This is a genomic window from Acetomicrobium hydrogeniformans ATCC BAA-1850 (assembly GCF_000160455.2).
In the GTDB taxonomy this organism is placed as follows: domain Bacteria; phylum Synergistota; class Synergistia; order Synergistales; family Acetomicrobiaceae; genus Acetomicrobium; species Acetomicrobium thermoterrenum.
Window position 1 is genome coordinate 284,947 of record NZ_ACJX03000001.1, and the last position, 57,671, is coordinate 342,617.

General features: G+C 44.5%; 54 protein-coding genes (2 of these 54 only partly in view). 11 read left to right on the forward strand and 43 right to left on the reverse strand.

Annotated elements, in window-relative coordinates; translation table 11 throughout:
- A protein-coding gene (locus HMPREF1705_RS01485) for a hypothetical protein (RefSeq protein ID WP_009200484.1) crosses the window boundary here: on the reverse strand, positions 1-381 show its 5' end (the start). 996 nt of this gene lie to the left of the window's left edge; only the first 381 of its 1,377 coding nucleotides appear in the window; it begins with the start codon at positions 379-381; its stop codon lies beyond the left edge, outside the window.
- Positions 382-406: 25 nt separating this feature from the next.
- Complete coding sequence (locus HMPREF1705_RS01490; RefSeq protein WP_009200483.1) at positions 407-652, reverse strand: glutaredoxin family protein; 246 nt, start codon at positions 650-652, stop codon at positions 407-409.
- Between the two features lie 190 nt (positions 653-842).
- On the opposite strand from HMPREF1705_RS01490, the gene nuoE reads away from it, so the two are divergent.
- The 3 genes from nuoE to HMPREF1705_RS01505 are packed head-to-tail and all read left to right on the forward strand — an operon-like array spanning position 843 to position 6,356.
- Positions 843-1,343 (forward strand): NADH-quinone oxidoreductase subunit NuoE, encoded by a 501-nt coding sequence (gene nuoE, locus HMPREF1705_RS01495; protein ID WP_009200482.1) that lies wholly within the window; start codon positions 843-845, stop codon positions 1,341-1,343.
- On the forward strand, positions 1,336-3,108 hold the full coding sequence (gene nuoF, locus HMPREF1705_RS01500) for an NADH-quinone oxidoreductase subunit NuoF (protein ID WP_009200481.1): 1,773 nt from the start codon (positions 1,336-1,338) through the stop codon (positions 3,106-3,108). The genes nuoE and nuoF overlap by 8 nt, the downstream gene beginning before the upstream one ends.
- A 14-nt stretch (positions 3,109-3,122) precedes the next feature.
- Positions 3,123-6,356, forward strand: a complete 3,234-nt coding sequence (locus HMPREF1705_RS01505; RefSeq protein ID WP_009200480.1) for an FAD-dependent oxidoreductase — start codon at positions 3,123-3,125, stop codon at positions 6,354-6,356.
- A 79-nt stretch (positions 6,357-6,435) separates the two neighbouring features.
- On the opposite strand, the gene fusA is transcribed toward HMPREF1705_RS01505, so the two are convergent.
- The 12 genes from fusA to HMPREF1705_RS01565 form a co-directional block, all read right to left on the reverse strand.
- The gene (gene fusA, locus HMPREF1705_RS01510) at positions 6,436-8,520 is read right to left on the reverse strand and encodes an elongation factor G (protein ID WP_009200479.1); all 2,085 of its coding nucleotides are present in this window, start codon (positions 8,518-8,520) and stop codon (positions 6,436-6,438) included.
- A gap of 17 nt (positions 8,521-8,537) precedes the next feature.
- Positions 8,538-9,995: an Asp-tRNA(Asn)/Glu-tRNA(Gln) amidotransferase subunit GatB gene (gene gatB, locus HMPREF1705_RS01515; protein WP_040347801.1), complete on the reverse strand. Its 1,458-nt coding sequence runs from the start codon at positions 9,993-9,995 to the stop codon at positions 8,538-8,540.
- Positions 9,992-11,473 (reverse strand): Asp-tRNA(Asn)/Glu-tRNA(Gln) amidotransferase subunit GatA, encoded by a 1,482-nt coding sequence (gatA, locus tag HMPREF1705_RS01520; protein WP_009200477.1) that lies wholly within the window; start codon positions 11,471-11,473, stop codon positions 9,992-9,994. The genes gatB and gatA overlap by 4 nt, the downstream gene beginning before the upstream one ends.
- Complete coding sequence (gene gatC / locus HMPREF1705_RS01525) at positions 11,463-11,780, reverse strand: Asp-tRNA(Asn)/Glu-tRNA(Gln) amidotransferase subunit GatC (protein ID WP_009200476.1); 318 nt, start codon at positions 11,778-11,780, stop codon at positions 11,463-11,465. The genes gatA and gatC overlap by 11 nt, the downstream gene beginning before the upstream one ends.
- A 13-nt stretch (positions 11,781-11,793) precedes the next feature.
- Positions 11,794-13,818, reverse strand: a complete 2,025-nt coding sequence (ligA, locus tag HMPREF1705_RS01530) for an NAD-dependent DNA ligase LigA (protein ID WP_009200475.1) — start codon at positions 13,816-13,818, stop codon at positions 11,794-11,796.
- On the reverse strand, positions 13,818-15,329 hold the full coding sequence (gene lysS, locus HMPREF1705_RS01535) for a lysine--tRNA ligase (RefSeq protein ID WP_009200474.1): 1,512 nt from the start codon (positions 15,327-15,329) through the stop codon (positions 13,818-13,820). Before lysS ends, ligA begins: the two co-directional genes overlap by 1 nt.
- Positions 15,310-16,299, reverse strand: coding sequence for a tRNA dihydrouridine synthase (locus HMPREF1705_RS01540; protein ID WP_009200473.1), 990 nt, complete (start codon positions 16,297-16,299; stop codon positions 15,310-15,312). Before HMPREF1705_RS01540 ends, lysS begins: the two co-directional genes overlap by 20 nt.
- Positions 16,280-17,044, reverse strand: a complete 765-nt coding sequence (locus HMPREF1705_RS01545) for a type III pantothenate kinase (RefSeq protein WP_009200472.1) — start codon at positions 17,042-17,044, stop codon at positions 16,280-16,282. The genes HMPREF1705_RS01540 and HMPREF1705_RS01545 overlap by 20 nt, the downstream gene beginning before the upstream one ends.
- A 20-nt stretch (positions 17,045-17,064) precedes the next feature.
- On the reverse strand, positions 17,065-18,354 hold the full coding sequence (locus tag HMPREF1705_RS01550) for a ComEC/Rec2 family competence protein (RefSeq protein WP_242603492.1): 1,290 nt from the start codon (positions 18,352-18,354) through the stop codon (positions 17,065-17,067).
- A gap of 116 nt (positions 18,355-18,470) precedes the next feature.
- On the reverse strand, positions 18,471-19,238 hold the full coding sequence (locus HMPREF1705_RS01555) for a helix-hairpin-helix domain-containing protein (protein WP_009200469.1): 768 nt from the start codon (positions 19,236-19,238) through the stop codon (positions 18,471-18,473).
- The gene (miaB, locus tag HMPREF1705_RS01560) at positions 19,216-20,577 is read right to left on the reverse strand and encodes a tRNA (N6-isopentenyl adenosine(37)-C2)-methylthiotransferase MiaB (protein ID WP_009200468.1); all 1,362 of its coding nucleotides are present in this window, start codon (positions 20,575-20,577) and stop codon (positions 19,216-19,218) included. Before miaB ends, HMPREF1705_RS01555 begins: the two co-directional genes overlap by 23 nt.
- Before the next feature lie 57 nt (positions 20,578-20,634).
- Positions 20,635-21,378: a sulfite exporter TauE/SafE family protein gene (locus HMPREF1705_RS01565; protein ID WP_040347798.1), complete on the reverse strand. Its 744-nt coding sequence runs from the start codon at positions 21,376-21,378 to the stop codon at positions 20,635-20,637.
- A gap of 770 nt (positions 21,379-22,148) precedes the next feature.
- Between HMPREF1705_RS01565 and greA the strand changes: the two genes are divergently transcribed.
- Entirely contained in the window at positions 22,149-22,643 is a 495-nt protein-coding gene (gene greA, locus HMPREF1705_RS01575) for a transcription elongation factor GreA (protein WP_009200465.1), read from the forward strand.
- A 62-nt stretch (positions 22,644-22,705) separates the two neighbouring features.
- Here the strand turns inward: greA and HMPREF1705_RS01580 are convergent, their stop codons facing one another.
- The 17 genes from HMPREF1705_RS01580 to HMPREF1705_RS01660 all read right to left on the reverse strand — a co-directional run bounded on the left by HMPREF1705_RS01580 (position 22,706) and on the right by HMPREF1705_RS01660 (position 39,484).
- Positions 22,706-23,656 (reverse strand): D-alanine--D-alanine ligase family protein, encoded by a 951-nt coding sequence (locus tag HMPREF1705_RS01580; protein ID WP_009200464.1) that lies wholly within the window; start codon positions 23,654-23,656, stop codon positions 22,706-22,708.
- A complete protein-coding gene (locus HMPREF1705_RS01585) occupies positions 23,653-25,359 on the reverse strand; it encodes an OstA-like protein (RefSeq protein ID WP_242603493.1) in 1,707 nt (568 codons plus the stop codon). Before HMPREF1705_RS01585 ends, HMPREF1705_RS01580 begins: the two co-directional genes overlap by 4 nt.
- A 36-nt stretch (positions 25,360-25,395) precedes the next feature.
- On the reverse strand, positions 25,396-25,950 hold the full coding sequence (locus HMPREF1705_RS01590) for a hypothetical protein (RefSeq protein ID WP_111089525.1): 555 nt from the start codon (positions 25,948-25,950) through the stop codon (positions 25,396-25,398).
- Positions 25,940-27,115 (reverse strand): hypothetical protein, encoded by a 1,176-nt coding sequence (locus HMPREF1705_RS01595; RefSeq protein ID WP_111089526.1) that lies wholly within the window; start codon positions 27,113-27,115, stop codon positions 25,940-25,942. Before HMPREF1705_RS01595 ends, HMPREF1705_RS01590 begins: the two co-directional genes overlap by 11 nt.
- A 30-nt stretch (positions 27,116-27,145) precedes the next feature.
- Positions 27,146-27,571 (reverse strand): hypothetical protein, encoded by a 426-nt coding sequence (locus tag HMPREF1705_RS01600; RefSeq protein ID WP_009200460.1) that lies wholly within the window; start codon positions 27,569-27,571, stop codon positions 27,146-27,148.
- Positions 27,572-27,639: 68 nt separating this feature from the next.
- Positions 27,640-28,683, reverse strand: a complete 1,044-nt coding sequence (locus HMPREF1705_RS01605; RefSeq protein ID WP_009200459.1) for a hypothetical protein — start codon at positions 28,681-28,683, stop codon at positions 27,640-27,642.
- Between the two features lie 14 nt (positions 28,684-28,697).
- Positions 28,698-30,302 carry a CTP synthase gene (locus HMPREF1705_RS01610; protein WP_009200458.1) on the reverse strand — a complete coding sequence of 535 codons (1,605 nt, stop codon included), beginning with the start codon at positions 30,300-30,302 and terminating at the stop codon, positions 28,698-28,700.
- Positions 30,303-30,433: 131 nt separating this feature from the next.
- Positions 30,434-31,816 (reverse strand): phosphohexomutase domain-containing protein, encoded by a 1,383-nt coding sequence (locus HMPREF1705_RS01615; protein ID WP_111089527.1) that lies wholly within the window; start codon positions 31,814-31,816, stop codon positions 30,434-30,436.
- Between the two features lie 5 nt (positions 31,817-31,821).
- Positions 31,822-33,246, reverse strand: coding sequence for a LysM peptidoglycan-binding domain-containing protein (locus HMPREF1705_RS01620; protein ID WP_009200456.1), 1,425 nt, complete (start codon positions 33,244-33,246; stop codon positions 31,822-31,824).
- 95 nt (positions 33,247-33,341) lie between these two features.
- Positions 33,342-34,685 (reverse strand): transcription termination factor Rho, encoded by a 1,344-nt coding sequence (gene rho / locus HMPREF1705_RS01625; protein WP_009200455.1) that lies wholly within the window; start codon positions 34,683-34,685, stop codon positions 33,342-33,344.
- Positions 34,675-35,334 carry a fructose-6-phosphate aldolase gene (gene fsa / locus HMPREF1705_RS01630; protein ID WP_009200454.1) on the reverse strand — a complete coding sequence of 220 codons (660 nt, stop codon included), beginning with the start codon at positions 35,332-35,334 and terminating at the stop codon, positions 34,675-34,677. The genes rho and fsa overlap by 11 nt, the downstream gene beginning before the upstream one ends.
- Positions 35,318-35,776 (reverse strand): hypothetical protein, encoded by a 459-nt coding sequence (locus tag HMPREF1705_RS01635; RefSeq protein ID WP_009200453.1) that lies wholly within the window; start codon positions 35,774-35,776, stop codon positions 35,318-35,320. Before HMPREF1705_RS01635 ends, fsa begins: the two co-directional genes overlap by 17 nt.
- A 311-nt stretch (positions 35,777-36,087) precedes the next feature.
- Positions 36,088-36,765 (reverse strand): energy-coupling factor ABC transporter ATP-binding protein, encoded by a 678-nt coding sequence (locus HMPREF1705_RS01640; RefSeq protein WP_009200452.1) that lies wholly within the window; start codon positions 36,763-36,765, stop codon positions 36,088-36,090.
- Entirely contained in the window at positions 36,762-37,478 is a 717-nt protein-coding gene (gene cbiQ, locus HMPREF1705_RS01645) for a cobalt ECF transporter T component CbiQ (protein WP_009200451.1), read from the reverse strand. The genes HMPREF1705_RS01640 and cbiQ overlap by 4 nt, the downstream gene beginning before the upstream one ends.
- On the reverse strand, positions 37,465-38,097 hold the full coding sequence (locus HMPREF1705_RS01650) for a hypothetical protein (protein WP_009200450.1): 633 nt from the start codon (positions 38,095-38,097) through the stop codon (positions 37,465-37,467). The genes cbiQ and HMPREF1705_RS01650 overlap by 14 nt, the downstream gene beginning before the upstream one ends.
- Positions 38,094-38,696 carry a cobalt transporter CbiM gene (gene cbiM / locus HMPREF1705_RS01655; RefSeq protein WP_009200449.1) on the reverse strand — a complete coding sequence of 201 codons (603 nt, stop codon included), beginning with the start codon at positions 38,694-38,696 and terminating at the stop codon, positions 38,094-38,096. Before cbiM ends, HMPREF1705_RS01650 begins: the two co-directional genes overlap by 4 nt.
- Entirely contained in the window at positions 38,696-39,484 is a 789-nt protein-coding gene (locus HMPREF1705_RS01660) for a DUF4198 domain-containing protein (protein WP_009200448.1), read from the reverse strand. The genes cbiM and HMPREF1705_RS01660 overlap by 1 nt, the downstream gene beginning before the upstream one ends.
- Positions 39,485-39,640: 156 nt before the next feature.
- On the opposite strand from HMPREF1705_RS01660, the gene HMPREF1705_RS01665 reads away from it, so the two are divergent.
- The gene (locus HMPREF1705_RS01665) at positions 39,641-40,201 is read left to right on the forward strand and encodes a flavodoxin family protein (RefSeq protein WP_009200447.1); all 561 of its coding nucleotides are present in this window, start codon (positions 39,641-39,643) and stop codon (positions 40,199-40,201) included.
- 96 nt (positions 40,202-40,297) lie between these two features.
- On the opposite strand, the gene HMPREF1705_RS01670 is transcribed toward HMPREF1705_RS01665, so the two are convergent.
- Positions 40,298-40,789 (reverse strand): ECF transporter S component, encoded by a 492-nt coding sequence (locus tag HMPREF1705_RS01670; RefSeq protein WP_009200446.1) that lies wholly within the window; start codon positions 40,787-40,789, stop codon positions 40,298-40,300.
- A 189-nt stretch (positions 40,790-40,978) separates the two neighbouring features.
- Between HMPREF1705_RS01670 and HMPREF1705_RS01675 the strand changes: the two genes are divergently transcribed.
- The 4 genes from HMPREF1705_RS01675 to HMPREF1705_RS01690 all read left to right on the forward strand — a co-directional run bounded on the left by HMPREF1705_RS01675 (position 40,979) and on the right by HMPREF1705_RS01690 (position 45,752).
- Positions 40,979-41,320 carry an ArsR/SmtB family transcription factor gene (locus tag HMPREF1705_RS01675; protein ID WP_009200445.1) on the forward strand — a complete coding sequence of 114 codons (342 nt, stop codon included), beginning with the start codon at positions 40,979-40,981 and terminating at the stop codon, positions 41,318-41,320.
- A 38-nt stretch (positions 41,321-41,358) separates the two neighbouring features.
- Positions 41,359-42,519 carry a permease gene (locus HMPREF1705_RS01680; RefSeq protein ID WP_009200444.1) on the forward strand — a complete coding sequence of 387 codons (1,161 nt, stop codon included), beginning with the start codon at positions 41,359-41,361 and terminating at the stop codon, positions 42,517-42,519.
- A gap of 46 nt (positions 42,520-42,565) precedes the next feature.
- Positions 42,566-44,128, forward strand: a complete 1,563-nt coding sequence (locus HMPREF1705_RS01685; RefSeq protein WP_009200443.1) for an amidohydrolase — start codon at positions 42,566-42,568, stop codon at positions 44,126-44,128.
- Between the two features lie 379 nt (positions 44,129-44,507).
- Positions 44,508-45,752 (forward strand): Glu/Leu/Phe/Val family dehydrogenase, encoded by a 1,245-nt coding sequence (locus HMPREF1705_RS01690; protein WP_009200442.1) that lies wholly within the window; start codon positions 44,508-44,510, stop codon positions 45,750-45,752.
- A 101-nt stretch (positions 45,753-45,853) separates the two neighbouring features.
- Here HMPREF1705_RS01690 and HMPREF1705_RS01695 read toward each other — a convergent pair whose 3' ends face one another.
- Positions 45,854-46,099 (reverse strand): thioredoxin family protein, encoded by a 246-nt coding sequence (locus tag HMPREF1705_RS01695; protein ID WP_040347795.1) that lies wholly within the window; start codon positions 46,097-46,099, stop codon positions 45,854-45,856.
- Positions 46,100-46,247: 148 nt separating this feature from the next.
- On the opposite strand from HMPREF1705_RS01695, the gene HMPREF1705_RS01700 reads away from it, so the two are divergent.
- Positions 46,248-47,549 carry an L-cysteine desulfidase family protein gene (locus tag HMPREF1705_RS01700; RefSeq protein ID WP_009200440.1) on the forward strand — a complete coding sequence of 434 codons (1,302 nt, stop codon included), beginning with the start codon at positions 46,248-46,250 and terminating at the stop codon, positions 47,547-47,549.
- A gap of 99 nt (positions 47,550-47,648) precedes the next feature.
- Here the strand turns inward: HMPREF1705_RS01700 and HMPREF1705_RS01705 are convergent, their stop codons facing one another.
- Both HMPREF1705_RS01705 and HMPREF1705_RS01710 read right to left on the reverse strand, forming a co-directional pair.
- Entirely contained in the window at positions 47,649-48,092 is a 444-nt protein-coding gene (locus HMPREF1705_RS01705) for a hypothetical protein (RefSeq protein ID WP_111089529.1), read from the reverse strand.
- Positions 48,093-48,399: 307 nt separating this feature from the next.
- Positions 48,400-48,777 carry a RidA family protein gene (locus HMPREF1705_RS01710; protein WP_009200438.1) on the reverse strand — a complete coding sequence of 126 codons (378 nt, stop codon included), beginning with the start codon at positions 48,775-48,777 and terminating at the stop codon, positions 48,400-48,402.
- A 211-nt stretch (positions 48,778-48,988) separates the two neighbouring features.
- Here HMPREF1705_RS01710 and HMPREF1705_RS01715 point away from each other — a divergent pair, with 211 nt between their 5' ends.
- Positions 48,989-49,291, forward strand: a complete 303-nt coding sequence (locus HMPREF1705_RS01715) for an MTH1187 family thiamine-binding protein (RefSeq protein WP_040347793.1) — start codon at positions 48,989-48,991, stop codon at positions 49,289-49,291.
- Positions 49,292-49,351: 60 nt separating this feature from the next.
- On the opposite strand, the gene HMPREF1705_RS01720 is transcribed toward HMPREF1705_RS01715, so the two are convergent.
- The 8 genes from HMPREF1705_RS01720 to HMPREF1705_RS01755 form a co-directional block, all read right to left on the reverse strand.
- Positions 49,352-49,795, reverse strand: a complete 444-nt coding sequence (locus HMPREF1705_RS01720; protein ID WP_040347788.1) for a hypothetical protein — start codon at positions 49,793-49,795, stop codon at positions 49,352-49,354.
- Between the two features lie 26 nt (positions 49,796-49,821).
- Entirely contained in the window at positions 49,822-51,333 is a 1,512-nt protein-coding gene (nhaC, locus tag HMPREF1705_RS01725; protein ID WP_009200435.1) for a Na+/H+ antiporter NhaC, read from the reverse strand.
- 262 nt (positions 51,334-51,595) lie between these two features.
- Positions 51,596-52,432 (reverse strand): SDH family Clp fold serine proteinase, encoded by an 837-nt coding sequence (locus tag HMPREF1705_RS01730; RefSeq protein WP_009200434.1) that lies wholly within the window; start codon positions 52,430-52,432, stop codon positions 51,596-51,598.
- A gap of 140 nt (positions 52,433-52,572) precedes the next feature.
- On the reverse strand, positions 52,573-55,071 hold the full coding sequence (locus tag HMPREF1705_RS01735; protein WP_009200433.1) for an ATP-dependent Clp protease ATP-binding subunit: 2,499 nt from the start codon (positions 55,069-55,071) through the stop codon (positions 52,573-52,575).
- Between the two features lie 21 nt (positions 55,072-55,092).
- A complete protein-coding gene (locus HMPREF1705_RS01740; RefSeq protein ID WP_009200432.1) occupies positions 55,093-56,151 on the reverse strand; it encodes a protein arginine kinase in 1,059 nt (352 codons plus the stop codon).
- A complete protein-coding gene (locus tag HMPREF1705_RS01745; protein ID WP_009200431.1) occupies positions 56,138-56,680 on the reverse strand; it encodes a UvrB/UvrC motif-containing protein in 543 nt (180 codons plus the stop codon). The genes HMPREF1705_RS01740 and HMPREF1705_RS01745 overlap by 14 nt, the downstream gene beginning before the upstream one ends.
- 12 nt (positions 56,681-56,692) lie before the next feature.
- Complete coding sequence (locus HMPREF1705_RS01750) at positions 56,693-57,172, reverse strand: CtsR family transcriptional regulator (protein WP_040347785.1); 480 nt, start codon at positions 57,170-57,172, stop codon at positions 56,693-56,695.
- Positions 57,173-57,307: 135 nt separating this feature from the next.
- Positions 57,308-57,671, reverse strand: partial view of a manganese efflux pump MntP gene (locus HMPREF1705_RS01755; RefSeq protein WP_040347782.1) — the 3' portion only. 182 nt of this gene lie beyond the right edge of the window; the window shows 364 of its 546 coding nt (coding positions 183-546); its start codon lies beyond the right edge, outside the window — the gene reads right to left on this strand; the stop codon is at positions 57,308-57,310.

Genomic DNA, 57,671 nt, shown 5'->3' on the forward strand with positions numbered 1-57,671 from the left:
TAAAGATACTGCCGTCTTGGGATCCGGATTTTCCAGCAGATAAAACTTGGGGGCCTTTCTGACGGAAGCATCAAGTTCGTTGTAAAAAGGGGGAAGGAGTGCCTTTGCAAGCATTCTGTTTCCCAAAGCAGATCCGCCAATGCCTATTTGCACGATGGCTTCAAAGCCGGAAAGCCAACGCCCGATTTTAATCGTTTCGGACAAATCCTGATAGGGCAGGTTAATCCAACCAAAGCCCTCAACGTCGTCCCTCCCTTTTTCCCGCAACAGGACATCGGCTTCTTCCACCATTTTTGAAAGATCATCGATATTTTCTCTCAAGACGGGACGATCTCCACCTACAAAAGCAGCTCCGACGCTTACGCTCAACAGCTCGTCCAAAAGGTATTCCCCCTTTAAAATTAAGCTAATCTAATATGCTGTTATCCTTTAAAAGCTCCTTAATTGCCTCAGGATCATAACCAACAATAAACTTATCGCCTATGAAGGTTACGGGCACACCCATTTGGCCAGTTTGCCTCACCATGTCCATAGCAGCAGCCCTGTCTTTGCTGACGTCTACCTCCTCATACTCGACACCCAAGTCTTTTAAATATTCTTTTACCTTTGTACACCACGGACATGTGGGAGTACTATAAACTTTCACAGTCATATTCTACACCTTCCTCTGATTTGAAAAATTAGGGTTACCAAACATACGTAAAGAATATAGCATAATACCCGCAAAGGCGCAACAACTCGCGATAAAAAAAAGCCCGAGGATCTTCTAAGTACGAATCAATAGTGTTATATTATCCCTAAATTCATTTTTTTGACCAGCTTTTCAAATAGGAGGGAAGCCCATGCTTTCAACAAAACAAGATGACGAGCAGGCTTTACAGAACATTATCGAGACCTTTAGGGGTAAAAAGGGCATCACAATTTCGCTTTTATCGAAAATACAAGAAAGTTACGGCTATTTGCCACAAGAAGTATTGAGCAGGGTAGCCAAAGAGCTCGATATTCCCGAAGCAAGTCTCTATGGTGTAGCGACATTTTATGCCATGTTTAGATTTAAACCTTTAGGCAAATATACCATAAAACTCTGCAGAGGAACGGCTTGTCATGTACAGGGATCCTTGCTGATAGCCCAAGAAGTGATGAGACATCTGGGAATTTCGGAAGGAGAGACGACAGACGACGGACTTTTTACGTTGGAGCTTGTCGCCTGTCTCGGATGCTGCAGCCTGGCTCCTGTTATGATGGTCGGAGAAGACGTTTATGGTCGCCTGACACCAGATAGGGCCGTAAAGGTTCTGGATAGCTACAGAACGAACAAAAGAGGTGAAGGCAATAATGGCTAATACAATAGTGCGCGTTGGAATGGCAAGCTGTGGTTTGGCATCGGGGGCAGACTCCGTCTATGAGGAACTCTCCAAAGTGCTTGTCGGAGACGAAAATACTATTTTAAAAAAGGTCGGATGTATTGGCCTGTGCTCATATGAACCTTTAGTTGAAGTAGAAATCGAGGGCAAGAGAACCATTTATGGATACATGACACCCGAATTGGCCAAGGAATTGGTCGGCTCCTCCTTTCGCCCCACTTCAGCCCTAAAAGAAAAGATTATATACAGCGATGAGGAAACTCAGGCGCCGGAAAATAATAGGATGGCAAAACAGGTCAGGATAGTTCTCAGAAACTGCGGGATAATTGACCCGGAAAAAATAGACGAGGCCATTTCCAGAGGGGCTTATGAGGCGTTTTCAAAGGCCGTGAAGGAAATGTCTCCCGATGAAGTCATAGATGAAGTGTACAGATCAGGCCTTAGGGGTCGTGGTGGTGCAGGATTCCCAACGGGGCTTAAGTGGAAATTTACGCGACAAGCCAAGGGAGAACCCAAATATGTGATTTGCAATGCCGACGAAGGAGATCCGGGCGCCTTTATGGACAGGTCCGTATTGGAGGGTGACCCCCACACCGTCATAGAGGGAATGGCTATATGCGCCTACGCCGTCGGTGCTTCTCACGGTTATATTTATTGTCGAGCAGAATACCCTTTGGCCATAAAAAGGCTAAACATAGCTCTTGACCAGGCACGCGAAAGAGGCTTTTTGGGAGACAACGTTTTTGGCAGCGGCTTTAATTTCGATATAGAGATAAAAGAAGGGGCCGGGGCATTTGTTTGCGGCGAAGAGACAGCCCTGATAGCCTCAATAGAAGGAAAACGGGGAATGCCGCGACCCCGACCTCCCTTTCCAGCCGAAAGCGGCGTTTGGGGAAAGCCGACCAACATTAACAACGTGGAAACCTATGCAAACGTGCCGTGGATAATACGACATGGAGCATCGGAATTCTCAGCTTTTGGTACGGAAAAAAGCAAGGGAACGAAGGTATTTGCCCTCGCCGGCAAGGTAGCCAAAGGAGGCCTCATCGAAATTCCAATGGGAATGCCCATCAGAGAAGTAATATATGATATTGGCGGCGGAATCGCCGACGGAAAAGAGATCAAAGCAGTGCAAATGGGCGGGCCGTCGGGAGGATGCATACCTTCCTGGCTCCTCGATACACCTGTAGATTACGAATCCATAACAGCCACGGGAGCAATCATGGGTTCCGGAGGTATGATCGTTTTGGACGAAACAAGCTGCGTCGTCGATGTGGCAAAGTTTTTTCTGAACTTCACACAACGCGAATCCTGCGGAAAATGTCCCTTTTGTAGAATAGGTACAAAAAGAATGCTAGAGATATTAGAACGCATCAGCAACGGAGAGGGAAAGATGGAGGATCTTGATCTGCTTTATGAACTGGCATTACAGGTAAAGGAAGGTTCCCTATGCGGTCTTGGACAGACGGCCCCAAACCCTGTGTTGACTACGCTAAAATACTTCAGAGAGGAATACGAAACTCATGTTAAGGACAAGAAATGTCCCGCAAAGGTGTGCCCTTCTCTCATTCGCTACACAATAAATACCGATCTATGCATAGGTTGTACTAGATGTGCCAGGATATGCCCCGTTGGCGCAATTAGCGGCAAAGTTAAGGAACCCCACGAAATAGACGACGCCAAATGCGTGAGATGCGGGCAATGCAAACAGACCTGTCCTGTCTCTGCTATATTTGTTGATTGAGGAGGCTTTTGGGTATGGAGCGAAACATTAGAGTATTGCTAAACGGTCGTGAAGGCTACGGTTACCCGGGACAGACGATATTAGATCTGTGCAAGGATTGTGGCGTGGACATACCTTTTCTGTGTTACGATCCGCATCTTTCGACACACGGAGGATGTTCTGTTTGCCTGGTGGAAGTGAAGGGGGCCAAGGCTTTGGTACGAGCCTGCTCCAATAAGATATCCCAAGGCATGGAGATATACGCCAATACGGAAAGAACTATCGCGGCAAGGAGGACAGCTCTGGAGCTTTTGCTATCGGATCACGTTGGAGATTGCAGACCGCCCTGTACTCTTGCCTGCCCTGCCAGAGGTGATGTTCAAGGTTACGTAAACTTAGCTGCCTCCGGCTTTTATAAAGAAGCCTTGGACTTGCTCCACGAAAACGTTACCCTTCCTGCTTCCATAGGACGAATTTGTCCTGCACCCTGCCAGGAAAAGTGCAGACGCAATTTCGTCGACGAAGAACCTGTTTCCATAAGGGAGATCAAGCGTTTCGTAGGAGACTGGGCCATAGAAAACGGCATGCTGGGCCACATAGACGAAATACAGGAAAACGGCCACAGCGTAGCTATTGTAGGGGGAGGCCCCGCTGGATTATCGGCTGCCTTTTTCTTGAGAAAAAAAGGTTATGCCGTAACTATTTTCGAGAAAGAATCGCATCTGGGAGGCATGATGCGATACGGGATCCCAGAGTACAGGCTGCCCAGAGATATCCTGCAGAAAGAAATAGACTGGTTGCTGTCGTGGGGCATAAAGGTCCAGACGGACACTGCCCTTGGACGAGATATAACTTTAGAGCAATTGCGCAGGGAATTTGATGCCATATTGCTCGCCTTTGGCTGTTGGCAAAGCACACCTTTACGCGTCCCGGGAGAGAACCTAAAGGGAGTATTTGGCGGAATAAATTTCCTGTATCAGGTGAATAACCATCTTCCCGTAGAGATAGGCAAGAAAGTCGCTGTCATCGGGGGAGGAAATACCGCAATGGACGCCTGTCGATGCGCCAAAAGGCTTGGGGCTGAAGAAGTTACAGTAGTTTACAGACGCACAAGACAGGAAATGCCGGCCGAGGACGCTGAAATCGAAGAGGCAATGGAAGAAGGGGTAAACTTTATTTTCCTTGCAGCACCCAAGGAAATCTCAGGTGACGAGTCGGTCCGTGAACTTGTGTGCGAAAAAATGGTCCTTGGCGAGCCCGACGAATCGGGAAGAAGAAGACCCATTCCTACGGGAGAAACATTTACCTTGACTGTAGATACCGTAATAGCTGCAATAGGACAAAGGGCCGTACTCGACTTTCTGCCGCCTGAAATCCACGACGGCCGAAAGATTTTAGACGATGACAACTACGCCACCCCTCTCGAAAAGGTATTTCTATGCGGAGATTTGAGGACCGGACCCGATATAGCAATTGCGGCTATAGGGGAAGGCCATTTTGCTGCTGAATCTATACATCATTTTATTACTCGCGGATATCCCAAGCGCCCCTTTGAATGCGACGTCACAAGAGAAGACCTAGGGCCCGAAGATTTTAGGGACAAGAAAAAACAACCCAGGGAAATCCCTAAAATCTTCCCGGCAGAGGAAAGACTTGAAAAACCCTTCGAAGAATTCAACATGGGGCTCACGGAAGAGCAGGTAAAAATAGATGCCAGCCGATGCATGGAGTGCGGATGTCCCGACGTCTTCGAATGCAAATTGCGCTCTTATTCGATCGAATATGAGGCTTCGCCTACACGGCTTAGCGGAGAAAGGATAAAGCGCCTTGAGGAAAAATTGAAATACTTCGACAGAAACATGGATAAATGTATACTTTGTGGAAGATGCGTCAGGACCTGCGATGAGATCGTCGGACTACATGCCATTGATTTTGTAAGCAGGGGATTTGTCTCGACAATACACGATGCATACATGAAGCCCTTGGACGAATCGGAATGCACGGGGTGCGGCCTTTGCGTGCAGCTATGCCCCGTCGGCGCTCTTACCGAGAAACGAATAGAGCGTTGGCCTCACAGTGAAATCCCGACGGCCACAAAGACCACCTGCGGTGAATGCTCTCTCGGGTGCGAGATATATGTAAATGCCGACAAGGGGAAACGTAACGTAGTGCGGGTTACCACAGAGTTGGGTTCCCCAACTTCGCCCACTCGCGGGCTGTGTTGTTTCAAGGCGCGAACTTTCCATTTAAAAAGACAAAGGCCGGAAATAAATAAAGATATCAAGGAAACTTTGCCTGAACTTGTCGACTTCCTTCATTCCGAAGGAGTTGTCTCGCTATTTTTAGGGAACTCGCTGAGCAACGAAGAATATGAGTCCATAAAAGAGTTTTTAAACCGTAAAGGGCAAAATATCGCAGTCTCAATTTTGGAAGCCGATGACTTTAAAGCTTTCACATCCCTTGCCGAGGAGGCAAACTTGAAGAGATGTAGGCTGGGACAAATCTATGAATCCGATGTCGTCTTCGTTATTGACGAAAACATGGATCAGGAAGTACCTTTGATCACCACGATGTTACGCAAAAATGTCAGAGAAGATGGCTTAAAGGTAATTTACTTGGGAAGCGATCCTGGATTGCTCGACAGGGGTACCACAATTTTACTGAAGACCGATGTAGCGGAAATATATCCTATACTCGAATCTTTCACGGATGAAAGGCTGATCAAAAAGACATCGGAGCTGTCGGGGATAAAGGAGACAACGCTTGTCAGGGCAATAAATACACTAAAATCAGCCAAATATCCCATTTTCTTGGCGGGACCAAAAGTCACCTCAAATGCCTCTTCAGCCAAGGCGTTCGTAAAATTATGTTCGACCCTGGATAAATGCTCCTACATACCTCTCTATCGGGGTGCTAATACAGAGGGAGCTTTACGCGTACTTGGAGATCTTTTAACTCCGACAATCGATAATCTGAGCATGATCAAGAAGGGCCAGGTAACGAAGCTGATGTTGGTCGAACCCGATCAAGCCACCGTTGAAGTCCTACAAGGGGTCAATGCGGACAATCGTGCCAAATGTGCCCTCTTGGCATCGAGATCATTCGAGGATATTAAAGCAGATCTGGTAATGCCAATTGCGGGTTGGTACGAAAGGCAGGGAAAGGTAATAAACGTATCGGGAGAGATCTTGAAACAAGAAATAACCGTAATACCTCAGAAAAAGAGCAAAACCCTGTCTTCGTTAATCAAAGCACTCACAGAAATCTGAAAAACGTCAGAAAATGCAAATAATTAAGCGGGAGGATCCTCCCGCTTAATTATTATATTCGAGCTAGGGCAAAGTATATTTACTCTTCTTCCGCCTCAGCTTGAGCCTGAGCTATTATCTTTTTGGCCAGGTCTTGAGGGACTTCTTCGTAGTGAGAATATTCCATGGAGAAACTGCCTCGGCCCGAAGTCATGGAACGAAGGACGATGGCATACCTGAACATTTCCGCAAGAGGCACTTGGGCCTTAACCACCTGGAATCTCCCTCTGCTCTCGATACCCATAATTCTCCCTCTTCTAGAGTTCAAATCGCCCATGACATCGCCCAGATACTCCTCGGGCACTACCACTTCCACGTTCATGATCGGTTCAAGCAAGACGGGAGAGCCTTCCATAAAACACTTCTTGAAAGCCATTGAAGCTGCTATTTTAAAGGCCATTTCTGAAGAATCGACTTCATGGTAAGAGCCGTCGTAAAGAACGGCCTTAAAATCTATGGCAGGATAGCCGGCAAGGACACCCTTTTGAGCTGCCTCCCTTAGTCCTTTTTCGACGGCAGGAATGTACTGCTTGGGAACGACCCCACCGACAATGCGATCCTCAAACTCTACACCGCTGCCCCGCTCTGTAGGCTGCAACTCAAGCCACACGTCCCCGTATTGTCCTCGGCCACCGGTTTGCTTCTTGTATTTGCCTTGCGCTTTAGAGGGCTTTTTGATGGTCTCTCTATATGGAACTTTGGGTAAACGAGTTTCGAGTTCCACGCCATATCTTTCTTTAATGCGCGACAGGACTACATCCAGATGTAAATCTCCCATGCCTGAAAGGAGGTGGTCTCCGGTTTCAACGTTTTTCTCATAGCGCAACGTGGAATCCTCTTCGAGCATGCGATGAATAGCGTTAGACAGCTTATCTTCGTCAGCCCTGCTTTTAGGAACGACTGCCAGGCTATAAATGGGGTTCGGAAATTGGATCGCGGGAAACGTAAAATCGACTCCCTTGACTGCAACGGTATCCCCAACACCGGCGTTTTGCAACTTGGGGATAGCCACAATGTCTCCCACTGTAACTTCCTTAACGTCCTTCCCTTCCTTGCCCCTCATGAACCTCAGAGAGCTTATCCTTTCCTCGACCTTTTTATTTACAATGAATACAGATTGATCCGAAGTCAAGGTCCCTGAAAATACTCTAACGAATGATAGCTTTCCCACATAGGGATCGACCATGACTTTAAAACAGAGAGAGCTGAATTTCTCATTGGGATCGGGCTTCACTTCTACTTCATTGCCCTCTGCATCTATCCCCTTTCTGGGAAACATATCTACTGGGGAGGGCAGAATATCGGTTATGGTATCTAAAAGCTGGAATATTCCGATATTCGCAAGAGCCGAACCGGGCAATACGGGCATCACTATCCTGTTTAACACCGCCTTTTTCAATGCCTCTACCAACTCTTGTTCTTCCAGTTCTTCTCCGTCGAGGTAACGCATCATCAGCTCATCGTCAACTTCGACTACCCTCTCCACCAAGGCTTCACGGGCAGAGGAAAGCCCTTCCTCGAGTTCGGAGGGACAATCAGTCTCCTCATACTCTCGACTTCCATCGCCTTTATATATAAAGGCCTTTCCGGTCAGCACATTTACTAAGCCTTTAAAATTTGTTTCTTGACCGACGGGCAAAAACAACGGAAGTGCTTTATCCGTCAAAACCTCCTGAATTTCTTTCAATGTCCTGTAAAAATCAGCATTTTCCCTTTCCACTTTATTTATAAAAAACAGTACGGGTACGGAAAAATCCTCGGCAAAATCGAAGGCCTTTTCAGTTTGAACTTCCACGCCATCGACTCCGCTTACAACTATAACCGCCGAGTCAGCCACTCGCATTCCCGAACGCAGATCTCCAATGAAATCGGCATAACCAGGGGTATCAAGAACAAACATCCTTTTGCCATTATAGTCGAAGGTTGCGACAGATGTATTGATAGAAATCTGTCTCTTCTGTTCTTCGGCGTCATAATCGCTGACGGTATTGCCATCCTCTACTTTACCTAAACGTCCAATAACTTCCGCATCGAACAACATTGCCTCGACCAGCGATGTCTTTCCTGCACCTCCGTGAGCTGCTACCGCAATCGTTCTCGTATCCTCAGGTTTGTGCGCTCCCATCGTCCTACCCCCCTAATTTAAATCTTGCTCATGATGAGCGATTGCACCTCTTTCGGATCTGCCTGTCCTTTCGTTTCTCTCATGACAATGCCCTGTAAAAATTTAACTTTTTTACCTTTTTTATCCTTGCCAGCTCTTATCTCTTCTACAACCTCAGCGTTTTCAGCTAGAACTTTGACGACAATTGCTTCCAAATCGGAGCCTGTTAATTTACCTGTGCTTAACCCTAAAGCTCTAATGGCGTCATCGACATTTAATGATTTTTCCAACATCATGGCGAAAACCTCTTTCGCAGCTGTCGTCGAAAGATCCCCTCTATCGATTCGAGACAAAAGAAGGGCCATCTCATCCGGCGGTATCGTAAGCTCCTCTGCAGAAATTGCTCTCTCGTTCAATACCCTCATTATTTCAGTCCTTATCCAGTTTGACGCCACTTTAACGGGAGATCCTCGTTTGACTAGATCATCCATGAGAAGAGCCACATCGCGCCGCTCCGTAAGTACCTCCGCCTCTTCGAGGGATAAACCGTAATCGCTGATAAATCTGTCCCTTACTTCCCACGGAAGTTCGGGCAGTTCCTTGCACAACTGAACTATGGTTCTCTCATCCACGACAAGGGGAGGAAGATCGGGATCGGGAAAATATCTGTAATCCTCTGCTTCTTCCTTGCTGCGGCTTGAAATGGTCTTACCCGAATCGTCATCCCAATGCCTGGTCTCGCGAACTATCGTCTCCCCTTTGCTTTTAACTTCCTTCTGCCTTTCGTATTCGTACTCCAGGGCTCTCTCTAAAGCTTTTAGGGAGTTCATATTTTTTACTTCCACCTTTTCACCCCATTTGCCGCCCGGTTCCATTATCGAAATGTTTGCGTCAACTCTCAACGATCCCGACTCCATGTCGCCGTCGGAAACCCCGAGATATCTGACCAATTGACGCAATCTAGACACAAACTCCCTTGCCTGCTTTGGGGATGTTATGTCAGGTTGGGTGACTATTTCCATCAAAGGAACTCCCGACCGGTTATAATCTACAAGAGAATAATCAGCACCCATCAACCTTCCGCCGATAGCAGCATGGACAAGTTTTCCGGCATCTTCTTCCAAATGAAGTCTTTGTATTCTGATCTTGTGCGCCTTTTCGTCATCATTTACCTCAAGATGACCATCAACGGCGAGGGGCAAATCGTATTGGCTTATCTGGTAGGCCTTGGGAAGATCGGGATAAAAATAATGTTTTCTATGGAACACCGTATGGGTATTGACTTTGCACCGCATAGCCAAGGCCATCCTGACTGCATACATTATGGCCCTTTCGTTAATGACCGGAAGAGATCCCGGCAAACCCAGGCAGATAGGGCATACATGACTGTTTGGCCTGGCGCCAATATAATCAGTCGAACAAGAGCAAAACATCTTGGATTTCGTCGATAATTGAACATGAATTTCCAGTCCTATTACAGGAATAAATTCGTTCACTTTCGATCGCCCCCTAAAGCAGTTGCAGCCGGTCCTACGACCTGTTCAATAACCGAAGCCGCTTTTAAAATATCGCCTTCTCCAAACTTCTTCCCTATCAATTGAACGCCCACGGGCAGCCCGGACTGGCTCATCGATGCTCTCATCGACAAAGCTGGCAAGCCCGCCAAATTAACGGGTATAGTAAAAAGGTCTGCCATGTAGGCTTTGACGGGGTCAGTCAGCTTCTCGCCTCGTTTAAAGGGCAACGTAGGCGTTGCAGGAGTTATCAAGACATCGGCTTTTGAAAAGGCTGCATTGAATTCTCTGATGATGAGCTGTCTCACCTTCTGTGCCTGCAAGTAATAGGCATCGTATCTGCTGGAACCTAGGACGAAAGTCCCGATCAGTATTCTCCTTTTTACTTCGGGGCCGAAACCTGAGCCGCGGCTTTTGAGGTACAGTTCCTTCAAATCATCGGCAGCCACGGAAAAACCGTATTGCACTCCGTCGAAACGGGCCAAATTGGAGCTTGCTTCGGCTGGCGCTATAGTGTAGTAACAAGGAAGGCCGTATCGTGTCGATATCGGCAAATCGACCTCCACTATTTCAGCACCAGACTCCTTGCATATTTCTATGGTTTGGGAAATTGCTCTTTTTATCTCATCATCAATTTCTAGGGATTCATAACCCGCCAAATATCCAACCTTAAAACCTTCAAGGGAAGTTACGTTTAAAAATTCGGCGTAATTCGGCCTTTCCTTTCTGGTACATGTAGCATCTCTGGCGTCAGGTTCAGATATGACCTGTAAAATTGCCGCTACATCCTTCAAACTTCTGGCAAAAGGGCCAATTTGATCCAACGAAGAAGCAAAGGCAATTAAGCCGAATCTGCTGACTAGGCCGTATGTCGGCTTTAATCCATAGACCCCACAAAAGGCAGCAGGTTGCCTAATGGAGCCACCGGTGTCACTTCCCAAAGCAATGGGAGCATAACCTGCAGCAACGGATGCAGCGCTACCTCCCGAGCTTCCCCCAGGCACTCTGGACAAATCCCATGGGTTCAAGGCCGGGCCAAAGGCAGAAAACTCCGTAGAGCTTCCCATAGCAAATTCATCCATGTTGGCTTTGCCAATTATCACCGCTCCGGCGCGCTCTAAGCACTCAACTACATGTGCACTGTAGGGAGAAATCCAATTTTCCAGCATCCTACTTCCGCAGGTAGTCCTTACCCCGTCGACTGTAATGTTATCCTTCACTACAACGGGCACTCCGAAAAGGGACCCCAACTCTTCGCCCCTCGCTAAAGCAGCATCCAACATCCACGATCTGGAACGGGCCTCTTCGTAGAGAGGCGTTATAAGGGCGTTCAAATTTCTTTCGTTAACCTCTATGTATTCCAGGGCCGTCTCTATTACATCTGAAACCGTGAAATCACCTTTTTTGTAACCTTCCACAAGATCTAAAGCCGATAACTTCAAAAACTCGCTATTTTTCATCGTGATCGCCCTCCACAATTCGCGGCACCTTAAAGTAGCCCTCTTCGGAGACCGGAGCTTGGGAAAGCACCTCGCTGTATCTGTTCCACGCCACAACTTCATCTTTACGCCAGGGCATGGGTTCCACATCCTCTAAACTAAAGGGATTTATATCCTTTGCATTAAGTTCGCTTAAAGTCTGAAGCTGATCTAAAATATTTTTAAATTGCGTACCGATATGTTTAATTTCATCTTCATTGAGCTCCAGCATGGCCAATTTGGCTACGCGTCTTATTTCTTCGACTAGTCCATCCGATGTCCCACTCATAGCACAAACCTCCTCAATTTCCTTTTTTCGACTTTGCTTCGTCGACCAATTTCCAAAAAGTTTGTTCATCAACAATTTTAACACCAAGTTCCTGGGCTTTTGCCAACTTACTTCCCGGATTACGACCAATTACGACGAAAGCCACATTTCTGCTCACGGAACTAGATGGAATTGCCCCAAGATATTTAACTATATTTTCTGCCTCGTTCCTGGTAGCCTTTTCAAGTTCGCCTGTAAAAACTATTTTCCACCCTTCCCAAGGTCCCTCTTGCCTTTCGGACTCCTCCTCCGCCATCTTAATGCCACATCTGGCCAAATCCTTTATGGTAGCAAGGTTTTTTTCATCTCTGAAAAATGCCACGATGGATGAAGCGATCTGAGGGCCAATACCCGGAATGTCCGATAGATCCTGGATGTCCGCCTTAGCCAGGTTATCCATACTTTTAAATCTTTCGGCTAATATTTCGGCCGTCCTGGAACCGACATATCTAATGCCAAGGGCATATATAAGCCTCGAAAGGGGCCTGTTCTTTGAGCTGTTAATGGCATTTATTAATTTTTCAGCAGATTTTGGACCCATTCTGTCGAGGGAAATTAGATCTTCCTTTTTCAGCTTATACAGATCCGCAAATCCGCCGATCATCTTTTTATCCACCAACTGCTCTATTATCTTTTCGCCCAAACCCTTTATATCCATGGCGTCACGGGAAGCAAAATGTTTTATACTTTCCTTTATTTGAGCCGGGCATGACTTGTTCGGACATCGATAAGCAACTTCGCCTACCAACCTGACAACTGTTGCTCCGCAAACAGGACAATTCTCCGGTATGGCAAAAGGTCTCTCTTGGCCCGTCCTTGCAGAGTAGTCCACTCGAACTACTTCCGGTATAATTTCGCCCGCCTTGCGCACGTATACGTAATCTCCAACCCGCACATCCAGGCGCTTTATTTCGTCTTCATTGTGTAGGCTTGCACGCTGGACCACTGTACCGGCAAGCCTGACCGGTTCTAGTATTGCAACGGGGGTGAGGGCACCCGTTCTGCCGACTGAAACTTCTATCCTCAAAAGGCGCGTCCTTTGCTCTTCCGCCGGATATTTAAACGCTATCTGCCATCTTGGAGCTTTAGCGGTAGTTCCCAGCTGTTCGTAGGCTGTCAGATCGTCTACTTTAACCACCACGCCATCGGTAGCATAGGCCAAGGAGTGTCTTTTTTCTTTCCATTCTTCTATGTAGTTCCACAACTCTTCAAAGTTTTTACAGAGCCTCTCATTCCCCTGCGTGGGAAAGCCCTTGTTTCGCAGCCAGGAAAGGACTTGAAACTGAGAAAACAGGCCGTACTCTTCCGGATGAACTACCTGATAGACGAAAATGCGAAGCCTGCGCTGGGCGGTCACGTTAGGATCAAGCTGTCTTAAACTGCCGGCAGCAGCATTCCTCGGGTTGGCAAAAAGGGGCTCCCCATCTTCTTCGCGGGATCTGTTGAGCGAGGCGAAGTCTTCCTTGGTCATGTAAACTTCGCCTCTGACCTCAAGTCTTCCAGGCAAAGGTTCCATAAGCCGCAAGGGAAGGCTCTTTATGGTCCGCAAATTCTCCGTCACGTCCTCGCCGACCCTTCCATCTCCCCTCGTGGCTCCCAAAACAAAGCGTCCATCTTCATAAACGAGAGACACGGCAATGCCGTCTACTTTCAGTTCTGTAGTAAAATCTACTTCTCTTTCCAGAATTCGATATACTCTGGAGACGAAACTTTGAAGCTCTTCTTGAGTAAAAACGTTGTCCATGGAAAGCATGGGAATCTCGTGAACTACTTTCCTGAATTCCTCTTTCGGTTTCCCGCCCACTCTTTGGGTAGGAGAATCGGGAGTTATAATTTCCGGGAAACGCCTTTCAAGCTCTACCAGCCCTCTGTAAAGGGCATCATATTCCTCATCTGTAATAACCGGAGAATCGAGGACATAATAGTAATAGTTGTGTTTTTCTATCTCTTTTCTCAGCTCTTCTGCCCTTTTTTTAGCTTCCCCCAAATCCACCAACATCACTCCTTGGGACGCATCGTAGGAAACAGAATGACATCTCTGATTGAACTTGAATTGGTCAAAAACATCGTCAATCGATCTATTCCGATGCCCAGTCCGCCCGTTGGCGGTAAACCATGCTCCAGGGCTGTTACAAAGTCCTCATCGAAGACATGGGCTTCCTCATCTCCTGCTTCTCTCTTTTTAAGTTGATCCAGGAAACGTTCTCTCTGATCCAGCGGATCGTTAAGCTCGCTAAAGGCATTTGCGACCTCAGCGCCGCATATAAAAAGCTCGAACCTTCGGGTAAAGTCGGGGTTATCAGGATCACGTTTGGCAAGTGGCGATATTTCCACGGGATAACCCAATACGAAAGTAGGTTGTATAAGTTTGTCCTCCACAAAATTATCAAAAAATTCTGTCATGATCAAAAGCCTGCTCTCGTTTCCCTTTATTTCGAGACCCCTTTCCTTTGCTATCCTTCTGGCTTCCTCGTCGGTAATATTTAAAAAATCAACACCACAATGTTCCTTGACCAAGTCCACCATGGTTGCCCTCCTAAAAGGGGGTTCGTAATTTATCATATGCTCTCCGTAGGGCAATTGCCTGCTTCCCATAGCATCAGCACAGGCCACTATAATTTCCTCGGTCAGGTTCATCATATCATCGTAGTTGGCATAGGCCCAGTAAACTTCCATTGCCGTAAATTCGGGATTATGCATGGAATCTATGCCTTCGTTTCTGAAATTCTTACCTATTTCATACACGCGTTCATACATGCCGACGATCAGTCGCTTCAGGTAAAGCTCGGTGGCTATCCTAAGATATAGGTTTATGCCCAAAGCATTGTGAAACGTAATGAAAGGCCTGGCCGTCGCCCCTCCTGCTATGGGAGATAACATTGGCGTCTCGACCTCGAGCGTCCCGTGGGACTCCAATACTTCTCTGAAGGTCTTTATGATCTTTGCTCGCTTCCGAAAAACTTCCCTCACCTCAGGATTGGCTATGAGATCTAAGTAACGCTGTCTATAACGAACCTCTGTGTCTTTCAGGCCGTGCCATTTTTCGGGCAATGGCCTTAAAGCCTTGCTCAATAATTTGAAATCAGTCACCAAAAGCGATAGCTCGCCCCTCTTTGTTCTGAAGGGATGTCCGACGATTCCAAGATAATCTCCGGTATCTACCCACTTCTTGAACCATTCGTATTCCTCATTGAGAGTATCAAACCTAAAATAAAGTTGAAGCCTGTCGGTATCGTCTTCGAGATGGACAAATGATGCCTTACCGTGTTTTCTGATTGCCATTACGCGACCGGCAGTTTTAATGAGGGCGTCTTCGTCCATCTCGTCCGGTCCTAAATGGGAAAAATTAGAACGAACGAAGGATAATTTATGCTCCTTATCCCATTTATCGATCACAAAGGGGTTAAATCCGGCATCCTTGCGAAGCCGTTCTAATTTTTCCATCCGTTGTTTTATTATTTCCCTTTCCGGAGTAGATCGTTCTTCCATATTAGTGTTTTCGGTGCTCATTCATTGCTTCCTCCTTAGCGCAAAAGTCACTAAAATTATTGGCAAAAGAATTAAATATTTCAAAGGCTTGTGTAATGCCATGGGCTCTTGCCATAGAAGATCGCAATTGTGAAGCCCCAGGCATTCCTTTAAAAATACATGATAAGAAGCGACGAAGCAAGTGCATGGCTAAATTATCCTTAACTTGACACAAATCGGATAGAAAAGAACGAAATATCTCCCTCTGAAATTCAAAGGTAGCTTTTCTGTCATTTCGAAAGCCCAACTTCGCCAGGGCATCTAAAACGATGAAAGGATCTTTCAAGGCACCTCGCGCCACTAAAACCCCTATGCAGCCCTTTTCTAGATAATCGAGTACGTCGTCTGAGGTAAAAACGTCTCCTGTACCCGTTATTTTACCAGGGAAAGCTCTGGCTACCTCGCCGATAATATTTCTGTCGGAACTTCCCTTATACCCCTGCGAAACGGTTCTTCCATGCAAAGCTACGTTCTTGGCGCCAGCAGAGATCAATAGATCACACCAACTTGCTACATCCTTCAAATTGCGACTGGGAATTCTGGTTTTAACCCATATCGGAAATCCTAAATTTTTGGCCTGTCTAATCATCTCAGCGGCCACATGGGGGCGATTTATTAATGACGCGCCGCCACCGGATGCCATAACTTTTTTCGAAGGACAGGCCATGTTAATGCTTAAGGCCTCAAAGGAGCTAATTCGGAAGGCTTCCTGAGCTGCTTCCAAAAGGGAAGCCACATCTCCAGAAAAAAGCTGCAACACCAACGGACCCTCGTCATGATGCCGTTGCAATGAATAAAATGCAGAGGAATGTCCTTCCATCAAAGCTCTGGAAGCAACCATCTCTGTATGGGCCAAACCGACACCTACCCGAAAAAACATCTTCCTGACGGGCCAGGATGTTATATCTGCCATTGGGGCAAGCCATAGAGGGTTATTTGGCATTTTGTTCATATATAAGCCTCAAGCCCTCCAACGTTAAATTGGAATCAACTGTATTTATTCTACTCGACCATCTAGCGACTATCTCGGCATGCCCTCCCGTAGCAATGACTTTTGGCGTTTCCTTCTGCTCTTGCGACATTCGATCAACTAAACCATCTATCAAACCTGCATATCCTATAAGTATACCTGACCTCATCGATTCTGACGTAGATCTGCCAACGACCCTCTTTGGAGGCTCGAGAGTGACGAGGGGGAGTTTTGCCGTCTTTCCGAATAGCGCCTCTATGCTGGCAAGCAAGCCAGGTGCTATTGCACCACCGAGGTAAACGCAGTTTGACGTCACGTAATCAAGGGTAACTGCCGTGCCAAAATCGACAACTATTACAGGACATCCATAATGATGAACAGCCGCCACCGCATTTACAAGCCTGTCTGCTCCGATTTCGGCCGGTGCTTCGTACCCCACTTCGATCCCAAGATCAAGCTCTGAATTTACAACCATAGATTCGATGCCCAAGTATTTGCATATGCCACGGCTCCAGGCAGCTTCCAACGGCGGAACTACGCTCGATATTATTGACCCTGAGATGAGATCTTGACTTATTTTAGTCATATTAAGCAATCCCGTAAGGTATATCCCCAGCTCGTCTTCGGTACGCCTTTCAGAGGTGAGCCTCCAATCGGCGATCAGGCAAGCGCCATCGAAGATACCAACGCAAGTGTGGGTATTTCCTATATCTAGCACAAGAAGCATTGCAAAAACCTCCCATTAAATCAAGATAATAACAGCATATAAACGAACAACCCACAACATGAAAGACAAAAATTCCTAAAATTGTTAAAATTTAATCTTTTGGCCAATATAATAAAAAATATTCCAAGGGAAATAAAGGGCCAGGGCCAAACTTCCGTAAGTGTTGCAGGCATCAAAGATGAAATCAGATCAAGCGCCCTTTCAACGGCTACCAACACTCCCTCTGTCAAGAGAAGAAAAGGCCTGCCCATTTCGAAGGGCAAGAAAGCAAATGGAGCAAAAAGAATTACTGTCAAAAACAAAATACCGAACATCGGAATGGCAATAGGATTAATTACAAGCCCTGCCAACGGCAGCGTTCCAAATGTTGCAAGGACACAACCGGCATTAACAACCCAAAGGAGAGAACTCAGTATAAAGGGCAAAAACTTTTTGGGGAAAATGTCCATGCAACCGATTGTCAGAGCAGACATCACGGATAATTTCCATCCGATATCCCACACGAACCACGGTCTCCACAATATTAAGGATATGGCCGCTAAGCTGACGGCCTGAAGAAGCTTTATCGGTCTTCCGATCAACTTACCGATCAAAGCGAAGGCAACCATCAATCCGGCACGGGTAGCGCTCGCTGCAAAACCTGTAAAGATCAAGTATACAAATAAAAAAAGAATGGATATTTGTACCTTGAGCCTAGATCCTCTTAAAGTCGAAAAGATTACCCCCACAAGAAGGGCGACGTGGAAGCCGGAGACAGCCAACAAGTGGGAGGTGCCCCAGCTTGAATGGAGTTTCACCAATTCCGGGTCCCTCACGCCCAAAAGCATTGCCAAAAGATATCCCCGAATTCTTGGAGGATAATTCAGCAGTATCCATTCTTTCAACGATGATCGCCAACGATAAACGCTCAAAGGAGAGCTCTTGCGGGACTTTTTCACTTGAAGGCCTACCAGACGACCCACTACACCCCTAGACCTCCAATAAGTATAGGGATTAAATCCTATATTCCTGCGCTCTATCGGCAATACCGACGCTTTTATACCGACGGAGTCTCCTTCCTTTAAAGCTAAAGATGGAGATGTAAAACCGACAAATTTTCCCGTAGGTGTTTTGAATACGACTGCCCTTTTGCTGCCCCAGGGCCTTTCGAAAGCAACAACGGCCTTTTCCTCGAGCCTGCCGCTTAAAAAGAGATCGGTCTCTACCCTATAGCTCGACCACAGGCTACCAAACATGCTAACGACAAAGCAGAGGATTAAAATATACGAAGAATTCGGTGTTCCATCGTGGGCACAAAATCCTAAGCCCAAAAAAATAAACCCTGAGACAATGCCCGACAGCCAAAAAGGGAATCCTTTTCCCGTCAAAAGGATGGAAATCACTAGGGATAATAACAAGGATAAACAAGGAGCTTCTCTAAATAACTTCATCGATAGCCGACGGTAATCAGAGGCCTGATTTTTTCCATCTTCTTGGGACCTATTCCCTTTACTTCAAGCAGCTCCTCGACAGAACGAAAACCTCCCTTGTCTTCCCGATAGGATAATATCGCTTGAGCTGTCTTGGGTCCTATTCCGGGCAGCGACTGCAACATCTCGGCAGTTGCACTGTTCAGATCTACTAAATCGGAACTACCATGATAGTCCTCAAAGGTAGCTCCATCGATTTTCGAAGGCCCCAATTTACCCTTTTGGTCTATAAAGACCGCTCCCTTTTGCTCACTCAACGTTAGCTGGATATGTTCTCCTTTTTCTGGTACATGGACGTGACACCCATCCTTCAAGTTCGCCGCTAAATTGACGGCAACTGAATCGGCTTTCTCGGTAAGCCCCCCTGCTTCTGCCACCAATTCGTATACCCTGGATCCTTCCGGGAGTTTGTATACGCCCGGACTTTTAACTGCTCCCGTGATATACAAAACCCACACCTTCTCGGGAATGGACGTTCCTGCACCATTTGCGTCGTTTTCTCTTTTTGCTCCTTCGGATTTGGCGTTTATAAGCTCATCGAGGCCGTAATATTTTCCATCTGTTTCATGGACTTTCGATTTGCCTAACAAATAGGCTGTCGAAACACCGATTGCCAAGATTAAGCATAGAAAAGCTGCAGCTATCCCTTTGAATCTTTTCCCTTTGCTGTATTTTTCAATTTTTCTTTTCGCTTCCTGTATTTTAAATTCTGACTTCGAGGACATCGCTAAAATCTCTAAAAGATACTATTTCGCCATATAAATACCAATTAGACGCACCAGTTATGCGCACTTCGCACAATTTGCCGAGCATGCTTTCATCTCCCGGCACAAGCACCACCTTATCCGTAGGCGTCCTGCCCTGCAACATACCTTTGCCCTTAGGGGCAAAGTCGTCGAGCAATACTTCAAAAAACTTACCCTCTAAGATTTTGTTTTTTTTAAATGAAATAGCGTCTTGTAATTCGTTTACGATTGAAAGTCTTCTCTTTTTTTCTTCTTCAGGGATTTGATTGGACATATTGGCTGCCGGAGTACCCTCTCTCGGAGAATAAGAAGCGGTATGAACTAAGTCGAATTCCATCGTTTTCAACATCTCCAACGTGCATTGAAAGTCTTCCTCCGTCTCACCAGGGAAACCAACGATTAGGTCGCTGGTTATAGAAACTTCGGGCAGGGCCTCTCGCAGGCGCTTTATTATTCTTCCGTAGTCCTCAACAGTGTAACCCCTGTTCATTTTCTTCAAAATCCTGTCGCTTCCAGACTGAATCGGAAGGTTAACGGCCGGACAAATTTTCGATTCCTCTGCCATTGCTTCTATTACGTCTTCGGTGAAGTCGCGTGGATGAGAAGTGGTAAAACGAACTCTCAATAGTCCGGGAACCTTAGCCACATCTTGCAGGAGATTAGAAAATCGATAACTCTCTTTAAGATCCTTGCCGTAGGAGTCGACGTTCTGCCCTAAAAGAGTGACCTCGAGGACACCATCATCTACGAGCTCGGATACTTCCTTTAATATCTCGCCAGGTCGCCTCGACACAAACCTCCCCCGCACATAGGGCACAATACAATAAGTGCAGAAATTGTCGCATCCATGGGCAATGGTTACGAATGCCTTATAGGGATTGCTTCTGATCATTGGAGCATCATGTAGATCTATCATTTCCCTGGGATCTTCGTCGAGATATAAGACAGTTTTATGCCTCATTGCATTCTCTAAAGCATCGGGAACCCATCCTATATGTCTTGGTCCTGCTACGACCTTAACTTGAGGAAACCTCCGAAGCAAATCAGCCCCCATGTTCTGGGCCATACATCCGATAACTGCCAAAAGAGGCTTACCCTTTGTCTTGTAGAGTTTCCCGTAACGCCCAATCTCGCTCAACACCTTTTGCTCGGCCTTTTCTCTAATGCTACAGGTCACAATTACCACTGCATCAGCTTCGTTTCTATCGGTCTCAATCCAGCCTCTTCGTATTAAGGATGTTCTCAACCGATCTCCATCGTATTGATTCATCTGACAACCGTATATATCGATAGCGAAACTAAAAGCCATTGACATCATTCCCTTTGCTGATCTTATCTTACAAAGACATTATAGGCACTTATCCATGGTCTAACATCACAGACTTAACAACATCCTTATGGCGCTTACCGTCACCACAACAGACAGTATCAACCTTAACCACCTATTTCCTTTTAAAATGGCAAAATGCGCCCCTGCAATACCCCCCATGAAATTGCCTATTGCCAAAACGACACCTAATGGAAAGTTAACCATCCCGTTAAGGAGGAAAATCGCTAAGCTTAATGTGGTGAACATTGCTATGACTACGACTTTTAACGCATTGGCGTGAAGAAGATCCTTACCTCCCAGCCCGACAAGTGCCCATAAAAGGAAAAAACCTACACCCGCCTGTATAAATCCTCCGTAAACCCCTATTAGAAACATGGCAAGGATCAAAACCCATCTGGGCAAGGAAATCTCGCGTTCGCGCTCCCACATATCCGGCTTCAATACCAAAAGTACGGCCATGCAACATATCAACACTGCTACTGCTATCCTCAAATATCTCTCATCCAAACTAACCGCTCCAAATGTGCCCAAGGCAGCACCTAAAAGAGAGGGCAACCCAAAAAACAAACAATCTTTGAGTCGAAAAAGTGATTTTTTATGAAAGTGTTGGGCAGCAAAGACGTTTTGAAACAAAACACCAACGCGATTGGTTGCGTTAGCCACCGATACATCTAAACCCATAAAAACTAAAAGAGGTATGGTGAGCAGGCTTCCCCCTCCAGCTAACACGTTCAAAAAACCTGAGCAAAAACCAACGGCAATCACTAATGCAACAGACAATATTGACATTAAGGTTCCTCCGATATTTTCAAAAAATTTTAATGAAATGTGCATGATAATTAAACCAAGCCATATGACTTTGTCAAGTATTGTTTTGCTTTAATATCCTGCCATTACACTCATTATCGCCTTCACCATCGGAAATCGCTGTGAAACCATTGAAATTCTCTCCATTTTGGGATACAATTTAGGTAAACCTAAATTAGAGGTGACATACCATGAAAAAATCAGCAATAGCGGTGTTAGCGGTAACAATACTGATATGCTTTTTTGGCTTAGCTTTGGCTCAAGGAAGTTATGGATTCAATGGAAAACATTTAGGTTATACACAGCACAATATTTTTACTCCTAATACGATAAAAGAATGGAACCACGGACATGCGACAAATCATATTGCAGGATACAGATATTATTCTGCCGTCGTGCCATATAAAGTCAAAATCCCCACTTACATAAACCATAACATACGTCACATACAACAACATCGATTTAACTTACGATCAACATTGTATACAGATCCGGCAAACAGATTTAGGATATATCGTCTTCACGAATCGATGTTATCTCTTCAAAACGAAATCGATAGTTGGAAATCAAGACAAAAAATCAAACTGCACGACTTATATGAAAAATAAATAGCCACATCCAGTAAAGGAAGACCCTCAACCTCGTCATTTCACGGGCAATTACGATGTTTCGATTGACATAGCCGATAAATGTTGTAAAATTCTTAAAGCCTAAGCGATCCATAAAGCTCTTTCCTCAAGGAGGTAAGGTATATGTCGACACAGAGAACCCAACAAGACGATGTCATCCTTATGACACGTGAAGGATATCAGAAGTTGAGGGCCGAATTGATTAAACTAAGAAGCGAAGGCCGATCGGAAATATCTCAGCAACTCGAAGAGGCCAGATCCTTTGGCGATTTGAGCGAAAACGCAGAATATCATGCAGCTAAAGAGGCCCAGGCAAAACTAGAGGCCAGAATTCAACAGTTGGAAACACAGTTATCCAAAGCTAAAGTGATAGAGAACGACCAAATAGATACCAGCCAGGTGACTTTAGGGACCAAGGTAACATTGAAAGATTTGGACTTGAATAGAGAATTCACCTATGTAATCGTTAATTCGGAAGAAACCGATCCCAATAATCACAAAATTTCTGTCTCCAGTCCCGTAGGGCAGGCGATAATAGGAAAGAGCGTGGGAGATGAGGTTATAGCAAGGGCGCCTCGCGGCGTTAGACGTCTTAAAATTCTTAATATAGAAGTGTAAAGACAAAATATTTAAAGAAAGCTTATAAGCGTCTTTTCTTTTCTCTTTATGTCTAATTTTAATTAGAGCTTTTTATTCAGCGTATTTTGGATAAGTTCTTTCACAAATCTGTCGAAATCCCATCCGATCGCCTTTGCAGCTTTAGGGACCAAACTGGTACTCGTCAGTCCTGGAACAGTATTGACTTCCAATACATAGGGATTTCCTTGGGTATCGAGGCGCATATCTACCCTGCTGTACAGCTCACACCCCAAGCTGATATGGGCCATGAGCGCGGCCTCTTGAGCCTTTTTGGCGATCGAATCCTCTAATTGCGCCGGCACGAAATATGCGCTGTTGCCGGGTGTATATTTCGCTTTATAGCTATAAAGCGAATTTTTGGGGACTATTTCGATTATAGGAAAGGCTTGTGGCTTGCCGTCATCCCAAACAGCAACGGTTATCTCTTTTCCAGAGATGTAACGCTCTGCAATGATAAGGCTATCGTAGCTTGAAGCCAGCTGAACAGCTTCATATAAGTCGCTGGAGGATGTAATGACGGAAACGCCCAATGTACTGCCACACCTCGCCGGTTTGATGACCATTTTACCGCCATTCAAAAAATAATCGTAGTATTCCAAGATTTTTTTGCAAGCGCCATTGATCCCCTCTTGAAATAAGTTGGCCTCAACACCATCGGGGGTGGGAATTCCGTCTCTTTGAAACCTGTATTTACTCAATACTTTATTCATAGCAAGCATACATGCTTCAGATCCCGACCCTGTGTAGGGGATGTCGTAAAAATCAAGAAAGGCCTGCAACCTGCCATCTTCTCCCCAGCTTCCGTGTAAGGCTATAAATATTACATCGCAATCACGCTCATTCATCAGCCTAACTACGTCTTTGACCGTTTCAACACAGCCATCCAATACATCGAACCCACACCTTGAAGCTGCTTCCAATACAGCCTTCCCACTCGCCAAAGAGACCTCACGTTCCGGGCTATCGCCTCCATACAACACTAAAACTCTCATTTTATAAAACCAACCTCCTGGGCCGGACTTCTTATCTCTTCGACCTCTCCTCCAAAGGTAATATTGCTCTCAGGGAAAGCTTTTATAACCAACCTCAAGCCGATCCAGTCGTCTTCATCATCGGAATATAACGGTCTCTCATCTTTATATATTATCTCCCAGGCATAACAATGCTCATCGTATACTAGGCTTCCCACAACCTCATCCAAATGTTCGTCCCTAAAATCGTAAGCCATCCTTACGGCAACCCTCCAGCGACTGCCCAAAGGAATCCCAACAGTCTGGAAGATCTCTCGCCTATCGCTGTAATTGTCCCAACTCATCGGCGATTCGCCCGTCGTCCAACGCTGAGCATAGCTTGTCACCATGGGGAATTCCCCGATACGGTAACGCAAACCCCATATTGCATCGATAATTTCCTGACGTTGACTTGGGTCATCGTACTTGAACCACTGATACCTAGACCAAATGAAGGGAGTGAAATTATTGTTCTTTTTATCCAGGGGCGAAAAAGAAGTAGAAAAGTCGAAACCGTAACCCCATCTGTCGACCGATGCCTCATCTCCACCTCTAACTCCCATAGCTTCATAATGTCCCCAATAAAGGGCGAGCCGCGATTTAGTCTTTGAGGTCAGATCGATCCAGGGAGTGAACAACTCGACTTCGGGAGACCGCCAAAGTATGCCCTTGTAAGTTCTTCCCGATTCTTTTTTTATAGAAACGCTTTCTGCCTGAGTCCAATGAATCCTTCCGGAAAATCCTGCATTATGGTAGCCTGCACCCCAGCTGGGACGATATCTCTTTTCGTCCTCATCCGAATTATATAAATAGGCTGCCGAGGCAAACAAATTCCACTGATCGGTAAGAACGTAACTGCCCGATAATATCCACTCTTCATTCATATCAGACCAATAAGCCAGATGGGCATTTACGGACAGCCTGTCGTCCGTGACGATAGGGCCGTATCCTATGATTCCCGTTCCCTTGTCCGAGTCGTCCTTGAATTGATAAACGAAGGGACCGCCCGGCTTTCCTTCTTTTAAACTGACTTCATAGTTAAAAATATATGTGAAGAGCAATTTACCGTCCATATAAACCTTGGGACGCTTTAGAACCACTTTATTTCCCGGTATTACAGTCATTTTCGTAGTATAAAGGTGATAATGAGGTTGAGGCGCATCGCAAGTCGTATAGTTCGCCCTTTCCCAGACGGCGACGTGGACCTCTTTGTCGGTCTTTTTTAAATCCTCCTTGCCCAACCAACCTTTCTCTAATGCCGCCTCTGCGGGCGCTACCATGACATCCCCGCCATATACGTAAACAGGGCCTTCTTGGCCCGATCCGTTTTGCATTACACCCTCCTGAGTCATTAAGTTGTACTCTAATTTATCTCCCCTTAAAATCCTTTCGCCCCATTCTAAAACGACAGGCTCGTTATCCTTGCTCTGGGCAAATACCATTGAGTCATTTACGTAATACTCAACGTAAGGAGCTGTAAGCGTCATATCGGCTCGCTTTATGACAACGCTCCCTTCGGCCTCGGCACGGTTCTCAGCCTCAAAAAAAACCACCCTATCCGCTTCCAGCGTGATTGGCAAGGAAGCATCTTGAGCAACGGCACAAGTGCTTGCGAAAGATACAAAAAATATCAATAAAAAAATATAAATACCTTTTTTGCGTAGACTCGAATGGTCGCGTCTCATCATGTTTATTCCCCTTCTATTGGAACGAAAGTGATGTCATTTGTTTGCCAAGTCTTGCGCTTTATATACTACTTTAACCCTTTCAGACAATTGCATTTCACCGGAAAGGCGCACCACTCCTCTCTGGGACTCTATTTCTATCAAATCGCCAAAGGCACGAATGCCGTTATCAAAGAAAAAAAGTTTTTCGTCAGGTTTCCAGTGTATCTCAGGGGATTCCCAATGATACTTATCCGAACTTACCTGTGTAATGCCTTTGGCATCCTTTAAACTGACAACACCCCCGGACAATTCGGGAACGCTCCCCTTCTTAGCCTGCACCTTCCATTCGGTATCGCTGCTTCCTTTAATGGAAATACTAATATCTTCAAGAACATACATATCTTTCGTCTTCCATCCTTTTTTAGCGTCCAATATATACAGACTGTCGTCAATTATATTTTGATAATGGATATTTTCTACTGCAAAGACATTTTTATTACCGTCATCACTTTCGACAGTCAAATACAAATCCCTCACCAAAAAAGCAGCGAAGAAGCCGGCAAAAACGATAAAAAGAATTATAAGCCACAGCCTCTTTTTACCAAACAATTCGCCATCTTCTCCTTTCTTCGACAACACCTAACACCTTACTTCGTTCAACTTTTAAAAGGAGCATTTTCTGAATCCCGCTAATTTTTACTCTGTTGTCATTGATCCACGCGAGATCATATCCATCGCTAAAGGCCCATCTGATGTTGGACTCCATCGCTGCTTTCTTAAAATCTTCAAATGAATAGGCATTTTGGCTTTCAGTCGATAGAAGCTCATACATAGTTTCAGTATCTCCGGCTATCCAGCTTTCTACAAAAAGCCTTACAACCTCCTCTTTGGTCATGGAAGTTTCTTTTTCGATATCCTTCAAAATGTTCTTCAAAAGAACGTCCGTATCTGTCTCTTGCGGTTCTTGTACCCTAAGCAACGGATCGGGCCCGGGGGGTATCCTCGGCACAACAATCTTGTCGCTTTCACCGGCGACATCCTCTTTTTCAGAAGGAATTGTTTCATCAGGGGCTTTCTTCTCCTTCATTCCTGTTTCTTTATCGTCACTTTCTACCGTGTGTTTAGCGGGAAGCTCTACCACGATCTTCTCAAATTCCGGTTTTTCCCCAGCATTTTCGCTACCATGCCAGGTTTCCTCTGCCTTTGTATGTTTTTGAATGTCGGCCTCTGCTTGTAATGTTTTCGACCCAAAAGGGAAAAGCATTTCTCTCGGCTCAAGCCCGCCTAAAAGGACGGTAAATTCTTCGGCGTCGATTTTTGGAAAATATACCAAACCCTGCAATAAACCGTATATGGGTTCATCGAAGCTGCTGTCATAAGCCAACAGGCTCAAGTTCTCTCCGTCTTTTTTCAAAAATAGATGTTCTGATAAAGGATTCAAAGACAGAGGCTTTATGCCGAAGTTATATATCGTAAGGAGAAAAGGCTCGCTTTCATCGAGCCTTAAATCCTTGACAAAGGCCCGGCGATACTTTTCTTTATCTTGTTCGCCGAACCCTTGTCTTTTAGCTTCAATGGAAACCCAAGGGTCTACAATATCTTCGGGATAATGGACCAGCCATACCAGGCAATCCGTACCCCAGCAAAAGGCCGTGCTGCCTTGGAGCTTTTCCACCAGTTCTATGGCAACATCTTCTGCCCACGCCGACCCCGCAAAAAGAGGACATAGGCAGAAGAATATCGAAATCAAAGCTATCCAGCTTACCTTCCTCAAAAGATGAACCCCTTCTTTGTACATTTGCGATTATAGCTTGTAATCTATAACAGCAGAAACACCCACTCCTTGAACTCTTCTAAATCGCTCCAAAGGGTTTAGAGAATCAATGGGTATTAAAATTTCTATCCTGAAGCGATCCTGAAACTTGGCATCAATCCTTGCTACAGCTTTCGTATTATCTATGGCCGATTTCGGACCCGAAACCTGGGCAGCACCTATGCGCGTCCCTTGGCCTACGGATACTATTGGCACAACTTTGGTAGATTCTTCGGAAGCCACACCTCTATTTAACGTGACAGTGTTTATGAAATCGTTAAGGGGATCAGCTATAGTCTCTACCAAAAAACCTCCCCCGATAACGCCTATTATATCCGATACATCGAAGGCATATGCAATGCCTCCTCCTGTAGAAATCATTGCGGCCAAAGTCAAAATTAAGATAATTTTCTTCATTACTTTACCCCTCCAACAACATATACATTAGTCGTTAACAAATAGACATAATGTAATTATCTTTATCCCTATTTGGTTTTATTGATAGTCGTAGATGTATTTTTCGTTTGCTCGTCCTCTTCCGCAGGAGGAGGAGGTGTCTGCGACGGGTTAATTATGCTTTGTAATATCTCGGGCACGGGATAGGCCCTTACAGTCGTAACTTTAGCAGTTTCCAGATAAAAAGGGGTACCTGCCGGTATGTCTTTGACATCGCCCTTCACGAGCATTCCACCTGCAAAACCGAGAGGACCGAGCAAAATAGCACCGACAAAACTGGCTCCGGCCGCTGCAATTACGCTATCGTCGGCCTGGCTGGCTTTTTCTGCTTCTTCGCCCATCATTACCGGGATTTTATTTACAAGATCTAAAGGTATGATATGATCGAAGGCGATTTTAACCTCTGCAGGTCTACCAAAACTCCTGGGAGGTTTTATGCTGTCAATTCTACCGAGAACGTAGCTTCCTGAAGGGGCGATCAAGGATGTATTTATGACAAAATCGCCCTGCATTACAAGCTCAACGGGATCTCCCACCTTTACGTCCTGAGGCGATAGAGTGTTCTTCAAGGCCACTTTAAAAACCTTTTTGTCGGGAACTTCAACTTCCTCCCATGTTATGCCCTCAGGAAGTATTAATCCTACTATTCGCTCAAGCCTCATCGCAAAGGGCCCGTCTATTTTAGGTTCACCCTCCAGCAGCTTCTCAAGAGCTTCTAGGCGTTCCTTCAAATTACCGTCGCCAATCTTCTGTGTTACGATCCACTCGCATACCCCTAACTTAAAAATGAAGGACGGTTGATCCGGCAATCCATTCTCCAGAAAATTCAAGAAAGCTTGCTGACGTTCCGAAAGGCTTCCCGGCAACTCTCTGCCGAAATAGGCTTTTTCTATTTCGGACAAACGAGACATTAATCCTCCGCTTTTAGGCTGCCCATAGGTCAACTCTTCGATGTGGGATAGAATCTCAAAAGGGGGTTTATCAAGGGCTTCCTCCCCGTATGCAGCCATGTTACTAGAGATAATCATCGCTATTGCCATTACTATAAGCAGGCTTTTCAGTTTCCCTGTCATGACAGTCGCTCCCTTCAGTTTATAATAGAGCCATTCTTCAAAGCTGCCCCTACGAAAGACGAGAATAGGGGATGCGGTCTCGTAGGGCGAGATTTAAATTCGGGATGAAACTGAACACCGACAAACCACGGGTGATCCCTTAATTCGACAATTTCAACCAAATTTCTGTCGGGGCACACTCCTGAAACAAGTAAACCTTCTTTCTCCAAACGACTCCTGTAATCGTTATTAAATTCCCATCTATGACGATGTCTTTCGTAGACCATAGCTTCTCCGTATGCCTCATAGGCCAGAGTACCCTGTTTTATTTCGCATGGGTAGGACCCAAGCCTCATACTGCCGCCCACATCGGATATGTTTTTTTGTTCTTCCAATAAATGAATGACAGGGTTGGGCGTTCCCGGATCAAATTCGGAGCTATGGGCAGAAACGATGGAACAAACGTTTCTGGCGAATTCTACTACGGCAATTTGCATTCCCAGACACAGCCCGAGGTAAGGTATCCTATTTTCGCGAGCATATCGCGCAGCCATGATCTTTCCTTCAATTCCTCTTCTACCAAATCCGCCGGGCACCAATATGCCATTCACCCCTTTTAGAATGTTGACTCCATGTCGTTCGAGCTCCTCCGCCTCAACGTAACGAATGCTTACATGAGCACCGTTGTTGACCGACGCATGTTCCAATGCTTCCTTGACGGAGAGATAGGCGTCTTTGTGTCCTACATATTTCCCCACTAGGGCTATTTCGACATTTTTTGAAGAATTTTCGCTCCGTAGTAAGTAATTTTCCCATTCTGTCAAATCTGGCTCTTCGCTGTTTTCAAGGTTCAGCATCTCCATAACCATGGTATCGAATCCCTGGTCGCGCAGCAGCATGGGTATTTTGTAAATATTATCACAATCAATGGCTTCTACAACGTTCTTTTTCTTTACATTGCAAAATAGAGCTATTTTATCTCTCAGTTCTTCTTGCAAAGGAAGGCTTGTCCTGCATACAACTACATCAGGTTGAATTCCAATGCGCCGTAACTCGTTTACGCTATGTTGGGTTGGTTTGGTCTTTAATTCTCCTGCCGTGGGTATAAAGGGAACCAGAGTGACATGACAATATACTACGTTTTCCCTGCCGACTCTGTAACCAAACTGCCTGATGGCTTCCAAAAAAGGCTGACCCTCAATATCCCCTACAGTTCCACCTATCTCTACCAATACTACATCAAAGCCTTCTCCAGCTTTTTGAATCCTCTCCTGTATTTCATTCGTAATGTGCGGTATGACCTGAACGGTGGCCCCCAGATACTTGCCCTCTCGTTCTTTTTTTATTACAGAGGAATACACCTGACCTGTAGTGACATTATTTTTAGCCATTAAAGATTCGTCAATAAACCTCTCGTAATGCCCAAGATCCAAATCCGTTTCTGCACCATCGTCGGTCACAAAAACTTCACCATGCTGATAGGGGTTCATCGTGCCGGCATCCACATTGATGTATGGATCCAATTTAATAGCCGTCACCTTATAGCCTCTTCGTTTAAGCAACAGCCCCAGCGATGCTGCCGTAATGCCTTTTCCAAGAGATGAAACCACGCCTCCGGAAACAAAAACGTACTTACTCATATGTATACCTCCGTAACGAGCCTTAAATTTATTTTAAGATAGTCAATATCATATCATCTAAAAAGGCCGAGGAGGCTCTTCTCTCGGCCAAAGGTAGCAAATATAAATTTATTTGACATGGTAAAAACTGCTTATTTTACATCAAGTCCGAATACGTTCACTGCACTCTCTTTAAATTTTTGCAAGATATCTTCTCCCTTTGCCTCGACATAAAGGCGAACTACGTCTTCAGTTCCCGATGGTCTCAATAAAATCCACGCCCTCTCGCAGATTATTTTCAATCCGTCATCTCTTTTTACAGATATAACAGCATCGCCGCAAAGAGAACGATCCTGCCAACTGTCGATTAGAGAAATTACTTTTTCCTTCTGATCATGGGCAACTTTGAAGTCGAGCCTTGTGGAGACATATTTTGCACCAATTTTATCGTATACTGCTCCAAGCAATTCCTTTAAGCTGCGCCCCGTTTCAACGACGGCCTTTAATACCAGAAGGCAGATAAGGATGCCATCTTTTTCAGGGATATGTCCTGCTATGGAGGCTCCCCCGGACTCTTCCCCTGCCAACAAAACCTTTTCCTTCAAGAGCAATTGGCCTAAATATTTAAATCCCACGGGGGTTTCCCAAACCCGTTGGCCTGTAAGTTTAGCTATTTCGTCCAACATATGTGTCGTAGCCACAGTTCTTGCCACTCCACCGGTGCGACCGGTTTCCAGCAAATATGAATATAGTATGGCTAATATATAGTTTGCCGGGTAAAATTCACCTTTTTCGTCGACAACTCCAAATCTATCGGCATCGCCATCCGTAGAAAGTCCAATTACATTCAATTCCTTAACCTTACCTATGAGAGACTCCAAAGTCTCTTTTTTGGGCTCCGGACTTAATCCTGCGAAGTCAGGCCTTATATCTTCATTTATAGAAATTGCTTCAAACCCACACTCTCGCAATATTCGAGGCAAATATCTGCCGCCAACACCGTGTAATGTATCGACAACGATCTTTTGGGCATTGCCTTCCAATTGAACGATACCCTTGATGTGGGCTATATATGATTCGGTGGGGTCGGCATATTCTATGTTTTCGTCGGAAGTGTCTACAGAAGACGGCGCCATCGCTATGTAAGACTCAATTTTGCCGGTGATATCGGGAGTGGCCGGACCCGCGAAATAGGGAATATATTTGAGCCCCTGATACTCGGGAGGATTATGGCTTGCAGTGAACATTATTGCTCCTCTTGCACCATATTCCTTCACAGCATAAGCGCACGTTGGAGTAGCTGTCGGTCCTTCCAATATCGTCGGCTTAAGCCCCATAGCTGCCAAAACCCCGGCAGCTATGGCTGCAAATTTTTCGCCCAGAAAACGGCCATCACGAGCCACCAGCACACTTGCCCTATCACCGTATTCTTTAAGTATATATTTACCTATCGCCCAACTAACCCTTTTTACATTATTGACGGTAAAATCGTCTGCTATTATTCCACGCCAACCATCGGTCCCAAATTTAATCACAATTATCACCTCAAGTACTTCAAAGGATTGACGGGAGAATTATTTTTTCTGACTTCAAAATGTAGATGTGGTCCCGTAGCCCTGCCAGTCGCTCCAACAGTCGCAATTACCTGACCTGCGCTAACCCTCTGACCTCGCTTTACCGAAATGCTGTTGCAGTGGCCGTATAATGTCCTATATCCTCGACCATGATCTATTACGACTGTGCGGCCATATCCACCCATCCATCCGGCGTGAACAACACGACCAGCCGCTGCAGCAGCTATGCGAGTACCCCTCGGGGCAGCAATATCCAAACCCGTATGAAGATCTTTACGACCCGAAAAGGGATCTCGCCTATATCCGAATCGGCTCGTAAGTCGTCCTCTTACGGGCCATCTAAATCCTATAGAACCGCTGTTTCCACTGGCCCTCGAAGTCCCGCTTGTAAAACTGCTCAGATCCTTTGCTCCCGGCAAGAAGATTTCGCTTCCGGCTATCAAGACTGCATCAGTTTCAATAGAATTCGCAGCCGCAATTGCCTCAATGTAAATTCCGTATTTTTTTGCAATAGAGCTTAAAGTATCTCCCTTGTTTACCTTGTAAAATATACCGTCCTGGTTGGGGATCCTTAATTTGCTGCCTGGTTTCAGTAAGTCAGGATTCTTCAGATCATTACAGCCAAATAAAGTATTGATATCTAAATTCACTTTATTTGCTATCGTCCAGAGGCTGTCGCCTTCTTGGACTGTATAAGTACGGGTTTCTATCTTTGGGGCGGATTTTGCTTCTTCTTCGGCTTTGGCGCGCCTTTTTAACAGCTCTTTCAAAACGACGTCGACATTGTCCTTAGATGTTGGGATTAAGAGAATATCGCCGACATTCAACTTGTGTATGTTGCTAATTTGATTGGCCTTGGCGATATCTTCGATCGAAATTCCATACTCCGTGTATCTTTTGACTATGCTGGCCAAGGTTTCGCCCTGTTGAACTTCATGTACCCGATAATCGGGCGTTACCTCTTCGAGAACTATCTCACCGCTACTATTGTCGTTTCCGGCTTGGAAAGCAGTATCCTGCCCGTTAAAATACTCTTCTTGCAACTTGTTTAGTTTTTCCTGGACATCATTTCCCGGCTCTTTTTCTTGCGAGTCTGCGTTGTTCAAAGTCTTCTCCTTAAACATTATTGCCCCGGAACCGTCTGGCAAAGGACCTATGGCACCCATGTCTCCATCGGGAATAAGTAGGTCTGTTACATCAACGATCAAGTACCCCGGCAAGCCAAATTCTTTTGCTTCCAAAAAACTCAAGCTTTCCAGTGCTTCTACTTTTGACCTTTGAAGGGCAGCTCCAGTTATAAATACCGTAGCAGAAATCATTAACGCAACAAATACGAGGAAATCCAACCTTTTCTTAAAGGACTTACCATTAACAGGATCGTGCTCGAACATCTCTCCCCCTCCTAAAACCTAAGCTACGGTATTGATTTAGCTCCTAAGGTTAAAATTACCTGAAAAACGAAAAGGATGCAACCGTAATTTTGATATTAAACCTTGATAGTCACCAAAAATTCCTTATTTGAGGATGTTTGCCTTAGTTTTTCCAATATCAAATTCAAGACCTCAGCTTCGTCGAGGTTCGCTATTCTCCTCCTCAGAGTCCATATCTTAGTCATCTCCTCTTGACTTAAGAGCAATTCTTCCCTTCTGGTACCAGATCTGAGAAGGTCCATAGCAGGGAAGATCCTTTGCTCGGCCAACTTTCGAGACAGATGAATTTCCATATTTCCAGTGCCCTTGAACTCCTCGTATATCACGTCATCCATCCTGCTTCCGGTGTCCACTAAAGCCGTACCCACTATAGTAAGGCTCCCGCCTTCTTCGATGTTTCTGGCAGCACCAAAGAACTTCTTTGGAAAATATAACGCGACAGGATCCATACCTCCTGACAGAGTCCTGCCCGATGGCGGAACGATCAAATTTGACGCCCGAGCGAGACGAGTAATAGAATCAAGCAATAAAACAACATCTCTATGAACCTCGACCAGACGCTTAGCCTTTTCGATGGCCAAATTAGCCACTCTTATGTGTTCTTCGGCCGGCCTGTCAAAGGTAGATGCGATAATCTCCCCATCAACGGAGCGTTGCATATCCGTGACTTCCTCAGGTCTTTCATCTATAAGCAGCACCATCAGTATGGCTTCGGGGTTATTTGCGGTAATGGCATTGGCGATCTCCTTCAGAAGCGTAGTCTTGCCGGCTTTTGGGGGAGATACTATCAAAGCCCTTTGTCCCTTTCCCATAGGGGCAAAAAGGTCGATTAAACGAGTTGACAATATGTCCGATCTTGTTTCTAATTTAAGCTTTTCATTCGGAAATATCGGCGTGAGACGTTCGAAATGGGGCCTCTGTCTGGCCATCTCGGGATCGGAGAAATTTACCATCTCGACCCGCAACAACGCATCGTAATGCTCCTGATCCTTCGGGGGTCTAACCATTCCCCAAACCACATCGCCATTACGCAGATCGAATCGCCTGATTTGAGACACAGAAACGTATATATCGTGATCACTGGGCAGCAGCCCTGAAGGTCTCAAGAAACCGTATCCCTCGGGCAGAATTTCCAACGTTCCCCCGCTAAAGCGCAATCCAAGTTTATCAGCCTGCCTAGCTAAAATAGCAACAACCAAGTCATCCTTACGCCTTAAAGTTGTAACAGAAGGAACGGAAATTTCTCTGGCTATCTGGCGTAGATCCTGGATTGTGGCCTTAATCAATTCCCTGAAGGTGTATCTGGGGCGCGGAACTGCCGTTACCACTTCCTGTTCTTCCTCGACCGCTATTTTTTTGGTGCTTTCCGTTGCTTGATCTTCAATGGCATTAGTTCCCATGATGCTTAACGTATACCTCCCAATCAGCTAAAAACTTTTTTAAACCCTTATCCGTCAAAGGATGATTAAACATTTGCTCCAAAACGTTAAAGGGGAGCGTAACAATATGCGCTCCTGCAACGACAGCATCAAAAACATGTCTAGAATGTCTGATGCTCGCTGCAATAATCTCAGTTTTTATGTTATGGATCGAAAATATCTGCGCTATATCTCGAACCAACCCGATTCCATCCTCGCCAATATCATCAAGCCGACCGACAAAGGGGCTGACATAGGCAGCTCCCGCCAAGGCTGCAAGCAAAGCCTGTTGGGGCGAAAAAACCAACGTGACATTTACGGGAATTCCCTCTGAAGATAGCTTTTTAGTAGCTGCTATCCCGTTTTGTATCATAGGGATCTTAACCACGATATTTGGATCCAAAGAACTCAACGATCTTGCCTCTGCAATCATTTCATCGGTATCAGTCGATATTACCTCGGCACTAACGGGACCTTTAACAATCTCCGCTATCTTCTTCACATGTTGCCGAAAGGAAATGGAACCCTCTTTCGCAACTAAAGAGGGGTTTGTGGTAACGCCTCTGATGACCCCCCATTCAAGACCTTTTTCAATCTCGTTGATATTTGCAGTGTCAAGAAACAATTTCACTCTCAAAACCTCCTATCGAAAAGGAAATATCAGCTAATCGCACGCCTTTGCAAGTTATATAAAATTCATATAATCCTTTTTTTAAGGGAGCACCATCGTCGCGCAGTAAATAAAAAACCTTCACCCCTTCTCCATCTAAATCAACACTCTCATTATGAATCAAATCACCCTCGTAATACCATTCAACACAAGATTCAAAGTAACTGCTGCCCCGGTAGGTAAAGGCGACACACACTTGCGTTATACCATAGGAAAAACCGGAAGAACTCGAAACTACATTAACGGGCACGAGATCACTGGTTAAATCCTCACACACTATGATATTAGTAATCTCTACTGCACCAGAAATCATGTCGCTACGAACCGTAACGACAAAGGAGGGGACTAATAATATAGCGACTGCAAGAATAAATATTAAAGGCTTTTTAGTCGCATCGTCCATTAATAAATACCACACCTTCCAAGTTATGGCAAGTAGTTATTGGCTCTATTTGCGTTATTCTTCCCAGCATTTCCATGATGTCAACTAAAAACATCGGCTTTATATGCAGTTCATACGGTTTTTAGTGGTCCAATAGCTAAATGAACTGTTGCCTACTACTCGAGGGTGCTATTCAATGATACTACAACAGGAAAAATTTTTCAGTATATATAAATTGTACGTAATTTATTTGTGAAATTTTTGGAGTGAATTTGACTCTTTTCCAAAAAACAACGTTAGATTTTATTGTCGAAAACTTGAGAAGCGATCTCTCAGATACATACACGGGTCTTTCCGTGTAATGGTCTTAAAATTCCCGATGACAACTCATACCAAGAGCTTGCAACTTCCTCCGCAAAATCCATATCGTGGGAAGCCATAATAATGGTTTTATCAAGATGAGTTAAAATTCCCGACAGATTGCTAGCAGCCTCTTCGTCGAGACCGCTTGAAGGTTCATCGAGCAAAAGAAGTTGCGGATCCATAGCAAGAATCGCCGCCAGAGCGCCTAGCCTTTTTTGTCCTCCCGAAAGCGTGTACGGGGGATTATGGGCCAGATCCTCTATTTTAAGTTCCTTTAAAACGCCCCATGCTCTATCCGTAGCCTCTTTTCTGCTAAGCCCCATATTCAAGGGGCCAAAGAGCACATCATCGAGCAAAGTGGGGCAAAAAAGTTGGTCCTCGGGATCTTGAAAGAGAAAACCGACTTTTTGGCGTAAATATCGCAGATCTTCCTTAGTCCGAATGCTTTTGCCTTCAAAAATAATTTCTCCCTGGAGTTGTCCGAGCAAACCCATGATCGCATAAAAAAATGTCGTCTTGCCGGCCCCATTTTTGCCAATAATACACACTTTTTCCTTTGTATAAATTTCGAAGTTAAGTCCACTAAAAATCGGAGGTTTGCCCGGATAAGCAAAGGTAAGATCTTTTACAACTAACAACGGCTTCATACCATTAAACACCCCACAAGAAGGGCGTAAAGGACAGCTAGCTTTAAAAAGTCGGGTCGTGAAAGCCTGGATTTAAAGGTCAGAAAAGTATAGGTTCCATTAAAACCCCTAAGCAGCATAGCATTATAAACTCTTTGCGATCTAACAAAACTTCGCAATAGTAACATGCCAATTAAATATCCGTAGGCTCTAAAGGTTCGCAAATTCAAAGAAGGCTCAAACCCCCTCAATGCCATGCTGCGGTGTATCCTTGAAGCCTCCTCAGCCAATACATGAATATATCTGTAGGTAAAATGAAGCAGAGCTACCAATTTTGACGGAAAACGCAGTTGACATAAAGCCTGCAATATCTCAGGCATGGAAGTCGTCTGGAGAAGTGCCATAAATGCCAATACAGCTGCATGGATGCGAATTGTTATGAGCGTGGCTGTTGCAACTCCCCCTTCTGAAGAAAAAGGAAGAGTCAACCATAGCATTAAAACGAACCCATCTACGGCCATCAAACGTTTTAAAAGCCTTTTAACCGGTACTCCCGAAAGCCCGACTAAGGCAATAGAATACATCAACAAAAAAATCTGAGCCATGAGGGAATTTAAAAGAGCCACACACAAGGCTACGGAAAAAGTTAAAAGCAACTTTACATAAGGCGGAATACGCTCTAAAAAACTCCCCTTTGGCTTACTATGATAATTGATGTAACTAACGTTTATCATGCCCGTCACCGCTTCCCTTTTTAAACCAAAGGGCAATGCCTATCAAGCCAAAAATGTAACCTACGCCGCCCATGATTTGATTAAACCCCGGTTTTGAGAGCTCCTTACGGAGTTGTATAATTTCTGCATGCAACGGTTCTATCTCGCTACGAAGGACAGATTTTACAATAGAAGCAATCTCCTTTTCGTCTAAAGTGACAACCAAGTTTTCTATTTGCTCTTCCTCCGTAGGAAGTTTATCAATAAAATTAGAATCAGACATATTGGTACTATTATCAAATGAAGATAAGTTTATATTTACTCTTCCAAGATGCCCCATACCTCCATCGACTACTACAGTTACAATTTTCCTATTTGACGGGTCAATATTCACCGAAAACTTGCCATCTTCATCCGTCCATCCTCTTCCTACAACAGAGCCGTCCCCTTCTGCCTTGACCAATACCTCGCAATTTTTGGCCGGTGCCCCATCGTTGAAGTAAGCCTCCCCAAGGATCGAGCTGTCCTCTGAGTAGGCAAATACGTTAAGCTTATGAGCCGTAGCAATGGTCGCCGGATAAACGATAACGAACAATGCCAGAATAACCGCGAAGAATAAAGGTGCCCTGTTTACTCTCATTTTTCGTCCACCCCTAGCAATGAAGGTATCATTTTGTAGATAAATGACGCGATAAAAGCACCTATCAAGGATTCAAGAATCACAACAGGAATATGGGCAAGCAACACCAATTTAGCCGTTATCAAAAAAACCTCTCCGCTAAAAGCCAAGGCAAGCGCAGTAAAAAGAGCGGCTAAAACAACCCCTATCCCTCCAGCCGCGGCTCCGCCAAGCCAGGGCGGTTTTCCTGAGATTATAACGTATCTCCCCAAACGACCGCCTACAAGTCCGGAAATAGCCATTGTGCAGATGTTAACCCCAAGAACCGCCAAACCACCAAATTGAAACAACAATACCTGCAAAAAAAGCGCAACCAGATATGCGGGAAACAACTTAATTCCCAACAAAAGGCCACCTATGCCGTTAAGCAGTAGATGCACGCTGGCTGGCCCGATATTAATATGAATTAAAGACGAAACGAACAAAGCTGCAGATACAATCCCCACTCGAGGAACTTCGTCTATCTCCATTTTCTTCAGTCCAGCCACTATGCCGATAACGGCCCCAACTGCTCCGATTGTCAAAGGGTATAAGGACAGTACACCCTCTGAAATATGCATTAGTTCCCTCTCTCCGCCTTTATCCAAATAACTGCCCCAAGCTCTATATCAGCATTTTCTCCGCCAGGAGACTTCATCTTTTCGGGAGCATCAACCAGTGCAGCAAAACCCCACCAACCATCCCAGGGCATGGCATAGGTAAATACCCCCTGATCATCGGTCCGCACTACCTGTGTAACATAAACATCTGAGGGAGCCTTAACTTTTTTTCCTTCATTGTAATATTCCACTTCTATTACGGCAGCTGCCAAGGGCTTCCCTTCCATAATAACCTTGCCTTGAAAAACATTGCCGGGCCACAATCCGTAAGGCCTCGTCAACGGCACTATCTCAACCCTAAGCCCGAGGGGTTTCTGCCAACTTTCTTCCATGCCAAAAGCATTGACGACGGTTTTCGCATAGTGGATGATATATTTGTTTTCAGCCTCTTCCCAATAAGGTGAGGGTTCTACATAAAAAATGTGGTCTCCCGGCCGCTTTACATCGAAGACAGCTTCCCAGTATCTTAAATCCGAATCGTTTTTGCGAACCTTTAAATGTTTCATAAGATCAATATTCTCAGAACGAACAACGACACCAAACTTTTCGGGCTTTTCCATATCCATCATTTCCTGTTCAAAGGGATGGGTAAAAAGAAGCCTTAGGTTTAACTCAGAATTTTCGTTTTGAGAAATTACGTTTTTATCGGGCAATATTACCTGGAAATGAGCCCACGAAGGAGAAGACGAAAGACAGACACAAAAAGCAACAAATACCGCAAAGAATATTCTGCTTAAAACTTTGTTCATCAGAAGAGAACCCTCCTTAAGTGTTACGTTTCTGTTGTTTAGTATTACTCATGAAAGTCCGTTTGTCAAGGGACTGCTAAAAAAGTGTTAATATTATGTATAGAAAAAATATCAGGAAGGGAGATGAGCTATCGGCATTCAAGTGCCGAAAATATCATGAAAAAGATTGTTATTTTGCTCGGGAGTCCCAGAAAAAACGGAAACAGCGAGAGGTTGGCCAAATCCTTTGCCACAGGCGCTGAATCTCAAGGTGCCCAGGCCAGATTTTTTAGACTCCACAATATGAATATAAAAGGTTGTTCGGATTGCAGGCAATGCTGGTCCAAGGGCAAACATTGTATAGTAGCAGACGATATGTCTCAATTGTACGAGTCCATCGATCATGCCGACGTCATTGTTTTCGCAACGCCCCTTTACTGGTATAGCTGGAGCGCACAAATTAAAGCGGTTTGGGATAGAATGTTGCCCTATGTGTCAGACAAGGCAAAAACCACCGTTAAGGACAAGCAAAGCGTATTATTGGTCACTGCCGGAGACGAACGCGATGACGTCTTTGACGCAGTTTTGGAATCCTTCGACAGATCCGCATCCCTTTTAGGGCTCAAGTTGGCAGGCAAAATATGTGCCCATAATGTTTATGATATTGGAGATATAGAAGAAGGAAATTGGTTAGATCAAGCCAAAGAATTGGGAGCATCCGTCGGCAAAGTTAATTAGTATAATCTGTTAATTCAAACAAGATAACTGCGTACGCAAACGCCAACGTATGCAGTTATCTTTCTACGGAACAACCCTGATTTTAGGGAATATCTCCTATTGTCTTCCAAGAAGCTTTCTAATAGGCCCTTCGATATAGGGCAGAATGACCAGAGCTATTATCGCACCTACGCCGGTTTGGGCCAAATCGGTGAAAAACTCAATGGGAGCAACTTTCCATCCATATAAAATACCTGCAACCAATGTATATCCTGCAATCATTACGCATGCGCCCGCTATCACTGCCCTTTTTCGATTCTCCCGCATTTTCCCAACCACAAAACCCTCGATTCCCTTGATCACGAAAGTAAAAGGTGCCCATAAGGGATAGCCAAGCACGATATCGGCAAGAGCTCCTCCGATACCCCCGCAAATAGCTCCATATTTTGCCCCCATCAATATAGCAACACAATATATAACGCCTTCACCTAAATTGAAATAAATCCTATATCCAGGCATGGGGATATGAATTATTGTTGCTACGGCTACAATTGCTGCAAAAAGAGCACCCAATGCCACTTCCTTGGCGCTTCCTCGTGAAGAAGTCATTTCTTACCACCCTCTCTATATTTGAAAAATAAAAACATCATTTCCAACTAATTAATTTTATACCACATTTTAGACGTAACCGGTAGTACCAGTAAAAGATTCCAACCATTCCAATCTGGCTTAAACATAAATTGCGCATTTGCATCATATGTGATAATATTGCCACATATTTGTCAAGGAGGGTTAATAATGGATATGGAAACTCAAGGCAAAAAGGCGACGCTGTTAAAGGCCATGGGGCATCCAGTCCGTATCGAAATCATCGAACTGTTGGGCAAACGGGAGATGTGCGCCTGTGAAATTGCAAGTTTATTTGACTGCGACAGGACTACTGTGAGCAAACATTTGGCCATCCTGAAAGATTTGGAAATTATCGAGCAAAGACGAGAGGGTTTATATATTTACTACAGACTTAAATTGCATTGCTTAGTTCCCATGCTTCAGTGCATAGAGCATGCCATTTTTGGCGATCCGGTGAAAATTCAATTTGACTGTAAATGTTCGTGCTCCCAAGATAACTACGAAATTTAACATAAATATATTATATTAGTTAGTTAGGAGGCATTTTTATGAGCGACAACAAGAAATTAGCTTTAATTCTTCTTGCATTTCTCTTTTTTTACTTTATACCGGCCGATTCGCCCAGAGCAACAGTCGCTGCTTCGGAAGCCCTTGCAATGCTTCATGAATATGCCAGACAACACGTCTTGCTTTGCCTGGTTCCTGCTTTTTTCATAGCGGGCGCCATTTCCGTTTTCATCAGTCAACAGTCAGTCATGAAATACCTCGGAAGCCATGCAAAGAAGTCCGTATCCTATGCCGTTGCAGCGGTATCTGGCACAATTTTAGCCGTATGCTCCTGCACCGTTCTTCCCTTGTTTGCCGGAATTTATGCCCGAGGAGCCGGAATAGGCCCTGCTTCCGCATTTCTTTACTCCGGACCAGCTATCAATGTGTTGGCCATAATTTTAACGGCGAGAGTACTGGGTTTTGAGATGGGCCTGGCCAGAGCGGTTGGAGCAATTCTTTTCAGCGTAGTCATCGGACTAGCAATGTCAATTATATTTAGAAAAGACGAAGAAAAGAGGCAGGAAGCTTTTGCCTTCCCAGCAGAAGATGGTACATCTCATCCTCTATGGCAATCGGCATCAGTTATGGCAGGCATGATTAGTTTTTTGATATTCGCAAACCTTGCAGCTCCAAAGGCGGATATCGGGTTTTGGGCACAGCTTTATAACGTTAAATGGATAGTAGCAACGATCAGTATTTCCTTTACTGCCCTAGTGATTAAAAAATGGTTTTCAGCAGAGGAAAGATCCGAATGGTATAGCGCCACTTGGGGATATGCGCTTCAAGTATTGCCATTGCTTTTCGCTGGCGTCCTGATTGCCGGCTTTCTCCTCGGTCGCCCCGGGCACGAGGGTATCATCCCAGGCGCATACGTATCTTATCTAGTGGGCGGCAACTCAATCTTTTCTAACTTTTTCGCGTCTATCGTTGGAGCCTTCATGTATTTTGCAACGCTAACGGAAGTGCCGATATTGCAGGGTCTTTTGGGCGCAGGAATGGGTAAGGGACCGGCACTTGCCCTTCTTTTAGCAGGCCCGGCTTTATCATTGCCAAATATGCTGGTGATACGAACAGTACTGGGAACAAAGAAAACTGTCACATACGTCATCCTTGTAGTGTTGCTTTCTACGCTGGCTGGAATAATTTATGGTAATCTTTAGCGTAGGATAACAATCTCTTTATGATTAACAGGAGGAAGTTAAAGTCATGAACTACGTTACTGGATTCATTAATTGTAAGGTCTACGGGAACGTCGGGAACAACCGACATTTCGAAGCCTTTTTGGTCGTTAATGGTAAAATCGCCTCCACAGGATCGAACATTGAGATTTCGGAGCAAACCAAATCTTTAAAAGGTAAAACAGTAGACTTAGGAGGGAAAATTGTCCTACCCGGTTTCATTGATTCTCATTTACACATCGATGAACTTGGAATGTACATTAACTCTCTGAATTTAAGAAATACGGCAAGCATCGAAGATCTTCGGGATAAACTAAATAATTTCGCTTCAAAGGCTTCAACTTCGTGGATCTTAGGACATGGTTGGGACCAAGAGCTTTTCAGGGAAAAAAGGTGGCCTACAAAAGACGACTTAGATGCCGTTGAGAAAGAAAGACCCATAATGCTCTCAAGGGTATGTCTTCATGCCGCGGTCTTAAATTCAAAAGCCTTAGAGATGACAGGCATAACTTCCTCCACGGGCATAGTGGTGGAAAGTGAATTTCAACGAGCCAGGGAAATATTTAAAGATAGCCTTTCTATTTCCGAGTGCAAAAAAATCCTGAAAGATGCCCTTCTTTATGCTTCCAAACTGGGGTTGACCTGTCTTGGGTTTGTAAGCTGTGACGCAAAGATGCTGTCTGCTTTAATGTCGCTATGGCATGACGGAGAAATTACCACAAGAGTCAGGGTATATCTAGAACCAGGAAAAAGATGTCAAATCGGGGAAAAAATGTACGAAAATACCGATATCTTATCCGCCTTGGACAAACTAGGCATAAAGAGGTGCTTCGGCGACGACATGTTAAGGATACAGGGTATTAAAATACTCGCCGATGGGTCGCTCGGTGCCCGCACAGCATGGCTTACCAAGCCCTATTCGGATATGGCTGACCTGCAGGGATTCCCAAACATAGGCAAAGAAGAACTTTTACAGTTGGTCAAATCCGCTGATGCTGCCGATTTACAGATCGCTGTTCACGGAATAGGCGATGCCACAATAGACATGATACTTGACACATTTCAGGAAGCTAAAATTTATGATCGAGGACACCGAATCGAGCACCTTTCCGTTTTAAGACCCGACCAAATTAAACGCATGAAGGATATAGGCTTGTATGCCTCAATCCAACCGCATTTCGTGATCACGGACTGGTGGGCTATTGACCGATTAGGCTCAGATAGGGCAGAGTTCATACACCCCTTTAAAAGTATTTTCTCTTACGGAATACCGACTGCATTTGGAACAGATTCGCCTGTGGAAGAACTCAATCCCTGGGAGACCGTCTATGCTGCAGTTACAAGGGGGAAGTGTGAGGATATCCCTCTAGCCGCAGCGACACCAAACGAAGCGCTAGACATAACAGACGCCATTTATTGCTATACTGCAGGAGGAGGCAATATCATGCTAGACCCCGATATAGGAAATTTGGCAATAGGCAAGCCGGCCGATTTTATAGTGTTAGACAAAGACCCCTTTGAAACTGAACCCAGATATATTAAAGATATAAGGGTCCAAAAAACATACATTGGAGGCAAGGAGGTTCGATAGATTCTATTATAATTGATGCCTATAAATAATAAAAAAAATTGCCTAACGTTAACCTCAGTAAAAATTGCCTCTCCCACTCAGTTAAAAAGAGGTTATTGGAATAATCTCAAATAGCTATTTCAAGCTTATTTAAATTCCAATAACCTCTTTTTGTTTGTGCATCATATATCATTGTTAATAAGAGATATCTTCTGCTATATAATGCATAAACTTATATATACATTTAGTTTAATATTTGACTTTTTATTAAAAGTGCTATATAAACATGGATTATTAAATTCAGCCCATGGGTCACGTTTATGTTATACATATGCATGTGCGCATCATGCAGCCTGAATGTCTATTTGATTTAATAACATTATGAAGGAGTGATCTTTATATGCAGCTTAATCCATATGAAATGCTAAAAAAACAAATCGACGATGCCGCAAGATACATCGACATTGATCCAGAATATTTCGATATTCTAAAAGAACCAAGAGAAATATTAGAGGTATCTCTTCCCGTTCGTTTGAGCGATGGCTCAATAAAGGTTTTCAAGGGGTGGCGCTGTCACTACAATAATGCTCTTGGACCCTATAAAGGTGGAATACGCTATCATGTTCAGGTAAACAGGGATGAGGTAATTGCTCTAGCCGGATGGATGACTATAAAATGCGCTGTAGCCCAACTGCCCTTCGGAGGCGGAAAGGGAGGCATAAATTGCTCACCTGCAGATCTATCGATTGACGAGCTGGAAAAGTTGACCAGGGCATATGCCTTGGGAATATCGCGTTTCATAGGCACAGATTATGATGTCCCCGCTCCCGATGTAAATACCAATCCTCAAATCATGGCATGGATAGCCGATACCTACGAAAAGATCAAGGGCTTCAGTCAGCCCTCCGTCATTACGGGCAAACCGGTCGAAGTGGGCGGTTCTTTGGGTCGAAGCAAAGCAACTGCACAGGGCGGTGTATACGTTCTCACTGAAGCGTTAAAAGCACTAAATTTCAATAATAAAGATCTCTCCTGCGCCATCGAAGGATATGGAAACGCCGGAAGTTATATGCATCTTTTATTGGAAAAGATGGGAATAAAAGTAATCGCTGTATCGGATACCAGAGGTGGAATTTATAATCCAAAGGGCTTGCCTGCCAGCGAGCTAAAGGAACATAAAATGAAAAACAGGACGGTTTCCAATTTTCCGGAGGGCGAGAATATAACAGACAGAGAATTATTGTCGAGTAATGCGGATATCCTAATACCCGCCGCCTTGGAAGGGATGATAAACGAGACAAACGTCAGCGATATAAAGGCCAAAATTATTTTAGAATTGGCAAACGGCCCTGTTACTCCGCAGGCGGAGAAAATGCTTTCCGATAATGGAGTCTTAATAATTCCCGATGTTTTGGCAAATTCCGGCGGAGTGATCGTTAGCTACTTCGAGTGGGTCCAGGGAAGATCAGGGGAATATTGGGACGAATCGACTGTGGATAAAAAACTATACAACAGGATAACCGAGGCATTCCGGGAAATATGGGAAATTAAAGGCAGAAAAAAAATAAAAATGCGCGAAGCTGCATACGTAACAGCAATCGGAAGAATATCACAAGCAATGCGCATACGCGGAATTTGGCCATAAATTATAATTACATGCAGAGCAACTATGCATCTACGAGCCTGCCTCTGCTGCGTTAAATTCCATCATTAGGCAGGCTCGTTAAAGTTGTGCTCAGAGGTTATCTAATTACCCGATAAGTTTCTAAATGTATCCTTCAGCGCCCCTTCCGACGGAACTTTACCTGCAATGACAACCTTCCCGTCAACAGCTAAGGCAGGGGTAGTCATTACTCCAAAAGATATTATTTTATTAATATCTGTAACCTTTTCGACTTCATAATCTAGACCGAGTTCTCGCGCAACTTTTTCAGCCATATCCGCAAGTTTCTTACACTTAGGGCATCCTGTGCCAAGAACTTGTATCTTCAACTTAAGATCAACTCCTTTGTTCATGAGGTATGTGGCAATTATATCACACATAATGGCTTTTCAGAAACGTGCTTGTTTCAAGACAATTTTCGAGGGATAATTTTATAGAATGCAATAACAATTATTAAGTATTAAAGGAGGGACAGAATTGTTTGCAATAAAGGATTTTTTGCGAACGGAAGTGGTGCCTGCGCTTGGTTGTACCGAGCCCGGCGCTGTAGCGCTGGCCACAGCCCGGGCAAGAAAAGAAATAGGTTCCGAGGAAATCAAAAGAATAGAAGTCGATGTCAGCCCTAATATTTACAAGAATGGTTATGCAGTAGGCATTCCGGGTGTCAAGGATTTAAAGGGAAATGCCGTAGCAGCAGCGCTAGGGGTTATTTGCGGCAAATCGGAGTATGGCCTGGAAGCGTTAAAATGTTGCGATATAAGCGACATCGAAAAAGCTATGCAACTTGTCAAAGCAGGCCTTGTTACCGTATCTCCAAATTTTTCAAAAAGCGGAGTATATGTAAAAGTTACGATAATAACCGACAAACGTACATGTTCTTGTTTTATTGAGGATAGGCATGATAACATTACGAAGATTATGATGGATGGGAAACTTATACTTTCAAAACGCAAAAGACTCCGCGTAATTCAAAATTCGGAAAAAGCAAGCATATTTGATGCTATTAAAAATATGACATTCAATGAATTGACTTCTCTATTAAACGACATAGATGATGAAGATATAAAGTATATTTACGAAGGAATAAAAATGAATATGGCTGTCGCGCACATAGGTCTAGACCCCGACAACGACTATGGTCTTGGAGTAGGAAAAACTATTTTCAAGATGATCAAATCCGACGATTTTTCCGCCCTTCCGCTAAAAATCAAAGCTTACGCCGCAGCTGCCGCAGACGCAAGAATGGCAGGAATTTCTAAACCGGTAATGAGCAGCGCCGGAAGCGGAAATCACGGTATAACAGCGATTCTTCCGGTTTACCTGGTGGCAGATTTTTATAAAAAAACAATGGAAGAAACTGCTAAAGCCGTGGCCTTGAGCCATCTCACAACAAGTTTCTTAAAAAGCAGAACTGGGCGGCTAAGTCCGATCTGCGGATGCACCGTTGCCGCAGGCGCCGGAGCCGCAGCCGGAATTACATACCTTCTTTCTCAAGATATGACTAAAGTGGAGGATGCAATTGAAATTCACGTCAGCAACTTGATTGGCATGATATGTGACGGTGCCAAAGACACCTGCGCCCTTAAGGTAGGTACCGGTGCCTATGAAGCCTATACTGCAGCGATGATTGCCTTAGAAAAAAACGGACACGATATCCCGAGGGGCATCATAGGAGAGACTCTCGAAGAAACTGTAGACAATATGGCCGAATTGAGCAATAAGGGAATGAAGAATGTGGACACTATAATAATCAGCCTACTTCAGAATAACATTTCATAGCAATTCCTTATTTGATAACTTCATACCGAACAAAATAAAATTAAACACGAGTCCAATAGGCATGATAGCTTACATGAACTCGTGTTTATATTTGTTATTTTATAGAATCAATTTGTTGCCCGGCTTGCCTCCTTTGGTTATTTTATCCAGTTCGGATAATATTGCCGGAGATGCTACATCCAGGCGTGGTTTCTTGTTTTCCTGAGAGGCTAGCTCACGAAGTTTTTGCTCGTATTCCTCCATGCTCTTTTTAATCGTATCGGCGTCTCCCTTGAGCCATAGAAGGATATTTTCCGCTATGGCCTTTACCTCTTCATCAGTCAGATCGTTTTGCGTAGCACCAATTGCCTTCATGAGCTTTCCCTGCTCTCTGACCGCATCTACGATGTCGTCATCGGTTATAATACCCTTTTTATAAAGGGCTCGACCCAATACATCGAACTTGGTCTTCATGCTCTCTTCGGACATGGCCACGCTGTCTATACGAGCCATCATCAAAGAAAGCATATCTTCCAATGTCATTTGCATTGATCTGGGTTGCATTATATATTCCCCCCTGTGGTAGATTAATTTCTAATATTTCCGTTCTTGCCTACGCGTCAAGCACGTGTATTTTAACAGAAACAGAATGAATTATAAATGGAAGTTTAATAAAAAAGGGACCTCAACGGGTCCCTTTTTTTGAGGAGGAGATAGGGTTTGGATACGGTATTTGGCTTTGTCTTCCATTGCCGCACCCAGCAAATGAGAGTTTAATCACCTGTAGCTGTTTTGTCAACTTGAAAACTATATTCTATATTTTTCCATTATTTATAATTTTCGGAATATTTTTTGAGATAATACGGTATTATTATGCTAAGGCAATCACTTCCATCTCAAGTAGAGCCTTTTCCTTTGGCAGTTTGCTCACTTCAACGAGAGACCTGGCAGGTCTATTATCGCCAAAAAATTCTGAATACACTTTGTTAATAGCCTGAAAATTGGCAATATCGGTTACAAAAACTGTGGTTTTTACGACTTTTGATATATCTGACCCGGCACTTTCAAGAATTGCCTCAATATTTTGCAACACCCTGAATGTCTGTTCCTCTACAGAACCTTCTACAATCAAGCCGCTTTCCGGGTCTAGAGGCAGCTGCCCCGAAACGAAGACAAATCCGTTTGCTTTTACCGCAAGCGAATAGGGCCCAACTGCTTTAGGTGCTTTATCACTATGAATATATTGCATTTACATCGCCTCCCTAAGACAGATAATCCATATGTTTAAATCATATTACCATACCTTATAAACCCCTTTAAAGTACTTATTTCGCCAGCGTCTAGGACCACCTATTTTTGAAAGCATTTACCAAAAATGATATATTTTAAGAGACCCAAGACATTAGCATTAAAAATCCAGCGGATTTAGAAAATAAAACAATCTGAAGGAGGTGTCAAAGGTGGGAAGAGTTATCGCCGAGATAGTCGTGGTTCCCCTAGGCACAAACAGTCCTAGTGTAAGCTCTTATGTAGCCGAGGTGGAAAGAACCTTGAGAAAATTCAATCTGAAAGTCAGGTTGACGCCGATGAGCACTGTCTTGGAAGGTGAACTAGATGAAGTGCTCAATGCCACTAAAGCAGCCCACAATTGTTTATTCGAAAAAGGAGTGTCAAGAGTGACAACTAGTCTTAAAATTGATGAAAGAAGAGATAAAGAATTGACAATGGACGGCAAAGTTAAAGCCGTCGAGGAAAAGCTTTAGCTTCCCACTAAATATTTCAAATGCCCCGCGAGTTGGCGGGGCATTTGAAATATGCCTAATTTATAACTTTTGCTTTTTAGAGTCCTTGGTATAATTGCCTAAAAAATCAATTTCCGCCTGCGGAGCATATTTTTTGATTATTTCTTCAAGCAAAGGTTCATCGGAACGCTTAAACAATAACTTCCATCCCGTGATTCCTCTTTCAAAAAAGACCATCATCATATCGCCCTTGTAGGCAAAAGTAGCTGCTTTTACATCTCCCCATGGAAGAAATTCTTTGGATATTCCAAGTATTCCATATACTTCTTTTATTATTCCATCAGATGAAATGTAGATTTTCTTTTTATATATAATACCGTAAAAGGAAGCGATGATTAATATAATCTTATAAAAAGAAAAATCTAATACTGCCGAAAAAATGCAATAACACCCGAAAAAAAATAAAATGAATTTCATCCACGTGGGAGTTGAATAGCTTGATCGTGATTCGATGATGGTCTCCATCAATCATGCCTCCGTCGATAATTCTACTATACGCTTACGATATCTTCATCAGTATCCTTGCGCCAGAATATCGATTTGCCCATAGCTGTTAGAGCAATGGCCATGATCGGATTAAGGTAATTAAAAAAAGCGAAGGGCAAATACTGAATAGTGGGCACTCCTAAGACGCTTGCATGGTAAGCTCCGCATGTATTCCATGGAACTAAAACCGATGTCAATGTGCCGCTATCTTCCAAACTTCTGGAAAGCATTCTAGGGTGAAGTCCTTTTTCATCGAAGGCAGGCTTAAACATTCTGCCAGGGAGCACTATTGCAACATACTGATCCCCCAAGAAAATATTGGAAACTATACAAGAAATTATTACCGATGTAACCAGTCCTGTAACGCTTTTCACATGGCGCAAAAGGGCCTGCAGCAATACTTCCAATATTCCGCAACGCTCCATGACGCCACCGAAGGAAAGTGCGCATAATATCAAGGAAACAGTCCACATCATAGAATCGAGTCCGCCGCGTTCGAGCAAATCGCTGAGCATCCCTCCCACTTCTTGAGCAAGTTCGGGAGCGACATCGCTGACTCCCTGCGCAGCGAGGATGCCCGCTACGGCATCGAGACTCTCCGCTCCTGCAACTTCCGCGCTAAAAGCAGGGCTGTAACCGTAATGAATCGCAGTGACCATAGTTCCCAGTCCGCTGCCTTGAAGAAGTATCATTATGCCGCCCAGTACCACACCTGCAAATAAACTTGGTATTGCAGGAAACCTTAAAGCTGCCAGCAAAACTACCACTATAGGGGGAATAAGGGCAACGACGCTTATGTTAAATTCTGCAGCTAGCAGCTTTTGAAAAGCAACTATCCTCGTCACGTCCAAAGTCCCGCCTGCAAACCTGAGGCCCAATACTATGGTAATAATGGCAACTATTACGTAGGTGGGCAAAGTTGTGGAGACCATAGCCCTTATGTGACTAAAAAGGGTCGTCCCTGAAACTGCGGGAGCAAGATTTGTAGTATCAGAAAGAGGCGACATCTTATCGCCAAAGTATGCACCGGAAATAACTACGCCGGCCGCCAGCGGCATTGGAACCCCCAGCCCCGCAGCAATACCTATCAAGGCCAAACCTACAGTGCCTGAGGTACCCCACGAGGTGCCCGTCGCCAATGAAACAATAGAACAAATTATCAAAGTTGCAAGCAAAAATATGCTGGGTGAAAGGATGCTCAAACCATAATATATGAGCGTCGGCACGATGCCGCCCTGTATCCATGAGCCAATTATCATTCCCACTATCATTAATATCAAAACAGCCTGAAGCCCGGCAAGGATACCGCGAAACATGCCCTCTTCCATATCTTTCCATTGAAAATGCAACAAATAACGGCCCATCAAACACACAAAGGCAGCAGAGAACACCAGTGGAATATGCACATCTACGCCCAAAACCAAAACACCGGTTCCAATACAGACAGCAGCTACGCAAACAGCCAGAACAGCTTCAAAAAGAGTGGGCTTTCTCGTCGAACTTCCATTTTCGCTCATTCTCATTTCTACCTCCTCTCATATTTTAATGATTACCATGAAAATGACATAGCATGGGTTATATGTCCTCTTCACCTCCTCTTCTATCGACTGCACTGCTTGTATAATTGTCGAACGCACATACAGCTGTGCGTCTCATTTATGATATATTTTATCATGCAGACATAGGAACGACATATATTATATAACCACTTGAAGTTTCTATATCAGGACTATTTAACGCGTGTTCTGAAACTTAGCCAAGTATCTGCAGACATTAAAATTATTCTTTCCCATTAGATGTCGGACGTTGATAAGGCATGGGAACATATTGAACGGAGGGGCGTCTCTGTCCGGCTTGAGGATATAAATGCATCAAAGATGCTACCTCCTCGGGAATTCCACTTTTTACATTGAGGCCCAATAGTTTTGCTTCCTCATACATAATAGGATAATCATGGGTCCACCTGCCATCGGTTAATGCATTGGAGAGTTCTTCTGCCTTTTCCTCGGGAACGTCGTTGCTTATCAAGAGGTCATAAACAAAGCGCCGAGTTTGTGTAATGGCCTTTTTTGACATATCAGCCAATATGATAGTATTGTCATCTACTTCTGAAATTGGTTTCTGTTCAAGGACCTTTAGAATGGAAACAGCTGCGTATTGACCAATTTGAGGGTCTACCGGGCCCAAAACTGCATTTTCATCCATCACTATTTCGTCCGCAGCAAGGGCAATTAGCGTTCCACCAGACATAGCATAATGGGGAACGAATACGGTAACCTTGGCATCATGTTTAGACAATGCGTTTGCAATTTGTTCGGCTGCCAAGAGAACACCTCCGGGCGTATGAATTATTAAGTCTATCGGCATATCTTTAGGAGTTAATTTTATTGCCCTAAGCACTTCTTCGGAATCCTCGATGCTAATGAAATTTCTTGCGAACATTCCCAAAAAACCGATGGATTCCTGTCTGTGGATTAGTGTAATGACTCGACTTCTGCGTTTATGCTCTATTTTCTTGATCTGCCCTTGTCGGAGCCGTTCGAGGTTCCATTGCCTGAAGGAGGGAAGCACCAACAAAAAAAGAAAGAGCAACAAAAAAATATCGAAACCGTACATTTTAATTACACCACCTTAACATAAAATATAATTATCGGATGAACTGAAAGAACTTTCAGCTTTCATGATTATAATAGCAAAAGGCCACGGAAAAGTAACTATCCGCGGCCTTAAATTATATTTCTCGCTTTTAGCGCGTATTAAGATTGTGCAGATTCCTTGGAGACAGCTTTCTTTTTATTGTTGTTCTTCCCCTTTGCCACAGGAATAAAAGTTATATTGTCTTCTGAGACGTCGACTTTGATTACGCTTTCCGGTTTTATTTTTCCTTCAAGCAAGATGTCAGCCAGCCTGTCTTCGATATATCGCTGTATGGTCCTTCGCAGGGGTCGCGCGCCAAATTTGGGCTCGTATCCCTTTTTCAACAAAAACCCCTTTGCAGCATCGCTAACTTCGATGAATATACCCTTTTCGGCCAGTCTTTCAGCTACGTCATCGATCATGATATCTACAATCTGAAGAAGTTCCTTTTCGCCTAAAGGCTTAAAGACCACTATTTCGTCTATTCTGTTTATAAACTCCGGTCTAAAGGTCCTTCTTACCGCATCCAATATATTTTTCTTTGCGGCCTCGAAATCGATCTGATATTCCGATTCGGCAGCAAACCCAATGGCCGGACCTTTCATCAAATCCTGCGCTCCGAGATTACTCGTCATAATGATCACCGTGTTTTTGAAATCGACAACACGACCCTGTCCATCGGTTAACCTTCCATCCTCCAGGATTTGCAAAAGTATATTAAACACATCGGGATGGGCCTTTTCTATCTCGTCGAAAAGAACCACAGCATAGGGACGCCTTCTGACAGCCTCGGTCAATTTGCCTCCTTCTTCATATCCCACATAGCCGGGAGGTGCACCTATGAGTTTGGAAACCTCATGGCGTTCCATAAATTCGCTCATGTCGAGACGGATCATGGAATTTTCGTCGCCGAACATAAATTCCGCCAAGGCTTTGCTTAGCTCAGTTTTGCCAACGCCAGTAGGGCCTAAAAACAGGAAACTCCCTATAGGTCGCTGGGGATCCTTCAAGCCGCTTCTGGCCCTCCTGATCGCTTTGGCCACTATGGATACAGCTTCCTCTTGATCAATAATGCGTTTATGAATTTCTTCTTCCATGCGAAGCAGCCGTTGGCTTTCTTCTTCCGTCATTTGCGTGACGGGAATGCCTGTCCATTCTGAAACCACCAATGCGATGTCTTCTTCGTCGACTATTGGTTCTTCTTGCGACTTCTTAGCCTGCCATTCCTTCCGTTTTTCTTCCAACTCCTCTGATAACTTTCTTTCTTCGTCCCTTAAGGCGGCGGCTTTTTCAAATTCTTGAGACGCTACTGCTGCTTCCTTTTCCTTTCTCACCGTCTCGAGCTTCTTTTCCAGCTCCTTTATAAACTCCGGCGGATTCATAGTAGAAAGTCGCACCCTCGCACCAGCTTCGTCGATAAGATCGATAGCCTTGTCAGGCAAATATCTGTCGCTTATGTAACGAGCAGAAAGCCTTGCTGCTGCCTCCAAAGCTTTATCCGTTATTTTGACCCGATGATGCGCCTCATATTTATCTCTCAAACCCTTTAAGATCTCTATGGTGTCTTCTATATTGGGCTCACCCACAAAAACAGGTTGAAATCTCCTCTCTAAAGCTGAATCTTTTTCGATGTATTTTCTGTATTCGTCCAAAGTCGTAGCCCCAATTACTTGAAATTCTCCCTTGGCAAGGCTTGGCTTTAAGATATTGGCAGCGTCGACGGCTCCTTCTGCTCCGCCTGCACCAACTAGGGTGTGAATTTCATCGATGAAGACGATCACGTCTTTGGAGTCGCGAACCTCCTTGACCAGTTTTCTCATGCGCTCCTCGAATTCACCTCTGTACTTGGTTCCCGCTACCAAATTGCCAATATTGAGTTGGACTATTCTTTTGTTTTTAAGAACTTCCGGGACCTCACCTGTAGCTATTCTCTGAGCCAATCCTTCGACAATTGCAGTCTTTCCTACGCCTGGATCACCAATGAGGCAGGGGTTGTTTTTAGTCCTGCGCGACAAAATTTGAATTACCCGCTGTATCTCGCGCTCACGACCGATAACGGGATCGAGTTCGCCTTGACGAGCCATCTCAACTAAATCAATGCCTAATTGGTCGAGAGTCGGAGTCTTGGTATGAGATTTCTTCCTTGACAAACCTTGGCTTTGGCCCATTTGGTCTACCTCCCCTCCGGAGAGATATCGAACAACTTCTTGATACACCTTTTGCATATCCAACCCCATGCTGGTAAGAACCTGAGCTGCAATTCCCTCCCCCTCGGCCAACAATCCCAGGAGGATATGTTCTGTTCCAACGTAGTTGACACCCATATTTCGAGCTTCCCTCATAGCCAAGTCCAGAACTCGCTTGGCCCTGGGACTTAAAGGCAGATCTATCGGTTTGTCCTTTGCTTGTCCTTTGCCAACCAATTGTTCAACCCTCTTGCGAACTTCATCTAAATCTATGCCTAAGGACATCAGCACATGCGCTGCTACTCCATCGCCTTCGGCCAATAAGCCCAGCAATATATGTTCCGTACCTATTACATCGTGACCCAACCTCAGTGCTTCTCTATGAGCTAATTGGACCACCCTTCTTGCTCGCTCCGTAAAAAATTGCCACATTCTACATCACCCCTCTTATCCTTACTTAGGCTCTATGCTTTTAAGACGTTCCCGCAAAAAGGCTGCCCTGTACACATCCCTCTCATCCGGCGTAAGTTCCTTGCCTGCGTACAACTGAACATGGTTCGGTTGTACGCCAAGAACAAGATTATTCCAATCCTCCACTGAAAGTTTAGGAGTTATTTCCATGTCACTGCCCATTTTGATTAGCGAAATCAGTTCAAGAGCTTCTCTCGTGCTGATGTTTCTGCAATATCTCATAACGCCAAATGCCCTCCAAAGCCTGTCGTCTAAGGAACTGTCTAATTTACGCTTCATCACCGCTCTGGCGCGTTCTTCCTCCGTAACAATTTGTCGTACAGCAGAAGCTACCTTATCAATCAGCTCTTCCTCGCCGAGGCCCAAGGTAATTTGATTTGAGATTTGATATAATGAGCCCAGCACATCACTTCCTTCCCCATAGGTTCCCCTTACTGTAAGGCCAATGCGATTACATTCATTTATCAAAGTAGTGATTTGCTTTGACATCTCAAGCGCCGGTATATGAACCATTACCGAGGCACGCATTCCCGTTCCGACGTTCGTCGGACATGCCGCCAGATAGCCGAAATCAGAATCGAAGGCATAACCCAACTTTTCGAACATCATTTCGACCTTTTTAGCTATTCTCCACACTTCGTTAAGCTCAAGACCTGCCAAAATAACTTGAATCCTAAGATGATCTTCCTCATTGACCATTATCGATATGACACCTTTTGAATCCACTATTACTAACCTGCCAGGTCCGTCGCCTGCGAAGGGCGGACTAATAAGGTGTTTCTCTACCAACACCCACCTGGACAAGGAATCCAAGGCGTCCATTTCTACAACATCGCTATCTTTTAAAAGGTCCGAATCTGATATCACTTGTTTAACTTGATCAACAATGGCATATAATTTTTCATGATCACATCGATGGGTAAAAGGAAAATCACTTAAATTTCGCGCTAATCTTATTCTGCTGGAAACAGCTATATTAGAATTGCTTCCTTTCCCCTTTACCCATTCTATTGGATGTGCTAACAAGTCACGCTTTGCCATCGCTACCATCACCTTTCGATGTTAATTCGCGGATACGATCGCGAATTTTCGCCGCACGTTCGTACTCCTCTTTTTCTACCGCTTCTTTAAGCTCCTTTTTTAATTGTTCCAGTTCGTCTCCTGTAGCATCTTTTTCGATGTAACTCAACTCAGGCTTACTCCCCCTATGACGATCAGCTCCATGAATTTTTCGAAGCAAGGGCTTAATATAATCTCGGAAAGACTCGTAGCATTTAGGACATCCAAACTTGCCGGTTTTTTGAAAAGTCGAATAATCCAACCCGCAGCCTTGGCATTTAATCTCAGTTCTCACGGGCCTGCGCAATTCTTTGGCAGCGAAGGGTTCGAAGAGGGAACCCAAGAGATTTTCCCATGACAAATCAAAATTAAAATGAGGGAATAGATCGATACCCTCCAGACCCATAGTCTCTGCGCATTCTCTGCATAGATGATATTCCTTTACCTCACCGTTTATAATTTGCTTGATATGCACCTCTGCTTCCCGTTCCTGACATCGTTCGCACATCATTGTAAATTCCCCCTATATAATGGCCAAGCTTTTGAGCACCCGTCTAACCAGTTCAGTATTAATTTCATCTCTGCGATAGGCGGGTAGATCGAAAAAGGATACCAACACTTCATCGACAAATCTCAAGATAACTTCTAACATGGTACGTTCCCTCAGCGTCAACAGTTCACGTTCTTCCATATTTTTCAAAAGGCGCCTTGTTTCCTGTGGTGTCATTACTCCATCAACTATCTCTTCAATATGATTGAGTCTGTCCTCCACGCCGGAAAGACATACCCGTATAATTCTAATGTAACCATTTCCTCCCCTTTGACTCTCTACGATAAAACCTCTTTCAGGCGTAAATCTGCTTTGCAATACATAGTTTATTTGGCTTGGCACACAACCGAAAACATTTGCCAACTCCTTGCGTCGCAATATGATCTCATCCGCCGAATTAGCCTCAAGCAGGCTTCGTATGTATTTTTCTATCTTTTCAGTGAGGCTTTCCATATCCATGCACCCCCATCCAGCCTATGGCATTAGTGCGACCATGCTCATTATATGCATGAAGGTCAAAATATGTCAAGAATATTTTTAGGGATACAAAACATTTTTAGGGGAATTATAGTGAGGAAATCTCGGTCGTTACAAGAATAGCATCTTGACTCCTACAAGACAAATTACAAGACCGCCAAAAACACAAGCCCATCGGCCCAAAAGAAAGCCCAGAGCTCTGCCGAAGTATACTCCCAATAAACACATGCATAGAGTAACAAAACCAACAACAGAGGAAAAGAACATGATGGGAATATTCGCCACTGCAATACCAATTCCCACGGACAATGCATCGATCGAAGTGGCAATCGCAAGAAATAACAACGCCAGCCCCTTAGTAATGTCCCTAGGACTGCATTGTTCTTCCCTTTTTGAATCCTTAAGCATTTTAAGGCCAATACAAATAAGAACAACCGAAGCTATCCATTCGTCATAGGGAGAAAACTTGCGCAAA

Bases quoted from the DNA above. Each gene is read 5' to 3' on its own strand.
- HMPREF1705_RS01610 (WP_009200458.1), bottom strand. From the start codon at position 30,302: ATGAGTAAGTACGTTTTTGTTTCCGGAGGCGTGGTTTCATCTCTTGGA.
- HMPREF1705_RS01670 (WP_009200446.1), bottom strand. From the start codon at position 40,789: ATGACTTCTTCACGAGGAAGCGCCAAGGAAGTGGCATTGGGTGCTCTT.
- HMPREF1705_RS01580 (WP_009200464.1), bottom strand. From the start codon at position 23,656: ATGAGAGTTTTAGTGTTGTATGGAGGCGATAGCCCGGAACGTGAGGTC.
- nuoE (WP_009200482.1), top strand. From the start codon at position 843: ATGCTTTCAACAAAACAAGATGACGAGCAGGCTTTACAGAACATTATC.
- fusA (WP_009200479.1), bottom strand. From the start codon at position 8,520: ATGGGAGCGCACAAACCTGAGGATACGAGAACGATTGCGGTAGCAGCT.
- gatC (WP_009200476.1), bottom strand. From the start codon at position 11,780: ATGAGTGGGACATCGGATGGACTAGTCGAAGAAATAAGACGCGTAGCC.
- HMPREF1705_RS01735 (WP_009200433.1), bottom strand. From the start codon at position 55,071: ATGTGGCAATTTTTTACGGAGCGAGCAAGAAGGGTGGTCCAATTAGCT.
- nhaC (WP_009200435.1), bottom strand. From the start codon at position 51,333: ATGAGCGAAAATGGAAGTTCGACGAGAAAGCCCACTCTTTTTGAAGCT.
- HMPREF1705_RS01540 (WP_009200473.1), bottom strand. From the start codon at position 16,299: ATGAACAAAATGCCAAATAACCCTCTATGGCTTGCCCCAATGGCAGAT.
- HMPREF1705_RS01565 (WP_040347798.1), bottom strand. From the start codon at position 21,378: ATGTCAATATTGTCTGTTGCATTAGTGATTGCCGTTGGTTTTTGCTCA.
- cbiM (WP_009200449.1), bottom strand. From the start codon at position 38,696: ATGCATATTTCAGAGGGTGTACTGTCCTTATACCCTTTGACAATCGGA.
- HMPREF1705_RS01705 (WP_111089529.1), bottom strand. From the start codon at position 48,092: ATGCAACCCAGATCAATGCAAATGACATTGGAAGATATGCTTTCTTTG.
- HMPREF1705_RS01680 (WP_009200444.1), top strand. From the start codon at position 41,359: ATGAGCGACAACAAGAAATTAGCTTTAATTCTTCTTGCATTTCTCTTT.
- lysS (WP_009200474.1), bottom strand. From the start codon at position 15,329: ATGAGCACCGAAAACACTAATATGGAAGAACGATCTACTCCGGAAAGG.
- HMPREF1705_RS01490 (WP_009200483.1), bottom strand. From the start codon at position 652: ATGACTGTGAAAGTTTATAGTACTCCCACATGTCCGTGGTGTACAAAG.
- greA (WP_009200465.1), top strand. From the start codon at position 22,149: ATGTCGACACAGAGAACCCAACAAGACGATGTCATCCTTATGACACGT.
- nuoF (WP_009200481.1), top strand. From the start codon at position 1,336: ATGGCTAATACAATAGTGCGCGTTGGAATGGCAAGCTGTGGTTTGGCA.
- cbiQ (WP_009200451.1), bottom strand. From the start codon at position 37,478: ATGATAAACGTTAGTTACATCAATTATCATAGTAAGCCAAAGGGGAGT.
- ligA (WP_009200475.1), bottom strand. From the start codon at position 13,818: ATGTTGGTGGATTTGGGGGAAGCTAAAAAAAGGGCAGAAGAGCTGAGA.
- HMPREF1705_RS01555 (WP_009200469.1), bottom strand. From the start codon at position 19,238: ATGTCCTCGAAGTCAGAATTTAAAATACAGGAAGCGAAAAGAAAAATT.
- HMPREF1705_RS01605 (WP_009200459.1), bottom strand. From the start codon at position 28,683: ATGACAGGGAAACTGAAAAGCCTGCTTATAGTAATGGCAATAGCGATG.
- HMPREF1705_RS01545 (WP_009200472.1), bottom strand. From the start codon at position 17,044: ATGCTTCTTGTGCTAGATATAGGAAATACCCACACTTGCGTTGGTATC.
- HMPREF1705_RS01640 (WP_009200452.1), bottom strand. From the start codon at position 36,765: ATGAAGCCGTTGTTAGTTGTAAAAGATCTTACCTTTGCTTATCCGGGC.
- HMPREF1705_RS01750 (WP_040347785.1), bottom strand. From the start codon at position 57,172: ATGGAAAGCCTCACTGAAAAGATAGAAAAATACATACGAAGCCTGCTT.
- HMPREF1705_RS01600 (WP_009200460.1), bottom strand. From the start codon at position 27,571: ATGAAGAAAATTATCTTAATTTTGACTTTGGCCGCAATGATTTCTACA.
- HMPREF1705_RS01635 (WP_009200453.1), bottom strand. From the start codon at position 35,776: ATGGACGATGCGACTAAAAAGCCTTTAATATTTATTCTTGCAGTCGCT.
- rho (WP_009200455.1), bottom strand. From the start codon at position 34,685: ATGGGAACTAATGCCATTGAAGATCAAGCAACGGAAAGCACCAAAAAA.
- gatA (WP_009200477.1), bottom strand. From the start codon at position 11,473: ATGAAAAATAGCGAGTTTTTGAAGTTATCGGCTTTAGATCTTGTGGAA.
- HMPREF1705_RS01620 (WP_009200456.1), bottom strand. From the start codon at position 33,246: ATGTTCGAGCACGATCCTGTTAATGGTAAGTCCTTTAAGAAAAGGTTG.
- HMPREF1705_RS01710 (WP_009200438.1), bottom strand. From the start codon at position 48,777: ATGCAATATATTCATAGTGATAAAGCACCTAAAGCAGTTGGGCCCTAT.
- miaB (WP_009200468.1), bottom strand. From the start codon at position 20,577: ATGATGTCAATGGCTTTTAGTTTCGCTATCGATATATACGGTTGTCAG.
- HMPREF1705_RS01745 (WP_009200431.1), bottom strand. From the start codon at position 56,680: ATGATGTGCGAACGATGTCAGGAACGGGAAGCAGAGGTGCATATCAAG.
- HMPREF1705_RS01665 (WP_009200447.1), top strand. From the start codon at position 39,641: ATGAAAAAGATTGTTATTTTGCTCGGGAGTCCCAGAAAAAACGGAAAC.
- HMPREF1705_RS01690 (WP_009200442.1), top strand. From the start codon at position 44,508: ATGCAGCTTAATCCATATGAAATGCTAAAAAAACAAATCGACGATGCC.
- HMPREF1705_RS01730 (WP_009200434.1), bottom strand. From the start codon at position 52,432: ATGTACGGTTTCGATATTTTTTTGTTGCTCTTTCTTTTTTTGTTGGTG.
- HMPREF1705_RS01720 (WP_040347788.1), bottom strand. From the start codon at position 49,795: ATGGAGACCATCATCGAATCACGATCAAGCTATTCAACTCCCACGTGG.
- HMPREF1705_RS01505 (WP_009200480.1), top strand. From the start codon at position 3,123: ATGGAGCGAAACATTAGAGTATTGCTAAACGGTCGTGAAGGCTACGGT.
- HMPREF1705_RS01675 (WP_009200445.1), top strand. From the start codon at position 40,979: ATGGATATGGAAACTCAAGGCAAAAAGGCGACGCTGTTAAAGGCCATG.
- HMPREF1705_RS01740 (WP_009200432.1), bottom strand. From the start codon at position 56,151: ATGGCAAAGCGTGACTTGTTAGCACATCCAATAGAATGGGTAAAGGGG.
- HMPREF1705_RS01660 (WP_009200448.1), bottom strand. From the start codon at position 39,484: ATGAACAAAGTTTTAAGCAGAATATTCTTTGCGGTATTTGTTGCTTTT.
- HMPREF1705_RS01650 (WP_009200450.1), bottom strand. From the start codon at position 38,097: ATGAGAGTAAACAGGGCACCTTTATTCTTCGCGGTTATTCTGGCATTG.
- HMPREF1705_RS01685 (WP_009200443.1), top strand. From the start codon at position 42,566: ATGAACTACGTTACTGGATTCATTAATTGTAAGGTCTACGGGAACGTC.
- HMPREF1705_RS01585 (WP_242603493.1), bottom strand. From the start codon at position 25,359: ATGAGACGCGACCATTCGAGTCTACGCAAAAAAGGTATTTATATTTTT.